A 56,427-nucleotide genomic window follows, 5' to 3' on the forward strand; every position below is an offset into this window, starting at 1 on the left:
GCTGACGCCGACGCAAGTGCGTCAGGTGGGTGACGCCGTCACGCTTGTTGATGTCAGGGAGAACGCCGAGTGGGCGTCTGGGCATATAGCGGGCGCCATTCATATTCCGTTGGGCAAGCTGCGTGACAAGATGGACCTAATTCCATCTGACAAGCCCGTCGTGTTCTATTGCCACTCCGGCGGCCGGTCATCGCAAGCGATTGCCCTCGCCATGGCGGCAGGACAGCCGCACGACACGCATATGGGCGGCGGCATTAGCGCCTGGCGTGCGCAAGGTTTCCCGGTGGCAAGCTGATAGCGCGGGCGTTTCGACTAGGGGAGGTCAAGTTGCGGCTGGGAGGATCAGGGTCGAGATGGTTTTCGCGCTTGGAGCAGAAACCCTGACTGAAGCGAAGGGCGTTAGCCTATGAACCCGTTGCGCGGGCGGTGATGCGCTCGAGCCCAAGCAGCAGGATCAGCGTCGCCGCCACCAGGATCATGGTGAGTGCTGCACCCGCAAAGATGTCACCTCGGTCTGTCAAGCTGAAGATCGATACCGGCAGCGTTACCCAGCCCGGCGGGTAGACCATGACGGTGGCGCCAAGCTCACCCATCGACAGCGCGAAGCTCAGGCCGAAAGCGGCAACCAGATACGGTGCGAGCAACGGCAGCGTCACATGCCAGAGCCGGTAGGCCGGCCGGGCGCCGAGGCTTGAGGCCACCTGTTCGAAGTCAGGCGAAAGCCGCGCCAGTCCGGCCGAGACATTGCCGAAGGTAAAGGCCGAGATCAGCACAAAATGCGCGATCATGACGATCGCAACCGTGCCGTTGAGCAGCAGCGGCGGGTGGCTGAACGCAACCAGCAAGCCAAGGCCGACGGACACCGAAGGCACGGCGCTGGGAATGAAGAACAGCAGGCCGAGCAGACGCCGCAAGGCATGGCCTTGGAGGCGCAGCGAAAGTGCTGCCCACGTGCCGCTGACCAGCGCCAGCGTGCTGGCCAGGAAGCCGGTGATCAGGCTGGCCTTGACCGCAGAGCCGGCGGCGCCCGAAACGACTTCGGAATAATGCTCTGTCGTCAGGCCGCTCGGCAGCACGCCGTTCCACTGGTCGGCAAGGCTGGACAAGAGGATGACCGCAAGTGGCGCCAGGAAGAGCACGCCGAACAGCAGCGCGAACAGCACCCATAGGACAAGGCGACCGGACCGCGACCAGACGAGCATCGCTAGGATCCCAACCGGCCGGCGGCAATGCGGTAGAGGCTGAACAGGCCGAGCGACAGCGCGATATTGACCACGGCGATGATGCAGGCGACCTGATAGGCCGATTCCTGGATTGCCTTGCCATAGATAAGCAAAGGCAGGGTGATGACGCCCTTGGCGCCGATGAACAGCACGATGCCGAATTCATTGACGGTCAACAACAGGCACAGGCTGCCGCCGGCAATGAGTGCGGGGATCGCGGCCGGCAGGATGACCTGACGGACAATGCGGAACGGCCGTGCGCCGAGTACGCTTGCCGCTTCGATCTGTCCGCGGTCGACCAGCGAAAAGGCGGCGAGCAGAGGCCGCAGGATGAAGGGCGTGTAGACGGTGACCTCGGCCAACACCACGCCCCAGGCCGAATAGAGGAAATCGACAGGCGGCAGCGGTAGCGAGAAGGCCTCCATCAGACCGGTGTTGAGCATGCCGGCGGAGCCATAGAGGAAGGTGAAGGCAAGCGTCACCAGAAACGTCGGCAGCGCGATGAAGGTGTCGATCAGTTGGGCGATGAAGCCGCTGCCGGGAAACGGCACGAAGGCAAGGATCAGCGCCAGCACGAGACCGACGACCAGGCATCCGGCCGTCGCCGCGACCGAGATCGACACCGTGTTGACCAGCGCATTGAGGAAGAAGCGCGAATGCAGGACGTGGATGACTTCCGCGAAATTGGCGACGCCGCTGTCGTCGAGGAAGGCCTGCCGGGCGATGAGCGCCAGCGGATAGAAGAACAGTAGCGCCAGCAGTGCCGCCGGCGGCACGATCCATAGCCTACCGGGTTCTCTCCGGACCGCCGGCGCATGAATAGCGAGCGCCTCAGACACCGGCGTCTTCCGGAACAAGCGAGGTATCGGCGGGCGTGAAGAACAGCGGCACGGTGGCGCCGGGCTCCGGCAAAGCCATCGGCAACCTCGTCGCCGAGATGCGCACCGGCGTGCCGTCGACATCGAGCATCAAGTGGGTCAGTTCACCCTGCCAGTGCACTTCCCTAAGTGTGCCGACAATGCGGTTGGTATGCTCGCTGTCGGCCGTCAGGCTGAGATGCTGCGGACGAATGCACAGCAGGCTCTTGGCGCCGGTCTTCTCGTCGCGGCCGGCGCCGGTGAGCATCTTGTCACCATGTCTCGCCGTGGCAAAGCCCTTCGAGCCAACGCCTTCGACAATGGTCACCGGCAAAAGATTGGCACGGCCAAGGAACTCGGCGGTGAACCGGTTTGGCGGGCGGCGGTAGAGTTCGGTCGTCGGTCCGTGCGAACAGACCCTGCCGTCGCGCATGATGGCGATCTTGTCGGCGAGCGTCAGCGCTTCGGTCTGGTCGTGAGTAACATAGAGGATCGTCAGTCCCGGCAGGCTGCGGTGTAGACGGGCAATCTCCTCGACCATGTTGCGGCGGATCTGCGCATCGAGCGCCGAGAGCGGCTCATCGAGCAGGAGCACGCGCGGCCGTACTGCGAGAGCGCGGGCAATCGCGACACGCTGCTGCTGTCCGCCCGAAAGCTCGCGCGGATAACGCCTTGCATAGGCCGACATGCCGACAGTGCCGAGCGCATCCTTGACCCGTTCGGTGACCAGCGCCTTGTCGGCCCCTTGTGCACGCAGGCCGAAGGCGACGTTGTCTTCGACCCGCATGTGGGGGAACAGTGCATAGTTCTGCACCACCATGCCGAGGCCGCGCTCATAGGGCGGCAGATCGGTGACGTCAGTGGCACCGATGCGTATCCGACCGCTTGCGGGCCGCACGAAGCCGGCCACGGCCCGCAAAGCCGTGGTCTTGCCCGACCCGGACGGGCCGATCATCGCCAGGATTTCGCCAGGAGCGATATCCAGGCTCAGCGGATGCAGGACCACATGCGCGCCATAGGCGACGCTGACCTTGTCGAAATGGACGTTGGAGCCGGCGCCGCGAACCTTCGCGGCGTCGACGTCCATGACACTGGTCCCAGTAAAGGCGACGGCCGACATGGCTTGGTCCTCCGGGTCCGACTTGCGGATCAACTTCCGGTCGCTTCGTTCCAGCGCTTGACGTAGTCGGGAAGCTTGCTCAGCGCGTCGTCCCAGTTCGGGGACCATATCGTCACGCCCTTCATCGCTTCCTGCAGCTTGGCGAAGTTGGCATCGTTCGGGGTCACGTCCTTGCGGGCGGGCATGCCGAGCGCAACCGAGCTTATCGTTGACTGTGCTTCCTTGGAGAGCAGGAAGTCGATCAGCTTCTTGCCGTTGTCGCCATTGGGCGCGCCGGTCACCAGGCCGATTTCATAGGGCAGCGCGAAAGTGGAGCGCACGCCGTCAGGACCCGCCGGCCAGAACACCTTGATGTTGGGATTGTCGGCCATCTGCGACATGTTCATCTGCAGATCGCCATTGGCGACATGCAGTTCGCCCTTGTTGACCAAGGCCGTCAGCTTGCCTGTAGAGGCGGAGGGCCCGACATTGTTGTCCTGCAGCTTCTTCATGAAGTCGAAGCCGGCATCCTCGCCGCCGAACGCGTGGATCACCTCCAGCATGACGGCGGTGCCGTCGCCGGCCTGTCCCGGGGTCGAATACTGGATCTTGCCCTTGAATTTCGGGTCGAGCAGATCGTTGTATGTCTTCGGCGCCTCAGACAGCACGGCGCTGTCGTAGATGAAATTCATGTAGTTGTTGACCAGCGGCCGGTACTTGTCCGTGCCGCCGTCGATCTGCGACGCGGCCTCTGGCTTGTAATCCTGCAGCAGTCCGTCGGCGGCCGCGCGCTGAACGAAGGGTGGCAAGGTCACCAACACATCGGCCTGCGGGTTCGACTTTTCCTTCGCGATGCGCTCGACGACACCGCCGGAGCCTGCCTCGATGTACTGCACGGTGATGCCAGTGGCCTTGGTGAAGGCGGCGAACTCGGTCTCGTACCAGCTGCCGTTGCCGTCATGCAGGCCGTCGGCCGAGTAGATGGTGACGACACCATCGGCAAGTGCCGGTCCCACGAGAGCCGCCGACGCCGAGAGAGACGTGGCGAAGGCCATAACTATGGTTGCATTGCTCGATTTCATGGATCAGTTCCCCTGTGATTGATGGCACATTCTGCGATGCACTTTGACGATGGCCCCGCCGGGACCTTCCGGCTTGTAGCGCTGGTGGATGTCGCCGTTGTGTCAACTCTGGGGATTGGTGATCGATAAGTAAAATCTATTTATTTTATGACAGGCAAACTTCATCTGATAGTTGTCACGGAACTGTCGCATCGCTGTCTTGGCAGCAATCCGGGCTCGCGGAAGGCCGGCTATGGGCGGCAGGGATGGTCGTGATCAGCCGAATGAAACGCCTGCCGTTTGGGCCCGCAATCGCGGGTCGAACGAGCGAACGGTGACCGGCCGGCCGTCGAGGATTTCGAAACAGCGGCCGAGGGTATCTTCCTCCAGCCGGCGCATCGCCTCATTCGTAAAGAAGGTCAGATGCGGGAACAGGATGACGTTGTCGCGGCCGAATAGCGCGCTCATCGGGTGGCCTGACTTGGCCAGCGGCTCCATCGAATAGACGTCTAGCCCGGCGCCGCCAATGCACCCGGCAACGAGCCCTTCGACAAGCGCTGCCTCGTCGATCAGCGCGCCGCGCGAGACATTGACGATGATGGCGGTGGGCTTCAGGCAGGCAAGCTCGGTCTTGCCGATCAGGCCACGCGTCCTGTCATTCAGCACGCAATGGATGGAAACAAAATCGCAAGCGCAAAGCATGGTCTGGAGGTCGTCGACCTTCTCGATGCCGGCGGTCTGCATCGCCGCGGCGCCGACACACGGATCAAAGCCAAGGACGCGCGCGCGAAACCCCTGCCCGGCCATGCGCGCCATGCTGCGGCCGATCCTGCCGCAGCCGACCAGCCCAAGCGTGGCGCCGGAAATGTCGCGGCCTAACCAGCGTTGCTCGGGCCATATCCAGCCATCGCGCGATACAGCCGCCGTGATGGAAGGCAGCCTCTTGGCCAGCGCGATCATCAGCGCGAAGGCGCCTTCGGCGACGGTTTCCTCGGCATATTCGGGCACATTGACGACGGGAATGCCGCGCGTCATGGCGGCCTGGATATCGATGGCGTCGATGCCGACGCCATATTTGACGATACCCTTCAACCTGGGTGCCGCTTCGATCACCCGGGCAGTGATCGGCGTGTAGCACATGAGCAGCAGGTCGGCGTCGGCGACCGCGCTGACAAGATCGGCCTCGGGGATGCCATCCGGCAGGGTCATCAGGTCGACACCCCTCGCCCGCAAGCCGGCGTCGATGCCGGGGCATTCGAGCTCTCGGTCGGTGCGCACGGCCTTCATGGTCAGGCTGCCAGCACGGCGGCCTCGACTATATCGAGCGCGCGATCGAGATCGATTTTCGAAATGACAAGCGGCGGCGACAGCGTCAGCACGTTGCCGTGGCTGACCTTGAAGCTCAGGCCCCGCTCGAGGCAAGCGTAGAAGACACGCTCGGCAAGCTCGCGCGCCGGCTGGCGCGTGGCACGGTCGTCAACCAGCTCGACGCCGACCATCAGTCCCCTGCCCCTGACGTCGCCGACATGCGGCGAGCGTGTCATCAGTTCGTGCATCCGCCCCAGCATATGTTGGCCAAGTTCGGCTGCGCGCTCGACCAATCCTTCCTCCAGGATGATGTCGATCGTCGTCAGTGCCGCGCGCGTCGTCACCGGGTTCTTTTCATGCGTGTAGTGTCCGATCGCAAAGCCGCCGGTGACGTCGAGACCGCGGCGCGCGATGACGGCGGCGATCGGCAGGATGCCGCCGCCAAGCGACTTGCCTAGAACGACGATGTCCGGCGTCATGCCATCATGCTCGTGGGCGAAGAACTTGCCGGTCTTGCCAAGGCCGGTCGGGATCTCGTCGAAGATCAGCAAAGTGCCGTGCCGGTCGCAGGCCTCGCGCACGCGCTTCCAGAAGCCAGCAGGCGGCGGGTTGGGCGTCGCCCGCATCGGCTCGGCGACGACCGCCGCCACGTCCTGCTCGCGGCCGAGAACGTAGGCGATCATGTTGGCGCACGCCAGTCCCGAGGCTTCCAACGAATCGTGCCCATAGGGACAGCGATAGCCATCCCAAGGCGCGACATGTTCGGTGCCGGTCATCATCGGGCCGGCGATGTGCGAGCGGAAGGTCGCTTCGCCACCGACGCTGGCGGCACCAAAGCCGGCGCCGTGAAAGGCATCCCAGAACGACACCGTCTTGAACCGCCCGGTCGCGGCGCGCGCGATCTTCAGCGCGACCTCGATGGCATCCGAGCCGCCGGTGGTGAACAGCACCTTGCCAAGGTCGCCGGGCGCCAGTGCTGCCAGCTTTTCGGCCAGCTCGACGGCAGGCTCACAGGTGAAACGGCGCGGTGCAAAACACAGCTCATCGAGCTGCGCCTTGATCGCGGCCACCAGCCTTGGATGACCGTAGCCGAGGTGATGCACGCTGTTGCCGTGGAAATCCATGAAGCGGCGGCCGGCGGTGTCCTCGATCCAGATGCCTTGCGCCTTTGCGATTGTCGACAGACAAGGACTGGACAGGCTCTGGTGCATGAACGCGGCCGCGTCGCGATCAAGCAAGCCGCGGATTCGGGGATCGCCCTGTCCAGCATTCCAGCGGCCGCGTGCCGCAGTCGTGTTGGAATCGCCCTCGGTATGCACCAGCTCGTCTATCGCGGCCATTACTATCTCCGAAACGCGAAGGAGGGAGCGTGGAACGCCCCCTCGATTTGTTCTGTCAGCCAATGCTGTCCGGTTAGGACCAAGGCAGCGAAAATGTCTTCACATTGGTGTAGCTCTTCATTGCCTCGACGACGCCTTCCTTGTAGCCATTACCCGAATCCTTGATGCCACCGAAGGGCGACATTTCGATGCGGTAGCCCGGCACTTCCCAGATATTGACCGTGCCGACCTGCAAACCGGCGATGTATTTCTGCATGCGGCGAAAATCATTGGTGCAGACGCCCGACGACAGGCCGAAGGCGGTCGAGTTGGACAGGGCGATTAGCGCCTCGTCATCGTCTGGAGCGCGCACGATCGGAATGATCGGCCCGAACGTCTCTTCCATCACCAGTTCAGATCTATGCGACACGCGATCGACGACGATTGGCGGCAGCAACGCCCCCTGCCGACCCGGATTGTACAGGATTTCCGCGCCCTGCTCCGCGGCCCTTTGGACGCGGGCTTCGAAGAGTGCTGCCGCCTTCTCGTGCACCACGGTGCCAAGGTCGGTCGAGCGGTCCATCGGGTCGCCGAAACGGATCTTCTTCGCCCGCTCAAGCACCAGCGGCACGAAGCGGTCAGCAACGCTTTCCTGAACGAGGATGCGCTTGACCGCCGTGCAGCGCTGGCCGGAATTCTTCGTAGCACCCGCGACAGCTAGGTCCGCGGCCTTTGCTAGATCGTTATCCGACAGATCGTTGAGGATGATCAGCGGATCGTTGCCCCCGAGCTCCAGCACCTGGCGCTTGTAGCCGGCGGTGCGAGCGATCATCTTGCCGACGGGCACGCCGCCGGTGAAGGTGATCAGGTCGATATTCTCGTTCGTGATCATCTCGTTGCCAATGTCGGCCGGCCAACCGGTCACCACCGACAGCATTTCCGGCGGCAGGCCGGCTTCGTAGAGAATGTCGGCCAGCAGCAGTGCCGTCATTGGCGTCAGTTCGGTCGGCTTGACCACCACGCAATTGTTGGTGGCGATCGCCGGCGCCACCTTGTGCGAGACCATGTTAAGCGGATGGTTGAAGGGCGTGATCGCCGAGATCGCCTTCAGCGGCTCGCGGGTGGTGAAGATCTTTCGCGCCTTGCCATGTGGGGTGAGATCGCAGGAGAAGATCTGGCCGTCATCCTGGATGCACAGCTGCGCCGACAGCGTAAACACGTCATAGGCGCGGCCGACTTCATAGAGCGAGTCGGCCTTGGAGATACCGAGCTCAAGGGTGATGAGATCTGAAATCTCTTCCTTGCGCGACGCCAGCGCTTCGCCCGTACGAAACAGGATCTGCTGGCGCTCGTAGCGCGTCAACTTCGACCTGTAGCCGGCGGCGATTTCGAAGGCCTGGCGGGCGTGTTCGGCGTGACCGGCCGGAACTGTACCAACGATAGCATTGGTATAGGGATAGTGGACGGGAACGACGCCATCGGCGTCGACCATGCGTCCCGCGATGCGCATCGGCTCGTGGCGCACCTTGAACGTCGTTTCCGCCTTGGTCATCGTCTTGGGTCCTGTCACGCCAGTGCCGCCGCCATGGTGGCATAGTAGAAGGCGTCGAAATTGCGCAGGGTCGGTTCGTTCGGCAATTCCTGCAGCACGCGGTTGACGATGAACGGCACCGTCTGCTCTGTCAGCCCGCCATGCGAGCGCAGCGGTTCGTTGAGGGCGGCGAGATCGTGCCGGTGTTCGCTGGTGCCGATCGTCTTGTTCTCCGTCGAGATCAGCACGATGTCGCCGATGCGGTCGGCCGGCAGTTCGAAACGTTCGCAGGCCGTCGGGCTGTCGACGACCAGCATGATGCCGTCGATTTTGCCGAGGCGCGTCATGATGTCGGCCCGATCCGCGCCAGCCGGCAGATAGGCGGTGGCGAAGGAGCCGAGCGCGCCGTGGTGCACAACATAGGGGTCGGTGATCGGCAGGATGACGCGGGCGGCGTCCTTGCCCAGCCACTCGTCGAGCAGATCCTGGACATAGACAACGTCGGGCGAGCCATCTGCCTTGTGCTTGGGCTTCATGCCATGGTCGGCGGTCACCACGATCGCCGCGCCCAGTGCATCAAGCTCGGTAAGATACTTGTCGAACATTTCATAGAAGGCGTTGGCCTGCGGCACACCCGGCGCATACTTGTGCTGCACATAGTCGGTGGTCGTCAGGTACATGATGTCAGGGTTGAACTCCTTCAGCAGCTGAACGCCGGCGGCGAAGACGAATTCCGACAGTTCCGCCGAATAGACCTCCGGCACCGGCAACCCGAAATGCTTCGAGGCATTGTCGATGCCGTGCTCGGCCTTGGTCGTGGTGTTGGATCTCTCGGCCGAGAAGCACAGCGCGCGACCGTCGTCGAAGGCAAGTCCCTTGCCGAGCAAGGCACGCAATTTGTCTTTGGCAGTGACGACTGCCACCTTGGCGCCAGCGTCGTAGAACGCCTGGAAGATGGTCGGCGCGCGCAGGAAGCGCGGGTCGTTCATCATCACTTCCTTGCCGGTCTCGCGCTCGTAAAGATAGTTGCCGCAAATGCCGTGGACCGACGGCGGCCGACCGGTGGCTATCGACAGATTGTTGGGATTGGTGAAGCTCGGGATGACCGAGTGCGCCATGCGCACCGTGCCCTTCTGCTTGATCCTGACCAGGGCCGGCATCAGCCCTGCCTGAATAGCCTCGTCGAGATAGGCCGGCTCGCAACCATCAAGGCAGATCGCGATAGCCGGCACTCGCGGCCAGGCGTAGGTGCGGCCGTTGACCGCGACATTGATGGGAGACATCTGGTTCATCAAAAATCCTCAAAAATGGTGCCGCCTCAGGCGGCGAGTTTGGCGCGTTCGGCGATTGCCGCAGCGGGAGGGGCGGCCGTGTCGACACCCATTTCCTTCAGCGATCGCGCTGCCGCCTCGACGACTCGGCGCATGACATGCTCGTCCATCTGGCCGATGCAGCCGACGCGGAAGCTATCGACGACGGTCAGCTTGCCCGGATAGATGATGAAGCCCTTGTCCTTCATCAGGTCGTAGAAGCTATCGAAGGCGAAATTGGCATGGGCCGGATTGAAGAAGGTGACGATGATCGGCGACAGCCAACGATCCTTGAGCAAGGTCTCGAAACCGAGTTCGCGCATGCCGGCCACCATCACGTCGCGGTTGCGCGTATAGCGGGCACCACGGCCGGTGACGCCGCCTTCAGCCTCATGCTGGCGCAGCGCCTCGAGGAAGGCGGCTACGACATGCGTCGGCGGCGTGTAGCGCCATTGGCCGGTCTTGTTCATGTGCGCCCATTGCGCATGAACGTCGAGCGATAGCGAATGGCTGCGGCCCTTGGCGGCTTCGAGTTCGCTCTTGCGGGCGATGATGAAGCCGAAGCCCGGCACGCCCTCGATGCATTTGTTGGCGGACGAGACCATCGCCTCATAACGGATCTGGCTCACGTCGAGCGCAATGGCGCCGAACGCGCTCATGGAATCTACCAGCAGCTTGCGGCCCTTGGCATAGACGGCTTCGGCAATCTCGGCGACCGGGTTGAGGATGCCCGAACTGGTCTCGCAATGGATGGCGATCACATGCGTGATGGTGCGATCAGCCTCGAGGGCAGCCGCCACCTCGTCACCGCGCGGCGGCAGGTAATCGCCTTTGTCGATCAGCGTATAGGCGCGCCCCAGATACTGCATGGTCTGTGCGGCGCGCATCCCGTAGGCGCCGTTTGCCAGAACCAGAACCTTGCCATCCCTGGGCACGAATGAGCCGAGCATCGCCTCGACGCAGAAGGAGCCGCTGCCTTGCATCGGCACGCAGTCGAACTCACCGTTCGCGTCTCCAGTCAGTGCAAGCAGGCGGCGGCGCATGTCGGCGGTCATGGCGCGGAAGTCACCGTCCCAGGATCCCCAGTCGCGCAGCATCGCCTGCTTGACCGAATAGGCCGTTGTGAGCGGTCCCGGAGTCAGCAGATAGGGCTCGCCCAGTGCTGGCGTTGCCATTGGCTCCGCGGCAAATTTGGTCCCGGCGAGCATTTTGTCCTCCGCTCGATCGCTGCTCTTTCAATATGTCGGCATTGTTGGCTTGAACGATATATTTGTAAAATCGTTATTTTGTATCGAAGTATCGATTTGCACGATGGTAGAGATCGTCCCTGGCCTACCGGGAAATCGGCCCTGACAGGGCGGCACGGGCAGCAAGCCCGGCCGCCAGGATGGCGACGGCAAATGGAGCTTTGCAGCAGCACGGCAAGCACCATGCCTACGTTCGCGACCTTACGCGCCTGCCGCGGCGTGTCTCAGCGCATCGCAGCAACGCCGGGCCGCAGGTCCGTTCCGCGCCGATGAGCACCATGCGCACGGCCCACAGCAACATGACGGCACCGGCTAGGTGCAGCATGATGATGGAAGATGCATGGCCGCGCCCCCGTGCCAACGACCGGCAGGACGTCGACCTACGCTCAGGCTGATGGTCCATCCATAAGTTAAATCGTTCACTTCTATCTTTCAATTAGCCGAATTTATGATAGACTGCCGGCGATTTCGGGATCTCGGAGGCGGACAAGATGCGCTACGTTCAGCTACGAGCCTTCCACCAGGTGGCAATCTCAGGCGGTTTTTCGCGGGCTGCAGAAGCGCTGTTCCTGACCCAGCCAGCAATATCGGATCAGGTGCGCAAGCTTGAGGAAGAGTATGACGTCCTGCTGTTCAATCGTAACAAGAAGCAAGTCACGCTGACCCATTCGGGCCAGAAGCTGCTTGAAATAACCCACCGCATGTTCGATACCGAGCAACAGGCGCTCGAACTTCTGACGGAGTCACGCGCGCTGCGTTCCGGCACGCTACGCATCGTCGCTGACGCCGCGCATCATCTGCTTCACATCCTCGGCAGCTTTCGGGCCCGTTATCCCGGCGTGCAGGTTTCGGTGCGCGCCGGTAACACTGAGACGGTGATCAGCAGCCTCTACAGTTATGATGCCGACATCGGCGTGCTAGGCGAGGTACCGACCGGGCGCGATTTCGAGGTGCTGAAACTCAACTCGACGCCGATCATCGCGTTTGCGTCCGTCAACCATCCGCTGTCGGCAACGAAGTCGCTCACCCTGAAGCAGCTCGCGCAGGAATCGCTTGTCATGCGCGAACGCGGGTCGAAAACCCGTCAGAAGCTCGAAGACCTTGCTGCGGCTTCGAAGATCGAACTCAGGCCGGCAATCGAGGCTGAGGGACGAGAAGCTGTCCGCGAGATCGTCGCATCGGGCGCCGGCATCGGCTTTGTCTCGGCGGCCGAATTCGGCCAGGATTCTCGGCTGGTCCGGATTGCGATCGATGCTCCCGAGACCCTGATGGACGAAGCGCTAATCTGCCTGCGCGAGCGCAGCGGCGGCAAGCTCGTGCGGGTCTTTCTCGACATGGCACGCTCAATGTCGGAGGATTAATCTACCGCGCGACCCTCCACTACAGGCTCCGTCGCCCGCTCCGACCTCCGATCCTAGGGGCTGCGCAGGTGCCCTGTAGCTGCGTGGCAAAGGCCGGCGAGGTCGATCCCGACGCTCGCCGATACCACAGGCCACGGCTGCGAGCGCTTCATCCAGACGGGCTGTGCGAATGGGCCTGCGCCTTTGTCTATCCGACATCAACTCACCGTGCCGCAGAACCGCCTGTCTGGCTGCACATGCAATTGGCATCGCCGACAGGGCAGCTTAAAGTCCAAAACACCCGTCAGTCGCTTCGCTCTAAACGAAGACAACCTGTTGAGGCTCCACACCTAGTTAAAGCCAAGTCGTCGGCTGCCTCTCTAACCGGCCGATTTTTTCCCCTGTCATGGACTCTTTCGGCGACCACCATAACTATATCGGACTTGCGCGGCGCCTCCGAGATGGGCGCTTCGATGTCGATCGCTTCTCCCGGTGAATGGCTCGTCGAGTCGCGATTGATCCACACATCAGAGAACCGGAAGCGTTGAACCTATGGCGCCGTATTTTTTGCGGATGGCCCTCGACTGTCATCATCTCGCGGACTGAAGCGCCGTGCCGGTGAGGTCTCGACCGTCGCCCGGATCGCTCTAAGGCTTACAGCCGTCCTTCCAAGAGTCCGAAGAAGTGACTTTCATAGCAAACCTTGCCGGCGCGGCCTCATCGGCACGGCGACCGTGGAATAAAGTCCCCTGATCAAGAGTATATGACAAGCCGGCGTTCACTGCGAACGGCAGACGTAATTTGCGAGGTCGAGATGCGTCCTGGCGAGATTATCGCAAACACCTTTGCTGCAATCCTAGCGATGTGCGGTCTGGCCATCATCTTCCTGGTGGCCGGGCGACCGCTCTTCCCGAGGCGCCACGCGCGAATAGTCATCATTTTGCCCGCCGACCCGAATACGACAGCCGCGATCCGCAATACCGTGCCGCATCTGCCGACCACCTTCAACCTTGCCCTTGCCCCGCCCAAGCCCACAGGAAGGACCTGACTGCTATACTGTTCCGTCCAAAATTGCGGCTCGTTCCTTAATGCAGGCCGTTCCCCCAACTCGCAGAGGCATCTTGGTTCAATGCCATTTTTCGTCAGCGTGATGGTTACTTTTATCCTAGCGATCGCTCTGCATTCATTGCTTCGCCGCAACCGCTCCCGACGCCGCGACGCGGGAAGACTGGAGCCGCTTGCAGGCCGAAGCACTGGCCGGACGACACGGCAGCGGACTTGCTGCTGGGGGCCAAGATCGTCGATCCGGTCTCGGGGGCCTACGCACTTTGCGGTGTTGCCAAGGCGTTGAAGAGTTGCCGCAGAAGTCAGAAATTCGCGGGAAGCCGCGTTCATGCCGGCCGGCATAACAATCATGATCGGATGCCTTCCGCTGGCGCTCCGGTTACGGCATCGCAAACAGTTGCAGGGAGCCCACTCTTGGGTGACGCGCCGATCGAGGTGTCGCTCGATATCGACAAAGATGGTGTCGGACCGCTCAGTCCTCTTGCTTGATGCTGCCAATGGCGTGTCGGACCTGTCGATTTGTCTTGGCGCAGCCAGCAAGACGACGCACCCGCCGGCCAAGCCGGCTGTTTCCAAAAAAGGGGCTGAAGACCCGGTAGCTCGTTTCGCTTGATGGCAACGCTCTGGGTCCGTTGCCGATCACCGTGGCGGCTGCGACAACGATTACGGCCTTCCATTGAAACCGAGCCGAAGCGGTCCATCGTCAGAGTCCGCTGGTCGCAGTCGAACATGTGACCGGTCTTGCCGCGGGCTTGCTTACGATTCGGGAGACGACGCACCCACCGGCCGGAGCCAGCAGCTGCACGAGCCACCTACACGACAAGATGCCTCAACGGGGCGCGATAAGCAGGCCCAACTGCCGCAGGATCTAGTCGTGGCTGCACTGCTAGGCGCACCGGCGGAGCGCTTCTTCATCCGCGCCAACTGATTGTGCAACATCTGGGCAACGACGCCTGGCGTCGGTTAGATTGCTTGGATTGGGCGGATTCGCGGATCGGTGCCGCCGGCAGGAGCATCGAGAACAGTTAATGCCGCCTGTGCCGATGTTGGCTCTCGCGCCTGCGATGATCCCGAGCGTGCATCAATTACTGACAGGCCCGTTTCCTATGCGGCTTCGCTGCGACAGGTGGTGTCTGGGATTGAGCACCGCGAGCTTGCCGGCATTGTCCGGCTGCCGCAGCCATCTCGTCAAGGCAGCGCCCCCACCTCCCCTGCCCTCGCAGCAAGGTTCACGGAACTCGCAGCTCTACGCGAATCCTGATTCTTCGTTCGCAAAAGACAGAGCTTTTGCCGGCCAGATCTATTCCGCCAGCCGCGCGCGGATTCTTCGCAATTCGTGACGGCGTTCTTCACTGACTTTCGGATACGACATTTTGAGGCCGCCGAGCGTTTCAAGAACTATCTGAGAGACGATCAGGCGGGCATTTTCCTTGTCGTCTGCAGGGACAACATACCAAGGCGCCTTGCTCGTACTCGTCGCACCAAGGCATTGTTCATACGCCTGCATGTAGTCCTTCCAGAACTTTCGCTCCTCAATGTCAGCAGTGCTGAACTTCCAGTTCTTTTCCGGCTCATCAATACGTTCGAGAAAGCGCTTTCGTTGCTCCTCTTTCGAGATGTGCAGAAAGATTTTGATGATGCGCGTTCCGTTGCCAAAGAGGTGGCTCTCCAGATTAGAGATTGAACGATATCGGTCGCGCCAGACGGTCTTTTCTTCATGCAGCGCGTCCGGAAGTCCTTCGCTGCGCAGTATCTCCGGATGGACGCGGGTAATCAAAACCTCCTCATAGTAGGATCGGTTGAAGATGCCGATCCGTCCGCGTTCCGGCAAATCGCGGGTGGTCCGCCAGAGAAAATCGTGCTGCAATTCGGTCGCGCTGGGGTGCTTGAAGCTGAACACTTGGCAGCCTTGCGGATTAATGCCAGACATCACGTGCTTGATGGCGCCATCCTTTCCTGCCGCATCCATCGCCTGGAAGACCAGCAGGATGGCATAGCTGTTCGACGCATAAAGGAGCTGTTGGAGCGCGCTCAATTGCGCAACGTGCTCCCTCAAAAGCTTGCGATACTGCTGTTTCGACTTGTAGACAGGCTTCACTTTCGTCGGCCATTTGCCGAGATTGACCCTGTCGCCTTCGCGCACCCGAAAGTCCCTCGGATCGATTTTCATGTCTAGCCTTTCGGCGCCGCTGGAGCGATCACGGGTTTGCCCGCAACCGCATTGGTAACGCGCCATCTGATCATCGCGACCTTCAACACGTCGTTTAGAACCAGACACGAGACGACAGCATAAGCGAAGATCGCAAGTGTCTGCCACCAGGGCAATGGCGAAAGCCCCTTAAGTCCCACGAACGTCAGCACGGTACCCGTGATGGCGTCCGCGATCAGAGCGGCCATGAACGTTTTGCTCGGCAGGGTCGCCCAAAACCAACTGCGCTCCCGCGCCGACACGACGGAAAAGACGGCAAAGTATAGCAGCATAAGAAAACTGAACGTGTGGAGGGCGTCGTTGTTGGTTGCCAAATCAAATTTGGTCCAGCCGATCCATAGTAGAAAAAGCGTCTCCGCAACCATCGCGACCCCGAGGACGACGGATACGGCTATGAAGCCGCCAATGTTCCACGTCTCCGGATTCCTCGATGGTTTGACATTGTCCGTGGAGAGCGAGATTTTCGCGAAATCCGTCAGGAAGACCAGCAGCAGCATCGCAAATGCAGAGACCACAAACTTCCCCGTCACGATGAATGCGATGGCAACGAAAGCGGCCTTGAGGATCGTCCGGCTGATCTTGTTGATGATCCACGTGAGAATGCGCTGATAGATCGTTCTCCCCTGCTCGACCAGGGCGACGATATTGGTAAGTCCCGCGTCGGTCAGAACGACGCTCGCCGCGCCCTTGGCAACGTCGGTCGCGGTGCTGACTGCTATCCCCACCTCGGCCTGACGTAAGGCCGGCGCATCGTTGACGCCATCGCCAGTCATGCCGGTTACATGCCCTGCGGCCTGGAGCTGCTTCACCACGAAATATTTGTCTTCCGGGTACACTTCGGCGAAGCCGTCGGCATCTGCCAAAAGATCGGCATCCCTGGTGCCTGTGCCGGGAGCTTTCAAATCCGTGATACGCTGGATCCTGCCGAGCCCAACGCCCATTCCGATCTCGAGTGCCACCGGGAGTGCATCACCGGTGAGCATCTTCACCCGCACACCCATTTCTTGGAGTGTCGCGATAAGCTGCCTGGCGTCTGGTCGCGGCGGATCGTACAATGTCACCAGTCCAAGCAAGACAGGGGTGCCGTTTTCGGCACCGCGCGCCACCGCCAGCGTGCGATAGCCCTTTGCGGCCGACGCCGTGACGCGCGCGTCCAGTGCCACGATTTCGGTCGGCTGGAGTCCGCAGGCCTTCGCAACAGTGCGCACGGCGCCTTTCATCACGCGAAGCCGCTGTCCGCTCTGCTCGACGATGGCCTCCGTGCGGCGGGTTTTCGCATCGAAAGGGGCGAAGGAAACAGGCGTGACGGCAAGGTCGTCGAAGACATGTTGCGCCTTGGCCGCCGCCAGAAAGGCAAGGTCGATCGGATCCTGGTCGGATTCCTGCGAAGCGAGAGCGCCTGCAACCAGCACATCGGCTTCCGTCGCATGTTCGAACGGAATCACCCCCGTGACCGCCAGTTGGTTCATCGTGATCGTGCCGGTCTTGTCCACGCATAGCACATCCATCGTCGCAGCGTCTTCCGCGGCGCTCAGCCGGGTAACCAGCACCCCGCGCCGTGCCAGCTCCTTCGACCCGAAAGCCATACTGACCGTGAACATGACGGGAAGAGCGACAGGAACCGCGCTCATAAGCAGGACCAGCAGGAGCGGGATCATCTCGAGCAGCGGAGTACCGCGGATCAACGACAGCACGAGCACCATGGCTAGCAGCACGCCGACAATAACGAAGAGCCAGCGCACGATCTTTGCCACGACCGCTTCGATATGGAGTTTGGGACGTGCCTCCTGCACCAGTTCCGTCGTGCGGCCGAAATAGGTTTGTGCGCCAGTCAGAATCACGACGCCATTGCCTTCGCCATGCCGGACGATGGACCCCGACGGGAGAACGTCGCCGGGTTCTATGGGAATTTCTTTCGACTCTCCAGTCAGTGCCGATTGGTCGAGGCTCACAGTGCCCAACAGGAGTTTTACGTCCGCTGGGATGATATCGCCGGCGCGCACGCGGACGATGTCTCCGGGCACCAGCTCTCTGGCAGGGATTACTTGCCACTTCGAATCTCGCAGAACGCGTGCGTTGACCTGCAAGCGCTTGCGCAGAGCCTCGACCACGCCGGCAGCTCGCCGTTCCTGAGCAAAGCTCAATACTGCATTGATGATCAGCAATGCACCGACCACCACGAGGTCGGTATAATTCCCGAGCACGGCGGATAAAACCATGATCAGCTCAAGCATCCATGCCGAGATTCCCCAAAATTTTCGCAGGAATGCCAGGGCCGGATGGCCTCTCTTTTCGGTCACTTCGTTGTAACCGTGCGCTGTGCGCCGTGTGTCGACCTGGGCGTGCGTAAGCCCGGCGTCAGGGGTCACATTGAGCGCCGCGAGAGTGTTGGGAACTGATGCGGTGGCGATATTAGGGGCGTTTGCCAGCTTCGACCCCGGCAGCCGGGAGTCGGACCGATTTGTGGGTGTTCCCATTGTCACAATCCTCTTCCCGGCAACGCGAACCCATCCGGTTTGTCTGGATCGCTCGTCATGACGTCCATCCGGTACGCTTCTTGAGGGTACGCCCGTTTCCGTGGCTGCGCCTTGCGGCGTGAGGGCGCGAAAATATCAATCGGCGGCTGCTGCGTGGTTCGCATGGCTCGCCTGATTATTTCATACCATAACCGCCGAAGGCGTTGCGAAATCACAATCTTCGGACGTCGATCCTCCGCAATACACGGTCAGTCAGTCAAAAGCGGACCCTGGCTGCCAAGGGTCGTCAGGACAGCGCTTGCGGGTTGGCGTGGCCGTTTGACCAACGGAGGCCGCGGTTTGATCCACATCATTGCGATTGCCGGGGCCAAGGCGCAGCCAAGACAGCATGAACCGTCCCATCTCAGTTGTAGGGAACGTACATGCTTGAGATTCCAAAGCCGATCGTGAAGGAGATCCCTTCCGCCCCCGGAAAGACACAGGATCAATTCGCCGGGAAGGTACGGCGGTCCGTCAGCGCCCGAATGCTCTGGTACGCCATCGCGCTGGCTGTCGCCGTTGGCGCAGGTGTCAGCGTATGGGCCGTGTTCCTGCGACCGATCGAGGTTCAAGTCGCGAGCACGGAGCGAGATGTGCCCGTGCAGGTCTTCGGCCTCGGCACGGTCGAGGCGCGCGTGACCTCCAGGATCGGCTTCAAGGTCTCCGGCGTGCTGGTCGATCTTCGCGCCGATGTTGGCAACCATGTCGCCAAGGGCGCGGTTCTGGCCCGTCTTGATGACCGCGAGCAGAGTGCACAGGTGGCCCGGACAAACGCGACGGTCCAACTGGCCAACGCCAATCTTCAAAAGGCTGCCGCGAGCGTCGAAAAGGCTCAGGCGAACTACGCGAACGCCAAGAGCATCAACGAGCGCCGGCAAATGCTGCTAAAGGGCAACAGCACCTCTATCGAAGCTGCGCAGACGGCACAGGCGGCACAGGATGCGGCGCTTGCCGATGTGGACCTGGCACAGAGCGATGTGCTCGTGGCCAAGGCCAACATCGGCGACGCCAAGGCACAGCAGCAGCTGCAATCAACCATATTGGACTTCTACACCCTCGCCGCGCCCTACGATGCGATGGTGACTGGGCGTCTGAAGGAACTCGGCTCGGCACTCGGCGCGGGCGAGCCTGTGTTCACGCTGATCGATCCGGGGACCGTGTGGGCGCTTGCTTATGTCGACGAGAGCAAAGCCGGCGAGATCTCTGTCGGCGAGCCCGCCGAGATCGTGCTGCGATCTCGGCCTGGCCAGCGCATCGCCGGGCACGTGGTTCGCATCCAGCCGGAAAGCGATCGCGTCAACGAGGAACGGCGCGTCGAGATCGCGTTCGACACACTCCCAGCTGATTTGTATCTCGGCGAACAGGCCGAGGCCCACATCACGACGGTCCGGCTGCCGCAGGCCCTATTGGCCCCGGAGGCGGCGATCACTGGGCTCGCCAACAATCGGGGAACCATATGGACCATCGAGGATGGATACTTTCAGCAGCGCGCCGTGACACTCGGGCACCGGTTGCTCGATGGACGCTTTGAGATTACCGGCGGCGTCCCGGAGTACGCGCTTGTCGTCACCACGTTGCGCAGCGGACTGCGCGTCGGCCGTGCGGCCAAGGTGACCGAAGGGGCACGTCGATGAATCTGGCCTACCGGGACATCAAGCACAATCTCCTGCGTTTCGTCCTGACCAACTTCGGATTGAGCCTGCTGCTCGGCATCGTGATCATGATGACAGGCGTCTATGGCGGACTGATCGATGACGCATTGCGTCAGGCCCGTGCGGCCAACGCAGACCTCTGGGTGGTCGAGGCTGGTACCAACGGGCCTTTTGCCGAGTCATCGCGCATTCCGGGCGACACCAGGGAATTGGTCAGCCGGGTTTATGGCGTGCAACGCGCCGGGTCTGTCACCTATCAATCGGTCCAGACCGAGCTGAACGGCGCACCGCACCGTCTCTTCCTCATCGGCTTCGAGCCCGGCAGGCCCGGCGGACCGCGTCAACTGTCGGCCGGTCGCGACATTTTGCGCGGCCATTATGAGATGATCGTCGACAGCTCTGCCGGTCTGGCATTGGGTCAGGAGGTCCTGCTGGGGACCCGTGACCACAAATTTTCCGTTGTCGGCCTGATGCGTAACGAAGTCACATCGTCTGGCGATCCCGTCGCCTACATCACCTTGCGCGACGCGCAAGCGCTCCAGTTCGAACTGGCACCCCCAGCTTCGCGGCGCGAGCAGGCGCGCGGAGGGTCCATGGAAACCAACGACCAGATCAATGCCGTCATCGCCAAGGTATCGCCCTATGTCCCGATTGACGAGACGGCGGCGGCGCTCTCGCGGTGGAAACACCTGACGGCCCTTACGCAGGCCCAGCAGGAAACGCTGCTAAGCAAGTTCGTCATCGAAAAGGCGCGCAAGCAGCAGCTTCTGATCATGGTTCTGCTGGTTGTCGTATCGGCCGTCATCATCGCCCTGATCATTTACACGATGACAATGGACAAGGTGCGCTCGATCGCCACGCTCAAATTCGTCGGCGCGCCCGACCGCACCATTGTCGGCCTCATTGTTCAGCAATCCCTGTCGTTGGGGATCACCGGGTACTTCGCTGGTCTCGCGCTTGTTTTCACCTTCAGGCCCTTCTTCCCACGGCGACTCGTGTTTGATCCAGAAAGCGTCGTGGCCGTATTCGCGATCACGATCGTGGTCTGCCTTGCCGCGAGCACGCTGGGCATTCGGCTCGCGCTCAGGGTGGACCCGGCGGAAGCGCTTTCGGCGGCAGGATAGAAACGTGACCGAACCAAGCAGACAAGCGGTCGTAAGGGTCGAACATCTTTCCAAGCATTTCGGCGTGGGGAGTGCTCGGGTCGACGCGCTGATTGACATCAACATGGAAGTCTTTGCCGGCCAGGTCATCGGGCTGATGGGGCCGAGTGGCTCAGGCAAGACCACGCTGCTTAACTGCATGGCCTGCATTCTGGAGCCGAGCGGTGGACGGCTAACGCTCGACGGCGAAGCCGTCTATGACGACCGCTGGCTCAGGGCAGATTTGCGCCGATTGCGGCTCGACAAGATCGGCTTCATTTTCCAGTATCCCAACCTGCTGCCGTTCCTCGACGCCACCGACAACGTCGCCGTGGTGCTCCATCTTGCCGGATTTGGCGCCGCGGCTGCTCATACGCACGCCGTTGAGCTGCTCGATTACCTCGAGGTCGGCCACCGCAAGCACGCAATGCCCTCGCAGCTTTCCGGCGGCGAAGCCCAACGCGTCGCCATCGCCCGCGCGCTCGCCAACCGGCCGCGCATCATCCTCGCCGACGAGCCGACCGCGCCACTCGATTCAGTTCGCGCCCGCATCGTAATGGATCTGCTGCGCAGGATCGCGATCGACCAGAGCGCGGCTATTATCGTGGTCACTCACGACGAGATGATTCTCGACCGCTTCGACCATATTTTCCGGCTGCGCGACGGCCGGCTTGAGACTGCTACCGACAACGTTTCACGCTCCCCGGCGCCAGCCAGGTAGCGAATACGCCACCTTCCCCTAGTCGCTGGGGTGTGCCGGTAGGCCCTTAGCTTGCTACCGCTTTCTCAAAAAACCCGGCGAGAAATCCCCTCCTAACGTTCCCGCCGGACGCGGCCACATGCGTCCCGGACCGACAGGACCGCCTTTCATCCGCCCGCATGTCCTGGTCGACGCCCGCGACAGCATAGTGACAGGTGACCGCATTCGCGCTGCCACACAGGAATGGCGCGAGGCCAGCATCTGGTTCTGCGGCCCAGCAGGCTTCGGCAAGGTTTTGCAGCAGGATTTCGCCACGCAGGGACTGGTTGCGGCGGTGAAGCAAGACTCTACGAAAGCCAGCCTGTTCACTGCTTTCTATCCTTCTTGCGTGCCTCGGCTACCGCCTCCTGGAGTTGTGCGAAGTCGAGACCACCGGGAATGAGAAAAGGCCCGACAATCCATGCTGGCGTTCCCTGGAGACCGATGGTTTCGGCCTGCAGGTTATTTCGGGCAAGAAGCCGGGTAATCTCGGCCTCGTGCTTGGTCGCATCCGCATCGAGTTTTTTCAGATCAATGCCAGTTGTCCGCAGGACTGCCCTGACCGCTTCATTCGCTGTGAACCGTCGAGGCGCGGACATCAGCGCGTCATGCGCAATGGCATACCTGCCCTGCCACTTTGCCGCGAGTGCCAGCCGAGCAGCATATTCCGATACGGGTCCGAAGATGGGCCATTCCTTGTAAAGCACGCGAATGCGCGGATCGCTTGCCAACAGCTTCTTCAGTGCCGGGTGGCTCTTTTTACAATATGGACAGTTGTAGTCCACGAATTCGGCAATCGTTACATCCGCCGTATTCGACCCGACAAAAGGCATGTCTGGGTCGTTCATGATCTGCTCGGGAGTCATCGCAGCCCCGCTATCCCCGGACGTGGGTGCCTGCTGCGCCGTTGCGAATGGAGCGGCGCATAACAACACAAGAAGTAGAAGGATCCTTTGCTTATGCATTTTGTCCCCCTGCATCAGTTTGCAGCACCAGGATTGACGTTCCGTCGGGCACGCGCTCATAGAGGTCGATGACGTCCTGGAAGAGGAGGCGAACGCAGCCGCTGGAGACAGCCCGTCCAATCGAGCGGGCATCCATGTTTCCGTGCAAGCGGTAAAGCGTATCCTTGCCATCCTCGAAGATGTAGAGCGCCCTCGCACCGAGGGGATTGTCCAGGCCAGGCGACATGCCGTGGCGGTATTTCTCAAGCTCGGGCTGGCGGTCGATCATTTCGGAAGGCGGCGTCCACTTTGGCCATTTGCGCTTGTACTGGATTCTTGCCCGCCCACCCCAGGCAAAGCCGTCGCGTCCGATACCGACTCCGTATCGGATGGCGTGGCCGTCTTCTTGGACGAGGTAAAGAAAGCGCCTGGGCGTATCGACGACGATCGTCCCCGGCTTCTCGCCCGTTGGATCCTTCACAACCTGCCGGTAATATTTGGGGTCAATCAAATCGATCCGGGCGGCCGGTACGGGAAACTGTTCATCGGCGATCGCGGCGTACATCAGCGCGGCATCGGGGAGCGCCGGCCGTGGGACGGCAACAAACGCCGCGCGTGGTGTAGTCGTACAGCCTGCCACGGCAACGGCCATCCCGGTGGCGCCAAACAGAAACTGCCTGCGCCCCATCATAAGTTGGGTTTTCATGGTTCAACCTTTCGAACGGCCTCGAAGGCGTTCGCAATATGTCTGAAAGAGGATCTGGCGCGCCGCCAACAATGGCCGCGGCGCCTCTGGAAATCAGATCGCGGAGAAAACTCTCGGCGGCCTGAGATACGCTTTGGCTGGGATGGCCTTCATCGGGACCGGACTGAAGTACGGTCGCGACCACGCCTTCGCTGTCGGAAGTCTTGCCTGCAGCGCGCCGGGCAAGCCGAGTTGCGGAAAACAGGGGACGGAAGCTGTCTTGACGGTGTTGAAACACGGCCGAAACGAAGACCGCTCGATCGTGCCGTAAGCGCTACCCACGGTCACCACAACGCCTCCCGCTGGCGCCCCGAATGAGGATGCCAAGGCCCAAGCCGGCCAAATTCCAGCAGCTGTGGAAACGATCGAAAAAATGAACACCAGCAGTGTGATACGAATACGCATTCGAGGTACTTTACACCACAAAGTCCCCAGATAACCGCTCTGACGCAATTGTGATAACCGTGTCTGCGGGGCCTAGCGACAGGTCATGGATTTTGGCCCTAACAGCGCGGACTTGAACGGCCAGCGGCTCTTGTCTGGTGTCGCTACAGCAGTTTAGGCGAATGCAGATGTGTTCGCCCCTTGTTCAAACTGTCATTATACATTATATGCAATTACATAATGAGTGACGGATGGATGACCGATATGAAAATGATCCGCGTAAACGACAAATTGTCGGTGGGCTCCCAGCCCTCGATCCCGGAGATTCAGTCGCTTCAGGAAAATGGGTTTGCAGGGTTGATCAACGCTCGCCCTGACCGGGAAGAGCCTGGCCAGCTCGCAAACAAGGACGAGCGTGAGGAAGCGGGCCGTGCCGGTGTCACCTACAGCTTCATACCGGTCACCATGTCGACCATTACGGAGGCAGACGTCCGGGCCTTCCAGGCGGCTGTGGAAGATGTCGACGGCGCAGTTTTTGCCCATTGTAAATCGGGCGCACGCACCCTGACCCTATATGTACTTGGTGAGGCACTCGATGGACGGCTGTCGTCTGTCGGGATTGCAGCTCTTGGCGAGCAACTTGGCATTGACCTTTCGGCTGCCGCCCGATGGCTCGAAGCGCACCGCCAACGGCGACCCCAAGTGAAGGGGTTCTTCGATCCTCGCACATGGAGTGTGCAATATGTGGTTTCGGATCCTGGGACCAGCAAATGCGCGATTATCGATCCGGTTCTTGATTTTGATGAGAAGTCCGGAGCAACTGCAACGCGCAACGCTGACACCATGCTTTCATATGTGGCCGAGCAAGGGCTGACCGTTGAATGGATCCTCGAGACCCATCCCCATGCCGACCACTTGTCGGCTGCTCAGTATCTGAAGGAGAAGACAGGAGCCCCGATTGCAATTGGAGCACGGATAGTCGATGTCCAGCACTTGTGGCAAGGCATCTACAACTGGCCTGATCTCCGCACGGACGGTTCGCAGTGGGATAGGCTGTTCTCCGATGGAGACACTTTCAAGGTCGGCTCGATCGAGGCGCGGGTGATGTTTTCGCCAGGTCACACCTTGGCGTCGATCAGCTATCTGATAGGCGATGCGGCTTTTATCCACGACACCATCTTCATGCCAGACAGCGGCTCGGCTCGCGCCGACTTTCCTGGTGGCGACGCCCGGATACTGTGGAAATCGATCCAGAACATTCTGGAGCTTCCAGATGAAACCCGCTTGTTTACCGGCCACGACTACCAGCCGGGCGGACGCGAACCAAAGTGGGAAAGCACTGTCGGCGAGCAGAAGCGCACCAATGCGCATCTGGCCGGCGTGAACGAAGAGGCCTTTGCCACATTGCGTGTGGCCCGTGACCGCACGCTGCCAATGCCGAAGCTGATCTTGCATGCCTTGCAGGTCAACATCCAGGCGGGGCGTCTGCCGGAGCCTGAAGCAAATGGTAAGCGATATCTGAAGTTTCCGATTGGTGCACTCGACGGAGCAGTCTGGTGAGTGAGATCCGACTTGATGCAGCGAAGATGGGGAGGTTGCCTGCCGCGATGGAACCCCGCGCAGGCGAAGTAGCGTCTTTGTTGAAGACTCTAGCGCATCCGACGCGATTGATGCTGGTCTGCACCCTTGTCGAAGGGGAGTATTCGGTCGGCCGATTGGAAGAAGCACTCGACATTCATCAGCCGAATCTTTCCCAGCAATTGACGATCCTACGCGATGCTAAAATCGTGGAAACGCGGCGTGAGGGGAAACAGATCTTCTACCGATTGACCGCCAAGAGGGCTGCTAAAGTGGTTTCCGCGCTTTACTCGATCTTCTGTTCCGACGGCGAGCCCTCATGACATCTTATCGTGCTTCTCGTCTGGCTGAGGTTGCGACCAGACTTTCATCAGTGCTCGCCACACTGGAGGGCAGAACTGCCGTAGCTCCTTTGGCGGCGGCATCAGGTGCTTATGACCGCGTCTTTGTAGGTGAGGCATCATGACCACTACCTTGTTCGCTGCCGTCGGCTCAGGCGGCCTGGTGGGGTTCACCCTTGGACTGGTTGGCGGTGGCGGATCGATACTGGCCACACCGCTTTTGCTCTATGTTGTCGGAGTGACCCAGCCGCACGTCGCCATTGGCACAGGCGCGCTTGCAGTGGCTGCCAACGCCCTTGCAAACTTCGGAGGCCACGCCCTGAAGGGGCATGTTTGGTGGCGCTGTGCGCTTGTCTTCGCCGCGCTAGGCTCACTCGGCGCGCTAGCAGGGTCCACCCTTGGAAAGTCTATCGACGGGACATATCTGCTTTTCTTCTTTGGACTGCTTATGATGGTGGTCGGGGGCCTTATGGTGCTGCCACGGCATAGCAACGCGACAGCGGTTCGGCCTGTCAACGCCAGAATGTGCGCGATGACAGCAGCAGTCGCTGTTGCCGCCGGCGCGGCCTCAGGCTTCTTCGGCATAGGTGGCGGCTTCCTCATTGTCCCCGGACTGATCCTGGCCACCGGAATGCCGACGATCAATGCGATCGGCACATCCCTGCTTGCCGTCGCAGCCTTTGGCCTCGCAACCGCATTCAACTACGCCTTGTCAGGAATGGTTGATTGGCAGCTGGCTGCGGAATTTATCGGCGGCGGTATCGGCGGGGGTCTGGTCGGTACGCTCGCCGCCACACGCCTTGCTTCGTACAGGAACGCGCTCAATCGAACTTTTGCCGCACTTATCTTTGTCGTCGCAAGCTACGTTGTGTACACAAGCATCGGTCAGATTGCCCTGAGGTAGCGATCTCTCTGGAGGATTGGAAGAGGGTTCCGCGCATGATTGCTGCGTAAGCCCGGCAGCGATCAACCGTTCAACAAAAGAGCAAGCCAGCATACTTAATGAGGCGTGTGATGGCCGTCCCCAAGTTCAGCGCCTGGAAGAAGGCCAAGCGAACTGCCTATGCCCGCGCCAACTGCCAGCGAAGGCGCGAAGATGCCGCCATGGCCTGCTGCTGCGCTACCTCGTGATAAGGACATTCACATTCGCCGGGGTGGCACGTTTGGCGATCGGGAGGGAAATTGCCGACACCCAGCAGCCACCCGACTTTCGCTGGCCAACCCCAATGAATTGATGGTCGCAAGGTCACAATCTCGAAGGAACGCCTCCTCCCAAAACGCTCCTCCCGCATAGCGCGCAACGACCTAACGCGCCCCGGTCCCGAAAAACGGTCATCAGGCGGGAATAGTTTCCGACTACGCTCAGTATATGTCGCATGAAGATGAAGCTCGATGTGGCCCATGAACTACCAAGGCGAGCGTCGGTTTCTGTGAGCGCCCACGGCATCTTGGGAGCGCAGCGCGAGTACTGATAGTCGACGACTTCAGCGCTTGCGGTCGGGAGGAGCGAGCTCTCATCTGGCCCAGCGGTTATTCCCCTCTCCGCGACCGCTGGGCCCCTTCGGCTGCTAAGAGAACACTTCGATGACTGCGTTGCTTCTCAATGCCGATCTCGGAGCCTTCGGTCTATTCCCTAATGGAACTAACCGCCGCCTTGAAGGCGAGCAGGACTTGCAAATAGGAATGCTGCCAGTTGGATGGTAAAGCGGCACTGTCAGTGCAAGGGGGTTTGCCCATCACAAACGCCCAACCACTTGGAACAATTTCGCTGAAGCACCGCATGTTGGTGAAGGCCAACTCATCTTGGTCACTCTCGCTACGCTGGCGCTCGCGCATTTGCTGGTGCCGATGGCACTCATTGAAGAACGTCTGAGGTGCGACACACAACATTCGCTGCGCGTTGACAGGCAGCCATGCCCACACATCAATTGCGACTGCGTTAGAGCGCCCAATCCCTTTGAACAGGAAAAGCATGAGAGAGTTCTTCAACACCGTTATCATCATCGTATTGATAGCGATCGCCGTCGTCCTGCTTTTGCTCGCACCAAAAGGCTTTCAGTTCGGCCAGCCGGATCCGATTGTTAGTTCGGGTGCCCGCTTAGCGCGAGGAGACGCCAATACCTTTGTGCACGCACAGTCGGCTGGTAGTGCGGTGTGAGGTTGTCCCGTCGCCGGTAGGCCATGCCAATCTTATTCTTCCAAACCACGCGAGATACCCCAATCTCGCGAAGCCGATTCTTTGAGCACGGCGCTTGCCGCGAAAATCCGATCGGTCTGGAATAGTTTCTGATCCGTCTCGGTATATTGGGTATGAACGTGGAAAGCTCGACGCCATTCCCGCTCCTGGAGATTTCCCCATGGTGGGGCCCACGCAGGGTCGCTCGAACGCGAAGCACAATCGCTCGAGCGCGGACGACTCGCTGCAAGAGCCGCCTTGTGTCCACCCTCGCCCGAGCGCGTGCCGTCCGCGACGATCGCGTTTTCGGGGGCGATGGTCACACAGCACGTGCAGCGGGGCAAGGTGGGTTCCTTGCCCATCCTTTGTTGCTGCAGGGCTCGCTTTGGTTTCCGTCAGCGCCGACCACCTCGGCGGCATTGCCATTGGAGCAAAGGCAACGTTTCACTGCGCAAGAAGCCGAATAGCACTGCTGCGCGCTGACCTGAGGGCAGTTGCGATGCTGGGAAGTGTTTCCAACATACCCGTGGAACCCACTGCAGGAAGTGCATTGGCGGCCGAAGCGGTTTGAGATGAACATCGGCCGCTCGGACCTCATTCGGATAACGATGGTACCCGTGCAATACCGAGCCACACCGTACTCGGTTGCCAAATCCTCGCCTTGCTTCGGCCTATTTGCCCACGATCATGTCGGCTTCGCGAGGTTGGAAAGCGGCTTCCCGCCAGCTTCTCAAAACGCTGAACTCAGATATCGAGATGATCCTTTGAATTTGCTGCTCGCCATCGCCTTGACATTCGTCGCGGTCATCGGGTCGTCTTCCCTGCACTACGAAGCAATCCAACGTCTCGACAGATTGGCGCGCAGGTCGATTGGGGCCTACCCTGCGCTGCTTTTTGTCATCTGCGGACTGGTTTGTCTTCACCTTCTGGAGATCGGGATCTATGCGGCAATATTTCACCTCGCGGACCAAACCCTCTCCTTAGGTGATTTCGGCGGAAAGGCTTTTCCTTCGAATATGGACTATTTCTACTATGCAGCCGAGGCCTACGCCTCTCTCGGCTATAATAACGTGATACCCATCGGCGAAATGCGACTCATCACGTCCATCACGCCATTGAACGGTCTGCTGCTTCTGACCTGGTCTGGCTCGTTTCTTTTCTCACTCGTGGAGGATTGGCGAGGCAAGGGAAAATAGCGCGCGATATCGGATGGCCTTGCATCATATCCAATTTCAAGGCTTCGTTCTTGGTGGCTGGCGGCTTGCCGGGCGGTAGCGACCAGTTCGTTCTACTCATCTCGCGTCGGCATGCTGTGGCAAGCAAACTGCGTCGCAGCCCTGTGCTCCAATTGGACCTATAACTCAGTCGACAGAGATCACGTGTTATTGCTCGCGGGAACAATTTCGTGATCGCAGCCCTCTTGCAATAGAACCGCCCAACTCGTGCCACAAAGCAGGCAATCCATTCTACCCGCATAAAGCCGCCAAGGCTTTGCAACGCAACGATTAATTTCAAATTCGAGCGGGAGGCAGCCATGATCCCTGCGGGCATTCGCGCGCCCTTTTCAAACCCTACCACGAGCCTCGCCACAGCCTTGGTGGTGACCGGTCTCGTCGCCACCGCGCCTGAGGCGCATGCTCAAACCGCAGCCGCGGTCGCCACGGCGCAAGCGCCAACCGGCCTGTGGTTGACCACGCCCTTTCCGGAATTCTCGGCCCGAGCCGGCAAGGATGTGAGTGTGCCCCTGAGCCTGGCCAACCGGGGACTGCCGCCACAGCGCGTGGAACTCGGTGTCGAGGGGCTGCCCGACGGATGGAAGTGGGAGATCGACGGCGGCGGCAAACCCGTCACTGCGGCAATCGCCGGATCGGATAACACGGTCGGCCTGACTCTAAAATTGACGCCGAAGGCAGGTGACGTCGGCAAGGCTCTGAACTTTGCCGTGTCCGGCAAGGCCGGCACCGAAGCACTGAACCTGCCGATGGAGATGACGCTTGCCAAGACCGAGCCGGCGAAACTGACGCTTGAACCCAAGCTTCCTGCGCTACGCGGCACCGCCAAATCGGCATTCGATTTCCAGGTCGATATCAAGAACGAAGGCCAGGAGGACTCAACCGTCAACCTACTCTCGAAGGCGCCGTCCGGCTTCCAGGTAACCTTCAAGCAGGGCTACGGGTCGCAGGAACTGACCAGCCTGCCGTTGAAGGCCGGGGAATCGAAAACACTCTCCGTCAGCGTCCAGCCGCCAGAGAACGCCGAGGCCGGCCAGTATCCAGTTGGTGTCGCCGCCAGCGGCGAGAACGTCAGCGCCGACACCAAACTGCTGCTCGATATCACCGGCAGGCCGTCGGTTGCGCTTTCCGGCCCTGAAGGCCGGCTTTCCGGCGACGCCACGGCGGGTCAGGAGCGCACTTTCACCTTCACGCTATCGAACAGCGGGGCTGCACCTGCTCGCGACCTGAAGCTGTCGGCAAGCCCGCCCTCCGGCTGGAAAGTAACCTTCAATCCCGAAAAGGTCGATGAGATCGCGCCCGGCGGGACATCCAGTGTCGGCGTTTCGATGACGCCTTCTACGCAGGCGATCGCCGGCGACTATATGGTCTCGGTCCGTGCGAATGGCGACGGCGCGTCTGACAGCGCCAATTTCCGGGTCACGGTGCGCACATCCACGCTATGGGGGGTAACCGGCCTTGGCGTCATCGGCGCATCCGCGTTGATGCTTGCCTTCGCTGTTACGAGGTATGGACGGCGATGAGCCCGGTCATAGAAGCACGCGGCCTCGTCAAGCGCTACGGTCGACTTCCGGCGGTTGACGGCATTGATCTCACCGTCGAGAAAGGCGAGGTCTTTGGGCTGCTTGGCCCGAATGGTTCTGGAAAGACCACCACCATCCTGCTGCTGCTCGGGCTCACCGAGCCGACTGCCGGTTCGATTCGCGTTCTCGGACTCGACCCACTGCGCCAGCCGCTGCAGGTTAAGCAGCGGGTCGGCTATCTGCCGGATCAGATCGGCTTCTACGATCATCTGACGGCACTCGAAAATCTCGCCTACACGGCAAGGCTGGCCGGCCTCCCATCCGACGAGGCGAACAAGCGCATCGTCGGCGCAATGGAGAGAGTAAGGCTGGCCGATGTTGCCAATCGCCGCGTCGCAACCTTCTCGCGCGGTATGCGCCAGCGCCTCGGACTTGCCGAAGTGCTGGTCAAGCAGGCCGAGATTGCCATCCTCGATGAACCGACGTCGGGTCTCGATCCACAGTCGACGCAGGAGTTGCTGGAGCTGATCCGAGAACTGGCGAGCGAGGGTGTGACGTTCGTGCTTTCCTCGCATCTGCTTGCCATGATGCAGACGATTTGCAGCCGGGTAGCACTTTTCCGAAAGGGCAGCATCGGCCTCATCGGCCAGGTCGAAAACCTCACTTCGGACGTCCTCGGCGGCTCACATATGGTTGAGGTCGAATTCGAGAACGCCGATCTGGTGAAGGTCCTTGCCGGCGCGCCGCATGTATCCGGCCTGACGCCACTGGGAACGGGACGCTGGCGCGTCGATGCCGACGCGGATGTCAGGACCGATATCGCCCGGCGCATTGTTGGCGCAGGTGGTGCGCTTCGCTCCATGACTATCCGTCAGGCCACGCTCGACGAGGTCTACGTCCGCTTTTTCGAGGGAGAGAACCATGACGTCGCAGCGTGAAGGGTCGCCTTTTGCTGGTCTATCGACAATCGCGCTCAAGGAAGCCGCCGATCATATGAACAGCATTCGGATCCATCTGGTAATGCTTCTGGTGCTGCTCACAGCGATCGGCTCCGTCTATGGTGCCATCGGCCAGATCAAGGCCACCGTTAGCGAGGACCAGTTCCTATTCCTGCGCCTGTTCACCACCGCGCAGCAGCCGCTGCCGTCCTTCGTTTCCTTCCTCGGCTTCCTCGTGCCTCTGGTGGCGATCGCGCTGGGCTTCGACGCCATCAACGGCGAATACAGCCGCCGCACGCTGTCGCGCATCCTGTCGCAGCCGATCTATCGCGACGCGCTTCTCACCGGCAAATTTCTGGGCGGGCTGTTGGTCATCGCCATCTGCCTGCTGGATCTGTGGCTGCTGGTCACGGGCCTTGGCATCCTCGTGCTCGGGCTGCCACCCAGCGGCGAGGAGATCGCCCGTGGCCTTGCCTTCCTGTTTGCGTCATTCGTTTATTCTGGCGTCTGGCTGGCGGTGGCATTGGCCTTTTCCACCATCGTCAAATCGCCGGCGACTTCGGCATTGTGCGCGCTCACTGCATGGCTGTTGTTCACCGTGTTCTGGCCCATGCTGGCGCCGCTGATCGCTGGCGCCGTCGCGCCGATAGACCCTCTCGATCCGATGACTGCAGTTCATCAGATCGATATCCAGCAGGCCCTCGCCCGCATCTCACCCAACACGCTCTACGGTGAAGCTACGCTTGCCCTGCTCAACCCGGCAACACGCTCGCTCGGCCTGCTGTTCACCGACCAGTTGAGCGGTGCCATGATGGGAGCGCCGTTGCCCTTCTCGCTGAGCGTGGCCCTGATCTGGCCGCAGCTTGCCGGCATGATCGCGGCGCTTCTGGTGCTTTTCACCATCGCCTACGTCTCATTCCAGAGGCAGGAGATTCGAGCGTAAGAACCGCTGATAACCGGACTTGGAGAGTGAGACGGAAGCGAACGTCTCGGCGATCGTGCCCCCGAGATTATGTGTAAGGCGGCCATTCCGGATGGTTCACTCCGCCAACGTTACCAAAGTTTCACGTACTGGAAATGCCACCGTAATGTGCGCCTCTCTATTCTGTTCGCTCATGGTGCCGTCCGGCACGACTCTTAAAAGAGGATACGAGACCCATGAACGCTTCCCCCAATTCATCTTCCCGCACCCGCAAACGTCTTATGGCTGCCGCTGCCTCCCTGGCTATTGCTGGCGCGATCGGCTTCGGCGCCGTTGCCACCCGGGACGGCCCCCGTTCTGGCTGACGCCGTACACGTCCAGACCGCGCAGGTTCCCGGTTTCGCCGATCTCGTCGAACGCGTTTCGCCGGCGGTCGTCAGTGTCAAGGTCAAGGGCAAGATCCAGCCGGCGGCCGATGAGGGCTTCGACAACCTGCCAAACAATCCGCAACTGCGCCGCTTCTTCAAGGAATTCCGAGGCTTTGGCGATCAGGGCGGCCAGTTCGGCATGCGCCGTTTCGGTCACCGCGACCATAACAACGACCGACCGCGGCCGGTAGCACAGGGTTCCGGCTTCTTCATCTCCGAAGATGGCTATCTCGTCACCAATAACCATGTCGTCTCGGAAGGCTCGGCCTTCACCGTGGTGACCAATGACGGCAAGGAACTCGACGCCAAGGTGATCGGCACCGACCCCCGCACCGACCTCGCAGTTCTCAAGGTCGATGGCGGCGGCAAGTTCACCTATGTAGACTTCGCCGACGATTCAAAGGTCCGCATCGGCGACTGGGTGGTGGCCGTCGGCAATCCGTTCGGCCTCGGCGGTACCGTCACCGCTGGCATTGTCTCGGCGCGCGGCCGCGACATCGGTGCGGGCCCCTATGACGATTTCATCCAGATCGACGCCCCGGTCAACCGGGGCAACTCGGGCGGCCCTACCTTCAACCTCAACGGCCAGGTCGTCGGCATCAACACCGCGATCTTCTCCCCGTCAGGCGGCAGCGTCGGCATTGCCTTCGACATTCCGGCTTCAACCGCCAAGCAGGTGGTCGAGGACCTGATGAAGAGTGGCTCCGTGCAGCGCGGCTGGCTTGGCGTGGAAATCCAGCCGATTACTTCCGACATCGCCGAGTCGCTCGGGTTGAAGTCCGAGAAGGGCGCGCTGGTCTCCAGCGCCCAGGACGCCAGTCCCGGCAAGAAGGCAGGTATCGTCGCCGGCGACGTGATCACTCAGGTGGATGGTAAGGACGTCGCTTCGCCGAAGGACCTAGCCCGGATGATCGGCGCCTATGCACCCGGCAAGTCGGTCGACGTCACCCTCTGGCGCGATGGCAAGAACGAGACGGTCAAGGTCGACCTGGGCACGCTGCCTTCAAGCGACAAGCAGGCCTCGAACAAAGATACGCCCGCCGCGCCCGCCAAGGCCGACATGCTGGCCAACCTCGGGCTCACCGTCACCAAGTCGGAAAACGGCAAGGGTCTTGTGGTCACCGATGTCGATCCAGACAGCGATGGTGCCGACCGCGGCATCCAGCCCGGCGATATCATAACCGCAGTCAACTCGACCGAAGTGAACGACACCGGCGATGTCAACAAGGCAATGGCCGATGCGGTGAAATCCGGACGCAAGGCCGTGCTGATGCAGATCACCCGCGACGACTCGAACCGGTTTGTAGCGGTGCCGGTCGAGAAGGGCTGACCATCTCGTCGAATTTTCCCTGCGGTGGCCTCAAAACACCAGGGCCGCCGCGGGGAAAGCATGATTTTGCAGGAGCGGAAAGAGGGAGGCTGCACCGTATTCCAGACAAGACCATGGCACTGAAGGCATGCCGTCGCGACCCGCGCCACGGGGCAGACTTAAGGCCATGCGTGCGTGAGGCCATGCGTGCTTTTTGCTCTAGCCTGGCCGGCACCGTGCCACACGCCAAGACATTTATGCCGGGCCGACGGCCAGGCCTTCCCAGCAGGCGGCTTCGCCTGTCTCAACCTGGTCGGCAGCAAGCACCTGTCGGCTATATTCGTAACGGTCACCACCAGTGATGCGGCCGCCGTGGCCCACAAATCCATCCGGGCAAATCCCGCCCGCAGTATAACCTCTGTGCAATTGGCCGCGGCACTTGCCAAACTGGGGCGCCTGGCAGGGGCGAGGACGACGGCGGCGCGGGTTCTCCATTTGCACCTCGCGTTCCGCTACACCCGGCCGTTCTTCGGCGCCAACTACGAGCCTGTTGGCGGCGTCCATGGCTGAGGCTCTCAGCGCTGCCGGAATAGGGCGTCACACAGGCGCCAGTGTCGCGTCGTCATGTTCGTTAGGGGCAGGAGCGTGCGTTTCAGCTTGTTCACTGGGACAGGCAGTCAGCTGACGGTAACATCCGCCATATGCGCTCACGCCAAGTTGAAGATATTCGAAGGAACGAAGTTTGGTCGAAGACTTTGATGCCTTCATCGTCTTCCGCTGCTCTGAGCCAGGGGCGTCGCCCCGGCAAACTCCACTTCAGGACTAGCCAGTTTTCAAAGTCCCAGGAGCACTTGCGTCCGCGCCCCGACCGGTGCCAGGTCGACAAAGGCCTGTTCAGCCTTTCCGCTTGAGTCATTGCGAGCGAAACGCTCGCAATTGGGGTTATCTCGGTGAATGACCCTCCGTACCGCAAGGACGGCCAAATGCTATCGCAGCGTCGACGACCTCACTCCTTTACCGCCCCCGTCATCGAGGAGACGTAGTGCTCGACGAAGAATGAATAGAGCACGACCACCGGCAGGGAGCCGATCAGAGCGCCTGCCATCAGTGCACCCCATTCATAGACGTCGGAGCGGACCAGCTCGGTGAGCACGCCAACCGGCACCGTCTTGTTCTCGGACGACTGGATGAAAGTCAGAGCATAGATGAACTCGTTCCATGACAAGGTGAAAGCGAAGATACCGGCCGAGATCAGTCCCGGCACCGACAGCGGCAGCACGATCTTCGTCAGGATCTGCAACCTGCTAGCCCCGTCGATGAGCGCACATTCCTCCAGCTCGAACGGAATCGAACGGAAGTAGCCCATCAGGAGCCAGGTGCAAAATGGGATTAGGAAGGTCGGGTAGGTGAGGATCAGCGCAAAGGACGTGTCGTAGAGCCCGAGGTTGAACACCATCACGGATAACGGGATGAACAGGATCGATGGCGGCACGAGATAGGCGAGGAAGATGGCGAGTCCAACCTGCCGCGCCCCCGAAAACCTCAAGCGTTCGATCGCATAGGCCGCAAATACCGAAGCAAACAGCGAAAGGAAGGTGGCGGCAGTCGAGATGATGATCGTGTTGAGCAGCCAGCCGGGATAGGACGTCTCGAAGAGAAGATAGCGGATGTGTTCGAGCGTCGGATGCACGACCCAGAACGGGTTGAAATTCGCATAGTCCGTCATCTCGAGATTGGGTTTCACTGCCGTGATCGTCATCCAGTAGAACGGAAACAACAGCACGATGACGAAGACCAGCAGCGGCAGATAGACCGTCACCAAGCGCCGGGGCAGGCTCTGGAGATAGCCCATGCCGCCTTCGTCTGTGTCCGGACGGTTGGTCGTCTCGATCGCGGCCATGTCAGTCTCCGCCGCCCTGCTGCCATTTGCGGCGCTGCAGCCCGAAATAGCTGAACAGGATCGCCGCAAGCAGGAATGGGATCATGGCGACCGCGATTGCGGCGCCCTCGCCAAGCTGGCCTCCCGAAATGCCGCGCTGGAACGACAGCGTCGCCATCAGATGGGTAGCATTCACCGGACCGCCGCGGGTCAGCACATAGATCAGCTGGAAATCGGTGAAGGTGAACAGCACCGAAAACGTCATGGTGATGGCGATTATGGGCGTCAGCAGCGGCAACGTCACATAGCGGAACAATTGCCAGCGGCTGGCGCCGTCGAGCGTCGCGGCCTCGTAGAGCGACTGCGGAATCGTCTGCAGGCCGGCAAGCAGCGTGATCGCCACGAACGGAATGCCGCGCCAGACGTTGGCGGCGATGACCGACGCCCGCGCGTTCGTCGGATCGCCGAGGAAATTGATGCGATGGTCGATAAGGCCCATCTGCTGCAGCGCCCATGACAGGATCGAGAACTGCGCATCGTAGATCCACCAGAAGGCGATGGCCGACAGCACCGTCGGCACCACCCACGGCAGCAGGACGATCGCGCGGAAGAACGATTTGAAGGGCAGGTTTTGATTGAGAATGAGCGCCAGCCAGAGGCCGAGCACGAATTTCAGGATCGAGGCGCTGATCGTGTAGAGCAAGGTGTTGAAGACGGAGAGCCAGAAGACGGCATCGCTCCAAAGATATTCATAGTTCTCGAGGCCTATAAAGATGCCGGGCCGACCGATGCGGGCATCGGTGAATCCAAGCCAGACGCCGAGGCCGAGCGGATAGGTAAGGAAGACAAGCAGCAGTACCGCCGCCGGCAGCATGAAGCCGAAGCCAAGCGCATTCCGGCTTTCGGCCCAGCGCGATAGAATCCGCGACAGGTTCGAAGAACGTGGCTGAATGGCAGCTGACTGCAAGGCCATGGTCGGCTCCTGTTGAAGTCTTGTTCATCGGCCTGGGCCTCGAAGCAGTCCGGCTGAGCCGGGCAGCCGCGCTGCCCGGCTCAGCCCGGCTTAAACGCGATAGTAGCGGTTTGCGCGCTTCTCGGCCTCTTCCATCGCCTCTTGCGGCGTCGCCTGGCCGGTCACCGCCTTGGCGAACATATCGACCAGCACATAGTCGGCCATGGTTGCCGCCGAGGCATAGCCGAGCGGCCCGGCAAAGCCGTTAGGTCGCAGCGTCGCCGAGGCTTTCGCGTAGGCGGCGTTGTTGGGGTCGGCCGTCCACACAGGATTGTTGTCGAACGCCTTGAGCGTCTGGCAGCAATAGCCCGCCGAGGAGGTGATCCAGTCCGACATTTGCGGGTCCTCGAACATGAACTGCAGATAGGCTTTGGCCGCGTTCGGGTAGGGCGTGTAGTCGAAGATGACGGCGGTGGTCACCTGGAACAGCTCGACGGATTTCCCGATGGGTCCGATCGGCAGGTTGGTCGTGCGGATGTCCTTGGCCATTTCGGCAAGTTTTGGATCCTTGTCCTTGTTGATCTTGGCGGTGTTATAGGCGGAAATTCCGTTGGCGATGACGCCCAGTTCTCCCGCCAGGAAGGCGCGGTTGTTGTTGACGTCGAGCCAGCTTTCGGTGCCGGGAATGAAGGTCTTGTAGAGCTCCTGCGCGTATTCGATGGCCTTGAGCGTCTCGGGGCTGTTGATCGTTACCTTGCCGCTCTCGTCGACCATCTGGCCGCCATGGCTCCACAGCAGCCAGTGCGCGTAATTGTTGCCGTCGCCGACACCATGGCCGTGCGTGAAACCGGCCGGATGTCCCTTCGCCTGCAGCGCCTTGCAAAGCTCGAGGAAGCCTTTCGTGTCTTTCGGAAATTCCGAGAAGCCAGCTTCCTTCACCCAGCTCTCGCGATAGACGATCGCATTCCCGATGGTGGCCAGCGGCAGGCCGATGAATTTTCCTTCCCGGGTCGCGTATTGCTTTGGCCCGTCATGCCAGCCGCCGTATTTCGAGCCGAGATATTCGCCCAGTTCGGTCACGTCGTGCAGCTTGTCGGGATATTGCTGTGGATCGTCGAACCACACCAACATCAAGTCGGGGCCAGACCCGACATTGGCGGCGACCGCTGCCTTAGGACGAATGTCCTCCCAGCTTTCCTTGTCGACGCGGACTTCGACACCGGTCGCTTCGGTGAAGCGCTTGGTGTTGGCCAGCCATTGATCCTCGTCGCCCTGGACGAAGGGTGACCAGCGCAACAGCCTAAGCTTGGCGCCGTCCTCGGGTTTGTATTTCGGTCCCTCCTGCGCAAAGGCGGACGAACTGATGAACCGGCTTCCCAGGGCACCCGCCGCCGCGGCAGCGGTCGTGGTGCGGATTACGTCGCGTCTGGTGAACTTCATGCTTACCTCCTCCTGTCGATTCCTCGTAGTCGTCCCTATTGCCTGCTGCGCGTTTCCAATCGTTGCCCGGTTTCGCCGTTGAAGAGGTGAATGAGGCCCGGCTCGGCGGAGAGCCGGATAGTTTCGCCCGGCGTGAAAGAGTGGCGCTCTCGAAAATTGGCGACGATCTCCTCACCACCGGCGGTGCGGCCGATGAGCTGCACCTCCGATCCCGTTGGTTCGACCACCACGACGGTGACGGGAATGCCTTGGTCGGACAGCCGCAAATGCTCGGGCCGTATTCCCAGAACCACTGGCTCGCCGCTGCCTATGGGAAGTGGCGCAGCGAGCGGCACCGAAATGCCACCGGCGCCGAGAAAGGACGGCGGACCGTCGGCTGCGATCGCGCCCTTGAGCAAGTTCATCGCGGGCGAGCCGATAAAGCTGGCGACGAAGAGGTTATTCGGCCTGTCGTAGAGTTCCAGCGGCGGTCCGATCTGCTCGACGACGCCGTCATGCATAACGACGATCTTGTCGGCCATGGTCATGGCCTCGATCTGGTCGTGGGTGACGTACACCGTCGTGGTCTTCAGGCGCTGGTGCAGTTCCTTGATCTCGGCGCGCATCTGCACCCTGAGTTTGGCGTCGAGATTGGACAGCGGCTCGTCGAAGAGGAAAACCTGCGGATCGCGCACGATCGCCCGGCCCATGGCGACGCGCTGGCGCTGGCCACCGGAAAGCTGGCGGGGATAGCGCGACAGCAGCGGCACCAGTCCAAGGATTTCGGCCGCGCGGCGCACACCGGCGTCGCTCTCTGCCTTGGAAACACCTTTGAGCATCAGCGAGAACGCCATGTTCTCGGCAACTGTCATGTGTGGGTAAAGCGCATAGTTCTGGAAGACCATGGCGACGTCGCGCTCCTTGGGCGCAACGTTGTTGACAACACGTTCACCAATCGCGATCTGGCCGCGCGAAATCTTTTCCAGGCCGGCGATCATTCTGAGAAGAGTGGATTTTCCGCAGCCTGACGGTCCAACCAGCGTGACGAACTCGCCATCGTCTATGTTGACGCTGACTCCGTGGAGGACCTCGACGGTTCCGAATGACTTATAGACTTCACCAATCGCGACGGACGCCATCAATCTCCTCTCGACAGATCCCTGCGACGTTGCCGAGGAAACCGCTTCCTGTCTGTCACAGCGCAGCCCTAGGCTCCCCTCCCTTATGCTCCCGCGACACGTAAACGGTAGCGCTACCAAACGGTGCTGTAAAGCGATTACTCTAAACCGTCATTGTCCGATCAGGGTCAAGCCAAACAGGATAGCCAGCCACAATCCTGTCGCCGCTGCGGCGAGCCTGGGCAGAAAGCCTTGGCTCGCCAGTTGCATGAATCGAATGCTGATGATGATCGCCTTGGTTGCAGCGGTCGCCAGGTTGAGCCCTGAGTTTAGGCCCCCAAAGGTCAGGAACGAAGAGCCGACAGTCTGAGCCAGCAAGGCCAGTAGCCCGAGATAGGCGAGCGTGAGTTTACGCAATTCTTCAAGGCTGGTGTGTGGCGCCGACGGTCCGTGCCGGCCTGAGAAGGAGACCCGGAGCCCCCTCGCACAAAGGCTGTAATGCGGGGCCACAGAAAACCGCCCTGCCCTTTGCTGCGAGAACCGTCTCTTCCAAGAACGTGCGTGCATTCGGTTGTCGCGATCCGGAAACGACCTGCAACCTAATCCACGCTTTGTCGTTAATTAAGCAATCTTGAATTAGCCCTAGGTGGCAAGGATGAGCATCGACACTAAACCGCGCCATCGTGACATCGATCTCCTGTCAGGATGCGAGCCTTATGTGATTGAGTGTTTTGCACGGCAAAACGGCATCACCCCCGCTCACGTGCATATACTTATGAAACGCTATGGAAGCCGCCGTACGGTGCTAGAAGGCGTGATTAAGGAAATCGACCGCGCTAGAACCGTAACCGATCCCTAACCAGACGAGAGCGCGGGACCGATGCCGAGACTGGTGGTTTTTATTATAAGAAATCTCCTGATGGGGGCCCTGATCGGGCTCGCCGTAGCATGTTGGTTGGCGGTTGATGGTACATTAACGGATCATTGGGACTCGAGCGACAAGGGGTACTTGGCGGTTGCGATGGTGGCGTATTCGATGGCTTCAACATTCGGCCTTGGCTTCTTGGCCACAGCATTGTTGCTATCGGAATGATCTTAATTCTGCTGCCGCGTTCGATCCTGCCGGAGATCCGCACAGATGGGCGCCGGAGGTTTTCCTCGCCGCGAAGATCGTCACGCGCGTTGCCATTGCATCGTCGGCCGCTTCGGGTGGCGCTATCGCACAAGGGCCTTTTGTTGGTCTCGACCAAGCCGGGACACTTCGCTGCCAAATCCCTGCCTTTGCGCGTGAGGATCCGCGCCCGGGCTTTGTTGATGACGATCTGCAATCGGCAACTGACGAAGTTTACCTCATGGATACGAAAGTCGCCGCTGGGAGGAATCCCGACTGGCCGGACGAGCTCCTCTCCACCCTTCGGACGTGAGCCCAACCTCGCCTTGTGATCGCAGATTGAGCCTACATCAGGTTTTGACGAAACATTTCCTAAGGGCGTCGACGACCCAGCATAAGGAAGGTCATCGTTGCAGTCGCGGACGCCACCGCCAACAGCGCTATCACGCCAGCAGAGTTGGTTTTTTGCTCAGCGCGAAATGGCATCTGTTTTACAGGCATAGCGCTGCGGACCAGCGGCCCAAGATCGGATCTGCTGCCGTGCCGAATTGAGTAGGCCCGAGTGAATTCGGCGCCGAGAAGGAAGATTTCCGATGAGTAGTAAACCCACAGGAGTATGACGAGCAGCCCGCCGGCGGCCCCATATGAGGACGCGATCGCGCTGGTGCCGATATACCAACCGATGAGCGACTTTCCGAGGGTGAAGAGGGCGGCGGTCGCGACAGCACCGATGCCGACATCGCGCCATTCGAGGGTTCGATCGGGCAAGACTTTGTAGATGGCAGCGAACATCAGGGAGATGAGGGCAAACGATACGATGGCGTTGATCATGCCAAGGATGATCGTGCCAAACGGAAGGCGAGCGTTGATGATGTCTCCAAGTGCCGTGATCGCGGCGCTGGCAACGAGAGACACGAGCAACATGAAACCGAGCGCGGCGACCAACCCCAGACTGACGGCACGTGCCCGCAGAAGTCGTGACAAGGAACTGCCCTGCGGTTCGACCTTCCAAATCGTGTTCAGTGACTGCTGCATTTCGCCAAAGACGCCGGACGCGGCCACCAACAAGGTGACGCTACCGATCACTGCGGCCCAGGTTCCGTACAGCTTGTTCGAGGCACTCTGCAATGCAGTCTGAAGGAGGTCGGCACTTTTTGGTCCCATTAGCCCAGAGATCTGGGCAGACAAGGCCATTTGGGCGGCATCATGACCGAAAACGAGACCTGCGATAGCGACCACGATCAGCAAAATTGGCGCCAGCGATGTGGCAGCATAAAAAGCCATCGCAGCACCATGACTAAGAGCGTTGTCATTGACGAAGCCGACTACGCTCTCTTGTATCAAATGCCAAGCTCGCGAAATGCATGCGTTCATGAATTGAGTACCTTCGGGCGGCGCCCGCCGCCGGCCTCCGCAAAATCATATCAAGAACCCTGCAAGAGTAATGTGGTTGCACGAAAAGATGCGCCGTCAGATGCGGCGTTGCGACCGCCTTTGGTGGCGATGGTAGAACCGTCCTTGGCTGAGCCCGGCCAAGTCACTCCCTAGACGAACGTGGCGGAGATTCATTGCCTAGGTTTTCGTCCTTCATCAGATCTAACGCTCGCGCTCCCCGTCCTTCCTAATTTCGCGTTCCAGCTCCCGCAGACGCAGAACCTGCTGCCGCGGAGGATCGGCGGCCGAGCTCTCGCGCCCGACAGGACCGGACGTTCGCTGCGCGGGCGCGGGAGCCTTTGATGGTAGCCGATCGACGCCGTCTGGCACTTGATCATCCCTCGCCCGGCTTTCGGCGAGGATGCGTTCCGACTCGGCGTCTCTCAGCGGATCGGCCTGGCGTGCGGCGTCCCTCCCCGCCATATCTTGCGCGACGTTCACAGGGGGCACCATCCGACCATGGGCGCCTGGAGGGGTAGGGTCATCCATCCCATCGCTGTTTCGTGCATTTGCCTCAGTAGCTCGATCTCGATTGGCGTTGCGGGCGTACCGCCCCTCGTTCGGCGTCCGGTTGATTGCCTCCCGGACTGTCTCAGTCGCGAGCATGGCGTCGTTGCCGCGCTCGACGACCTGCTCGCCATGCCGGGCAATCGCTCGGCCCCAGGCCTCGTTATCGGCCTCTGGCCGCGCGGCGGGCGGCGTTGTGACCTCACCTTCGCTGAGCTCCAGATATTCCCGACGGATACTGACGACATCACGCGCAGCGGTGGCAATCTCGTCATAGTCATGCCGCTCCCAAGGTTCGATGTTTGCTTCGACGCCGGAAAGCACGGTCTCGATGCGCTTTTGATAGGCCTCGAATTCTGGGCGTGACATCTGTTTCATAGCAGCCTTCTCGATTTCGATCAGGGATCGCAATAAGACCTTATTGCTCGGACGATGAGTGGTAGAGGCGCTGAATTCGGCGTTGTGTTCAATCAGGCTCGAAGCAATGTTCATACGCTCAAAGTGCTGTTGCGCGAAGTTTGCGAGTTCCTTGTTTTCGGCGGCAGCGGAAAGTTCCCGCCAAGCCGCGGCCGCCGCGACAACGTATGGCCGGCTGCGTTCAGCCGTTGCAGAAGTCGCTATATTCTCGCGCTTCGCATCATAGCGTGCCTGCGCGGCTTGGCTTGTGCCTTCATGTTCTGTCCTGCCAGCATAGCTGACCGGACGGACCTGGTTCCGCGCATAGGCCGGCGGGCTCGCCTGATCGCGCCGGTCGGTCAATTCCATATTGATGCCATGCTCCCGCGCCTTCTCCGCCATGAGCTCCCGCCACGCTCGAAACACGCGCGGGCTGGTGACGACGCGCTCGCCAATGTCGGAACGCAACGTAATTATGGCATGGGCATGGATGTGCGGCCGCTTGCCGCCTTCAACCATTTGCCTGGGATCGTCGGACGGGTCGTGCACGGCAAAGATATAGCGGTGCCCCGCAAACCTCTCGCCCAGGAAATCCCGGACAGCGTCCTGGAAAGCCGCCAGATCGGTTCCGGGACGCGCAGAAACAATCAGGTGCATGACGTCCCTGCCCTTGCGGCTGTGCATCTCGTGGCGCCAGTCCTTCTGCACGAGATTGCCCGCGTCCTGCGGCGTGCTGATCAGACGGCCCGTCTCATCGCGGACCTCCCCGTCGAAGCGCCCCACAAGATCCCGCACGCGCGCCGTGGCAAACCGTATTCCGTTGCCGTACCAGTGGAACCGGAAACGCGCCTCCACGGTGCCCCCCAACTGGCTGTCGTCGAAGCGCTGCTGGACGATCTCCGCCGCCTTGCCGTCACCCGTCAACCGCTCGCCGGTTGGGTCGCGCAGCATAGTCACCCCACGAATGGCAACACTGTTCTCCGCCCCCTTGTCGATGGCGAAAACGAAGCGCCGGTCCCCGAGTCCCGCCTTCAGCATCTCGCGGGCATCCAGATAGGGATCTCGTCTGTCGAAGGAAGCATGTCCAACCGTGACGTTGAAAACGGCGACATCCCGGCTGTCAGCGCGATTGTCGAACAGATGCTCCCATTCGCTACGCAAAGCACTCAATGCGTTCTTTCCCGAAACGCGCACCCCGCGATCGCTCTCGACAGCGAGTTGACCATCCCTGGCCGCATAGCTGATCATGGCGCCGACGCGACCGCTGCCGCCGTAACTGGCGAGCTTGACCACAGCGGGCTGGCTGCCGCGCGCCAGCGCCTCGAAGCGCGAGCGCATCGCACGGCCCGTCTCGCTGCCGGCCTGCAGGCTCGGCCACCCTGCCGGCCTGGCACGCCCAGCAGGCCGGGCCTCCGGCAGGAACGCTGCCCCTCCCTTCTTCCGCCAGTCCCAATCGCGTTCTGGCTTATGACCCATCTGAAGCTGATGCAGAAGCGCAGCGCGCCGACGCTCCCAATCCCGTTCGAAGGCGCCGAGGAAGAATTCCATCAGCCCGGCTCGCGACGACGGGCTGCGCCGGCTTGCTTCGTCATCGCCGCCAATTCAGCCGCGACCGTCGTCGCAACCGCCCTGGCATTGTCGACAGCGCCGCCCAAGTCGAGGATGTCCACGGATCGCCCGGCATTCATGGCACGTGCAAAATGATTGAGGCCGTGGCCAACCATACGCATGTCGTGACCGAGCAGTCGAATGACCTCCCGATCGGCAGTATTGAGGAATGGTTGCGTGCCTGCACCTTCGAGCGACAGCGAGCGAAGGAAGGCCGAAATCGACAGGCCGGCCTTGGCAGCCGCGGCTTCAACCGCTGAGAACTCGTCCTCGGAAAAGCGGATGTGAGCGACTTTCGCTCGCCTTATGACCTTCCTGGAAGGCGGTCCGTTCTGGTTCGCCATCGGCCGTCTCATTGTGATTGCGGTCGCAGGCCGCGGATCGAGGGCCAGTCCCTCGATCGTCAGGAAAACGTATCACGTTTTTCCGTATCCTGCCAAGCCAAAATGGATCCCAAAAACTGGCTTTTTCTCCATAAATGAGTTTTTCGCATCCACTATGACCGTTATTTTACCTGATTGTGTGTTTCCATCCTTGTCTGTTTCGACACCCACTCGAACAAGGATTCGTGTGTCAGTAGAAACACATTTTTGTAGGGGAAAGCCGCATGACTGTCGTGATTTCCGCCATCAATGGCAAGGGCGGTGCCGGCAAGACCACCACGCTCATGAACATCGCCGGCGAATATGCGCTTCGCGGCCGGATGGTCGGCATGATCGACATGGACCCGCGCAACAATCTGACGAAGTGGTGGAGCGATTGTCACGACAAGGGGGCGCAAGCAGACGGCATCGATGTCGTCAGTCACAAGACGGCAAAGGCACTTGTGGCGTTTTGCGAGCGCAAGGAAGGGCTGTTCGATGTTCTCCTCATCGACACGCCGGGGGAAGACACCGCGATCGTCGATCCAGTGATTGAGCGGTCCGATCTGGTGATCTCGCCGATCCAGCCGTCAAAGCGAGAGGTGCTCGGCGCGATCGAAAGCTTCAATGCGGTCGCGCGCATAAACGACACTGCCAGGCGCAACTGCCAACACGCGGTGTTGCGCACCCGCATCTCGCTGCCGGTCCGACACACCGAACTCTATCGCAAGATTCGGCCTATCATGGAGGAGAAGGTCGGCACATATCTGTTCAGGACCGAGGTGTTTGAGCGCAACGTCTACAAAGATCTTCACAACGGTGTTGGCACACTCCAGATGCAGGAGGTGACGGAGGCGATCGCGAAGGCACGGCGGGAAACCCAGGCATTGGTGCGTGAGATCGATGCACTGCTTGCGAGCAGCGGGGAAGCAGAATGACACGCAAGGACAGTTTGTCGTTGGATGAATTCCGCACGGCGCCGCGCAAGCGTTTCCCGACGGGAACATCGGAACCCAGTCGAGGTCAGGAACCACCCGTTCCCAAGCCCGAACCGGGCCAGGAAGCAGGGGGCGGCTCTCCCGTGCAGATTGAAGGCGAATGGAGGGATGATGGCGCGCGTCGGCAGGACGCAAGAAAGGCGCTCCGTCAGATGAAGCGCGAGCGCACAAAGGGCGCCAGCCATTTCGTCAATGTCAACCTCGACCGCGAGACCAAGCGTCGCCTTAAGCTTGCAGCCTTCCATACAGAGACATCAATGCAGATGATCATGGAGCGCGCCATCCACGCCTATCTCGATGATCATGGCCTCTGAAGTGCCGGGCTGATTGGCTTCGCAAAGAGGACCAGTGGTGGAAATTGATCTCGACCGGGTTCGTCTGCTATATAAGCGATCATTGAGGTTCTGATTTCACGGTGTTGGAGCCTCACTGCCCGAATATCCAGGGTCATTGTGACATGGATTTCGCGGGCTAACAGGATCGGGCTCAGCCACTTACATGGCAATCAAGGACGTACGCGCGTATATCGACAAGCATGGGCTCGTCGAAACGAGGGATGACGAAATCGAAAAGCCGCTCTATCGGAAACCCGGCTTCGAAGGCATTCGAAGCTTCTCCGAGATGGAACGGATTTTCAGCCGTGTGATCCGCGAAAAACGTGACGGTCACAATCTCAACCGGGCCCAGACCGCCATGATGGTCGGGCTTCATGAGCTGATTTTTGCCCGTTATGAGCGGGCTTTCTCGAAGCTCACCGTCACCCGCTTGATCCATCTTGCGGAGATCCTTGGGTTTTCGCCTATCGAGCTGCTTTATGCCGCGGCACCGCATTTGTTTGGCGACAGCCAGGAGGAAGCAGACGACAAGGTCAAGCTGATGCTTCGGATCCTCAACATGCCGGCTTCGACCACGCAGTCTCTCCTGCGGCTTATCGAGGGCCTTTCTCCGCCCGATGAAGACAAGATGGCGCAGCGCTGATTGAAGGTTTTGTCGCCATCGTTCCCATAACCGGCGTGAATCGATCACAACCTATTGATTCAAAACATGCGTTGGACGGCGTGGCTGATGGCGCGGATAATCCGGGACATGCCCAATGGTCCCGTCCCGCAATTTCTGCGCCGAGTTGATCCGACCCGCAACATGGCGCGCTACTACACTCTGTCGCTTCAGCCGACGCTTTTCGGCGAGGTGTCGCTCGTGCGCCAATGGGGGCGTATCGGCACCCGCGGAAGACAGAAAATCGAGTACTTTACGAAAGATGGCGAAGCGGTTTCGGCGTTGTCGAAGCTTGCGATGCAAAAACTAAGGCGGGGATATACCGGCGACGATCGTTCGTCGCCGGTATCGCGGTCGTCACACTGTGATTGAGCCCGCCTCGTTTGCAAGATCGGCATATTCGGAGATCGGCCGTTCAGCCCTGAAAACGGTGTCCCGTTCGACGGGCAGGCCGACGGGGCCACGGATTGCTGCGATCTCCGACAGCTTGACCGTGCCGAGCTCCGGAAAGCCGACGCCGAGATCGCACAGCCCGAAGAGGATGTCGGGCTCATCCGGATCGGCTTGGCTGATGAGCCACGTCGCGTCAGCGTCCGGGGTGAACAGTTTCAAAACTGGATAGGGATCGTAGTTCGGATTGGCCGCGGCACGCCTGCCGTTTTCGAGCAGCGTTCTCATGTCTTCCTCTGTGATGAGTTGCATGATCTGATGTCCTTGTTTGGAGATGCCGATCCTGAAGTCGGCGGCGGATCTGAGAGAAGCCGGCCCCGCAGCGTGCAGGGCCGGCGCCTTGGGCTCAGGCCGGTGCGTTCCAGAGGATCACCTTCTTGGCGGGATCGTTGCCAGGGGCGGGAGCGACGTTGCCGTAGATGACGCCGATCTCGGGAGCCGACAGCTTCACCGAAGTGTACTCCTCACCTGTCTGCTTCGAGACCCGGTTCCAAGCCGCACCGAGCTCGAAGCCGTTGCGTCGTGCGATGATACGGAAGTCCGGGGCGTCCTCACTCGCCTTGGACGCGTTGGGTACGATGGCGATCGGGACGTTGACGTTGAGGGTGGCAAGCGTGCCTTCCAGGGTGCCGTCCTGCTTGGCGGTAAGGTTTGCGATTGTGGTGGCCATGGTATGTCTCCTTCGGTTGATCGGGACCATTCCCGATGGCGCCAAAGGAGGGGACCGGCCGCCGCCGTCACCGAGCGTAGCGAGGGGAACCCCCTTGCGGGGTTGGCGGCACTAGGCGGGCGGTCTTCTACAAAGGCGACACAGATCGGAAATGGTCCTCGAAGCGACCGATCGGGGGAGGCAATCCATGGCCACCATTGCAGGCCGTATCGCCAGCCGGGGGGCCAAACACGCGCCGTTGCTGATCTCAGCGCCCTTCGCCGCCGCTTGTACCGCGGCCGAAGTGCAGAAACGCGAGCCTCCGCCTTCACACGCGCAACGGCTCCGGGCTTGGTGCGGCTTGGAACCGGGTCTCGAAGCAGATCAGCGCTGCGGTTATGCCAGCCATCCAGGGTCGTCCGGAGCGGCCATGCTTGCGGGTAACGTCACGGCCCGCCACGGAAACGTGGTGGAAAGCGATGCTCGGAAACCTGTCGGTCTGATCAGCAGGAACCCAGCCCTGCGCCCTGCGGGGTCGGCGTCACGAACGATCGAAGGAGGAAGGGCAGCGGGGGCGGAAGCACGTGCCCGCGTCGAGAACGTCAGGTGTCAGATAGCAGTCAGCCAAGCGCGGATGTCATCGATTGAACGCATCAGGCCCGATGGTTCTCCCGCCCGCGATGAGGTTCCAGCTCTGCAAGAAGTCTTCGGGGTCGATGGTGCTGACGATGATGGCTCGACCGCTGACGCATCGGCGCCCGCACAACCTCGTAAGGCGTTCCTTGACCAGCGCAGAGCCAAGCCCGCTGCCAGCGTGGTGGCGGTCGACCAGAGTTGCCCAATAGGCAGACAGCGGGCGGGTCGGGCGAGCGACCCGTGCGGATCGCGCGCTGGGCGGCATTCGGCCTATCACAGTCGGAGCAATGCCAGTAGTCGACGCCCTGGGAGCCGTGGTGAGCGCCAAGCACGCGCGTAAGATCACACGCGTGCTGCCCCCCGTGCCGGTCTCCGGCACGGGGGAGCAGATGAGTGGCGCTTACGCGGCGCCGTCGGTGAACCGCCAGACCGGGATGCCGAGCCTGCGGGCCTTGTCGGCGAGATTGTCGGTGATGCCAGAGCCAGGGAAGATGATGACCCCCGCCGGCATGACTGAAAGCAACTGATCGTTGCGGCGGAACGGCGCCGCCTTGGCGTGGCGATTCCAGTCGGGTTTGAAGGCGATCTGCGTGACCTTGCGACTTTCGGCCCAGCAGGCGGCGATGCGCTCGGCGCCGCGCGGGCTGCCGCCATGCAGGAGAACCATGTCGGGATGTTTTTCGCGCGCCTTGTCGAGGCTCTCCCAGATACGATCGTGACCGTTGAAATCCGTACCGCCGGCAAAGGCAATCTTGGTGCCGGCAGGGAGGAGCACTTCGGTCTCGGCACGCCGGCGCGCGGCAAGAAAGTCCCGGGAGTCGATGACGGCGGCGGTCATGTTGGCATGGTTGACTTTCGAGCCGGAGCGCGGGCGCCAACTGGAGCCGGTGTGTGCCTCGAACAGGTCGGCGGCTTCGTCACGCATGAACTCGAAAAGGTTGCGGCGATCGATGAGGCTGATGCCTTCGGCGATGAGTCGCTCCAGTTCGACCGACTTCACCTCCGTGCCGTCTTGCTCCATTTGGCTGTCACGCTGCGTTCCCTCATTACGGTCGAGGTCACGTCTGACGCGATCGGCGGTGCGATGGAAGAGATTGGTTGTCGCCCAGAGCAGGTCGTCCAGGTCGGGCTCCAGGCGTGTGTCGCCCAGCACGCCCGCGAGTGTCTCAAAGATGCTTGCGAGCGCGTCGCTGAGCGCAGTTTCGTCCGGCAGTGGTCGCGGGTCCGGCTCGTCCTGGTTCGGGCGGTGACCATACATCTGCATTTCGAGGATGACCCGGTCGGTCGGCGAGCCGGCATGGTGGGGTTCAAAGCTGTCGTCGCGGGGAAGAGAGCGGTTCATGATGTGCCTCCGTGCGGTAGAAGACCGCGCCTGTCGCGGCCTGACGGCGCACCCTTGCCGCGCGCCGGTCCCGGCGGGCACCGCGAGCGAAGCCGAGCGGCCGAAGCGAAGCGGAGGACGGCAGCGCCGTTGCGGACGGGGCCGCGTGTGGCGGGTCGCTTCTCGGGCAGGCCGCGGGGGCGGTCCCTCCGACCGCGGCGGCACCTCACGACCTCGACCTTCGTCGACGCGCGAGACCGCAAACCCTTCGGGACTGATCACCTCATGCGCACGGCAGATGAATCCGAACATCCTCCGGGACAAACTGTTCCTGCAGCCATGCCGCGAGATGATTGGGCCCCAGCCGCCGGAGGTCTTCATTGAAGTCGCCGAGCTGCGGGCGAAGCACGAGCGCGACGACGCCGGCCTCACCTGCTCGCCGGCTCAGTCGCTCTATACCGTGCCGGCCGGCCGCGTCCGCGTCGGCCGCGATATAGAGCCGCTCGCAGCCGGGCGGGAAAGTCGTGGCTGCCAGGTGATTGGCGGAGGTTGCCGCGACCACCGGCAGGGTCGGGAACACCGTGCGCAGCGACGCCATCGTCTCGAGGCCTTCGCCGGCGGCCATGACCGGAATGGCCACACCGGGTTCAAACCCCAAGCGGATGCCGTTGCCGAGAACATTGCCCATCGATCGACGGGGAGCGGCGACAAGCGCCTTGCCATAGCCGTCCGGCTCCAGCCAGGTGCGCTGGACGCCGGTCAAAAGACCGTCGAGGTCAGTAATGGCGGCGATCAGCGCTGGCAGGGCGACCATTTCGCCGGTCGCGAAGTCTCGATAGTAGCAGTTCGGGTGGAAGCGCAGCGCTCGCTCGCGGGCGGAGAGGACAATGTCGCGGTGACGCAGATACTGCTCCGCAAGAGTGCCGCCGAGAGGTTTCGCCATGGCGAACAGGCGATGGGCGGCGCTGGGAGAGCCCGATGCTGCAGGCCGGTCTCGCTGCGTAATCGAGGGTGCAGGTCGTGGCAGGCTGAGGAAGCGCCGCGCCTCGTCGGCGACATCGCGAAACGCAGAGAGCCCGCAGCTGTGCTGAATGACGTCGAGCAGATCACCGAATTCCCCGGTCGCCTCGTCCGTCCATTTGCCAGCCGCTCTCTTGCCGCTTTCCGACCCCCTGAGGCGGACATGCATGGAACGGCCAGGCGCGTTGTGGACATCGCCGACTACCCAGTAATTGCCCTGGCGACGCCCGCTCGAAAGATACGCGCGGCACACCGCCTCAGCGTCTCGAGCGAGACGCCACGCGAGGTCGGAGGCCAAACCTCTGCTGCCCATGATGCTCTCTCCTTCATGCTGCCGTACGGTCGGTCAGGCAGCGGCGGTGTGATCGGTTCGTCCGGTCGCCGATGCGGCAAGCGATGCGGCCGCGTTGGGCGTGGCGCGAGCCGTCGTGACGAAGCTCATGGGAAATCCTCTCCGACAGCGAGGGAGCCCCGTCGACACACTCTCTGCCCATGCCGGCCGAGCCGCACACTTCCGGGCCCGGCTCTTCCGGCGGGATGCCATCGCACGACCGAACGGCGGCACGACATCCCTGACGTATGTCCCTATGCGAATAGTGGTTGCGTCAGCGCCAAACTGGTGAGTCAATATGCGGACGGGGATGCGGCAAAGGCCCGGAGCAAGCGGAGGCGATGCGACGATACAGGATCGGCAGCGAAATCTTTGACGAGAATGCCGCAGCGTTGCAGCTGGCTCTTCACGAGGCGTATGCGCGAAAGCAGCGGCCGCTTTGCCAATGCAAGGAGCCGGAGATCATGATGTACATCGCCCGGTTGGGCGAGCAGTACGTCGTCAAACGCATGCCGCTGACGGGCGGGGATCACGATCCGGCCTGCGAGTCTTACGAACCGCCTTACGAGCTGTCAGGGCTTGGTGCTCTGGTTGGCAACGCGATTCAATTGGAACCCGCGACAGGCATGGCCACGCTGAAGCTTGATTTCAGTCTGGCGAAGACGGGAGGCCGAGCAGCGCCAATCTCGTTGGGAAACAGCTCGCACCCCGTCGAAGGTGCGGCCAGAAAACTGAGCCTGAAGGGACTGCTCCACTATTTGTGGCATGAGGCCGGGCTGACGAAATGGACATCCAACTGGGCCGGCAAAAGGCATTGGTGGAACATTCGGTGGCACCTCCTCGAGACGGCAAAACAGATGATCGTCAAGGGGGCGCCACTCGCTGACATACTGTTCGTGCCGGAGCCATTCCGCTCGTCGAACAAGGCAGCGATCGAGCAACGCCGCGCCGCGGCGCTGGCGGCCGCCTCGCCCCGCAGGAACGGACCGAGAAAGCTGATGGTGTTGGTTGGCGAGGTGAAGGAATTCATGGCGACGCGATCGGGTCAGAAGCTGATCATCAAGCATATGCCGGGCTTCGTCTTCCTCGTCGACGACGGCCTCAATGGTCGTCTTCAGGTGCGCTTCAGGAATGAGATATTGCTATGGAACGCCGATGACACCGCGCACCTGATCGCAATCGCCACGTTCGCGCTCGATTCCGTCGGCTTGGCGGTCGTCGAGGAAATCGCACTGATGGTGGTGGCTCCGAACTGGGTACCCTATGAGACGGTCTCGGAAAGAAAGCTCGTCAACGCACTGGCAAAGCTACGAGAGCAAAGCACCAAGTGCTTGCGCTACAATTTGGCCCCTGACGAACCGATCGCTGCGGCATTGTTCCCGCGGCGCCAGCCAAGGCCGGTGGCGCTTTACATAGTTCCGGCAGGTACGGGTCCTGAGTTCGAGACGGCGCTGGATCACATGATCAGAACGCGACCGGAACTGGACGCCTGGATTTGGCGGGTTGGTGACGAAGAGATGCCGTCGCTGCCGCTGCGATAGTCGATGGCGGAGCCCGACAGTGTCGCCGAGCTCCGTTTTCCGACACCTGGTCGCTATTCGGCGGCTTCGACCACCGTGTCGGCGCCCTCATCGTCACCGGCGAGAAACGCCGGAAATTCCGAGCTCCCCGCTTCTACGCCAATGGGCTCTTGAACTGCAGACAGCTCTTGACCGGGCATGCGCAGCGGTTCTGGCAGCCAGTTGGAGCCATCGAGAAGCCGTGCCGCCTCGCGCGCCATATCCTGTTTCTTCAGGTGATCAATCAATTGTGCCGACTGCTCACCCTTCACGTCTCGAACGGCTTCGAGAATGCGTGCCTTGGTCACGCGCCCAAGGTAGTTGTCGAACGTCGGTGTCCATCCGGCCGCAACCATGTCGAAGCCGATCGACCGTGCCAACTGGTCTGCGTGCGCGAGCGCGCGGCCGCCTGTTCCACGGCTCCATGACGGCATTCACCGACAAAGAGACGCAATGCGCGAAAAGTGCCTGTCGGCTGGCGTCATCGAGACCGATCAGGAATTCCCACAGCTCGGTCTCATCTTTCGGAAGATCGCGTCGCCAGGCTTCCTGCCGCTCGTCAATTTCCTTCGCCCAGACCGTGTCGGCAAGGCCCTGCGTCTGCGGGAAGTTGGCACTCTTGAGACTTAGCTCGAGCGACGTGTCTGACGCGAAGTGATAAAATACCTGCAGAACATAAGCGTGGAGCGCCGCGACAAACGCGGCGACCGGATCGTTGGCGAGCGCATTGCGCAGCGCCAGGGTGCGCTGCGCGGTGAGATCGAGCACCAGCCGATCTGGCAGAGGACGAATGTTATCTTCTTCCTCGGGCACAGCCCCGTCTGTCGATTGGCCATTGACGACAACGCCGGCGGAATGGTCGCCAATCACTTCATCGACAACGCCGTCCTTATCAGGTTCTGTCCCGGGGCCACTGGTGCCTTGGTCATCCTCAGGGCGGATGAAGCCACGTTCAATGCGCAGCGTCCCGTCCGAGTCGAGCATGACGAAGACGCCGGCGCGCGCAATCTCGTCCGGATTGTAGACGTGGGGTCGATCATTCAACGCGTCGAGTTCACCGCCAAGCTGCTCGAGCTTCCTTTCGACATCGGCATCATAGTCGGTCGCTTCGGCGTATTCGGCGTCGAGTTGGTCGTACTCAGCCCGCAACGCGCAATGGCGCGCCAACTCTTCCGCCGACAGTTCCTTGGGTTGACCATGGATGCGGCGCATACCGGCAGTGTGGCCGTAGGCAAAGTCGATCGCACCCTCGACCCACTTCCAGCCCTCCGCCTTCAAGGCAACGGTGTCGCTTTTCAGCTTTTCGAAGGCGAGTTGCTCAAGAAGCGCAGGATCCTGATACCATCCCCCGCGGTCCTGCTCGAAGAGGTCGCGCAGGATGTCGCCCCCGGCTCGTTCATAGGCCTCCGCACCGACGTAGACGGCACGCCGATCGTCGGCTCGGATCGCAGTTTCGGTTAGCAGGCGTTTGATGTAGTAGGGCTCGCGCACATGCGACTGGGATATCGTCGCCCAGACCTGTTCCTGGCGGGCATGATCATTGTTGATCGAGAACGCCATCACCTGCTCAAGCTTCATCTCATCCCCAGCATAAAGATCGAGGAGTTTGGGGGACACCGATGCCAATCGCAGCCGTTGCTTTACGGTCGCGGTGCCGACGAAGAAGCGCGCGGCGATCTCCTCTTCACTGAGCCCTTGGTCGCGCAAAGTCTGAAAAGCGCGGAACTGGTCCAGTGGATGGAGAGATTGGCGCTGAACGTTCTCGGCAAGCGAGTCTTCTTCTTCGGACGTCGTCGCCGTACTGACGATACAAGGCACCGGTTCGGTCCTTGCCAGCTTCTTCTGCTTCACAAGCAGTTCGAGTGCGCGGAAACGACGCCCGCCTGCCGGTACCTTGTACATGCCGGTCGCCTCGCCGTTCGCATCAAGGACCGGCCGGACGTTTAGACTTGCGATAAGTCCGCGATGGGCGATGTCGGCGGCAAGATCCTCGATCGATACGCCTGCCTTGACCTGGCGGACGTTGGCTTGCGATAGCTGCAGTTTCTCGAAGGGAATGTTTTGCGCGGCGCTCAGAGTAATCTTCTGATTGGTCTTGGCCATATCCGTGGTCTCCGAGACGGGCCGGCCGGAGCCTCTCTCCGGACCTCCAAACCCGTCACGGAACACCCGCCCCCCCTCTTCCTCCACCGACACGCCAGTCGGACTGTCGAGCAGCAATCCTGGGTCCCGCCGTACGCCCTCGCGCGCCCCTGCTTACCCTCTAGGAGGGCGTTTTCGGCTGTCGGGAATGCATCCAGTCCGCTACTTGTTGGGCCTTGCTTGCAGCGGCAAAAATAGCTTTCGGATCACTCTTGATAACCTCCAGCCACGAGGCGATGTAGGCAGCGTGGTCAGGGCGAGGATGATGGGCAATGGCAAGGTCGGCGAGGATCAGGCCACTAAGAAGTTCGACGATGATTTCTTCTTGGGCATAGGCGGCGGAGCCGAAGCGACCAGTTAGATCCCGATCCAGTCGATGTTTCGCCCCCGACGCATGACCGCTCTCATGGATCCAGACACCATAGAACGATGTGGCATCGCTGAACTGGGAAATGACCGGCATCAGGACAGTGTCCGTCCAAGGCTGGTAGCAAGCATCGGAACCGCCGAAAACCGTCTTGATCCCGAGATTGGTCAGGAAAATTTCGGCCTTGGCATGCCGCGCGGCGTCAGAGAGCGGCGGCGCTGCCGGCTCGACGTCGTAGCCGTCGACCTGTGCGACGTTGAAGACCGAAAAGGCTCTGCCGAACATTCTGCGACGCGCTCGGATGGTGTCATCCGCATCCTTGTCCTCGCAGCCGATTGTGGACGGCTCCTTCCACAGAATGACCGTAGTCGCTTTCTCACCCCTTCGGACCTGGGCTCCGACCGCTTCAAATTGGCGGTAGGTACCCCATTGGCCCTGTGCAAAGCCTGCGCGAACGGCGGCAGCCCAAAGCGCCAGCGTATTGATGCCGCGATACCGGCGCCCGGTAGCTATATTGGTCGGGCGCGCGGCAGCGGCGCCGTCGTGGTGCCATGGCATTTTCCACTCCCCGGCGCCCGCTTCGATAGCGGCGACGATCTCGTTGGTAATGCGCACATAGACATCAGCGCGTTGCTCCTTCATGGTCGGACCTCCATGACGGGCGGCCGCGAGACTCTCCGCAGCCTCCAAACCCGTCACAGCTCCCACCGCCGCCCTCTCCCGCTGGCACTTCAGCCGCCGGCAGGGCCGGATCGGACGCGGCCTCTGCGCCCCAACAGCACTACTGCTTCGCAATCAGTGCCGGCAGAATCGAGACGTTTCATCCGCTTGGCAGAGCAACAATGTCTGTTACGGGAGGAGGTGCAGCGGGTTGGATTGATGAAGCATTCCGGAAGAACAAAACCCGTCCTGGTTCGCCAAGGTCGCGAGGCGAATGACCTCAGCGAAACTCGATGTAGGGTACTCTATTCGCTTTCCTTCACGCCCAGAGCAATCAAGGACGCGCTCGACGATGAACGCAAGCAGGCGCGACA

49 protein-coding genes and 3 pseudogenes are annotated in these 56,427 nt (G+C 61.1%); 23 read left to right on the forward strand and 29 right to left on the reverse strand.

Features of this window, described 5'->3' with window-relative positions; genetic code table 11:
• On the forward strand, positions 1–295 hold a 295-nt coding region (locus BLS48_RS28360), incomplete at its 5' end, for a rhodanese-like domain-containing protein (protein WP_167365275.1).
• Between the two features lie 109 nt (positions 296–404).
• Here the strand turns inward: BLS48_RS28360 and BLS48_RS28365 are convergent.
• From BLS48_RS28365 to BLS48_RS28405, 9 genes are all read right to left on the reverse strand, one after another.
• Entirely contained in the window at positions 405–1,202 is a 798-nt protein-coding gene (locus BLS48_RS28365) for an ABC transporter permease subunit (protein WP_091585056.1), read from the reverse strand.
• A gap of 2 nt (positions 1,203–1,204) precedes the next feature.
• A complete protein-coding gene (locus tag BLS48_RS28370) occupies positions 1,205–2,062 on the reverse strand; it encodes a 2-aminoethylphosphonate ABC transporter permease subunit (protein ID WP_091585058.1) in 858 nt (285 codons plus the stop codon).
• Positions 2,055–3,200, reverse strand: coding sequence for an ABC transporter ATP-binding protein (locus BLS48_RS28375; RefSeq protein WP_091585214.1), 1,146 nt, complete (start codon positions 3,198–3,200; stop codon positions 2,055–2,057). Before BLS48_RS28375 ends, BLS48_RS28370 begins: the two co-directional genes overlap by 8 nt.
• Positions 3,201–3,229: 29 nt before the next feature.
• Positions 3,230–4,261 carry a 2-aminoethylphosphonate ABC transporter substrate-binding protein gene (locus BLS48_RS28380; RefSeq protein ID WP_091585060.1) on the reverse strand — a complete coding sequence of 344 codons (1,032 nt, stop codon included), beginning with the start codon at positions 4,259–4,261 and terminating at the stop codon, positions 3,230–3,232.
• Between the two features lie 255 nt (positions 4,262–4,516).
• Positions 4,517–5,527, reverse strand: coding sequence for a 2-hydroxyacid dehydrogenase (locus BLS48_RS28385; protein WP_091585062.1), 1,011 nt, complete (start codon positions 5,525–5,527; stop codon positions 4,517–4,519).
• Positions 5,528–5,529: 2 nt separating this feature from the next.
• On the reverse strand, positions 5,530–6,888 hold the full coding sequence (gene pbfA, locus BLS48_RS28390) for a (R)-1-hydroxy-2-aminoethylphosphonate ammonia-lyase (RefSeq protein ID WP_091585064.1): 1,359 nt from the start codon (positions 6,886–6,888) through the stop codon (positions 5,530–5,532).
• A 73-nt stretch (positions 6,889–6,961) separates the two neighbouring features.
• Positions 6,962–8,419, reverse strand: a complete 1,458-nt coding sequence (gene phnY, locus BLS48_RS28395; protein ID WP_091585066.1) for a phosphonoacetaldehyde dehydrogenase — start codon at positions 8,417–8,419, stop codon at positions 6,962–6,964.
• A 14-nt stretch (positions 8,420–8,433) separates the two neighbouring features.
• Positions 8,434–9,690 (reverse strand): phosphonoacetate hydrolase, encoded by a 1,257-nt coding sequence (gene phnA / locus BLS48_RS28400; protein ID WP_091585068.1) that lies wholly within the window; start codon positions 9,688–9,690, stop codon positions 8,434–8,436.
• Positions 9,691–9,716: 26 nt separating this feature from the next.
• Complete coding sequence (locus BLS48_RS28405; protein WP_091585070.1) at positions 9,717–10,916, reverse strand: 2-aminoethylphosphonate--pyruvate transaminase; 1,200 nt, start codon at positions 10,914–10,916, stop codon at positions 9,717–9,719.
• Between the two features lie 530 nt (positions 10,917–11,446).
• Between BLS48_RS28405 and BLS48_RS28415 the strand changes: the two genes are divergently transcribed.
• The 3 genes and pseudogenes from BLS48_RS28415 to BLS48_RS28420 all read left to right on the forward strand — a co-directional run bounded on the left by BLS48_RS28415 (position 11,447) and on the right by BLS48_RS28420 (position 13,343).
• The gene (locus tag BLS48_RS28415; protein WP_091585074.1) at positions 11,447–12,316 is read left to right on the forward strand and encodes a LysR substrate-binding domain-containing protein; all 870 of its coding nucleotides are present in this window, start codon (positions 11,447–11,449) and stop codon (positions 12,314–12,316) included.
• A 138-nt stretch (positions 12,317–12,454) separates the two neighbouring features.
• Positions 12,455–12,649, forward strand: a pseudogene (locus BLS48_RS36375) (IS481 family transposase); the annotation flags it as partial.
• Positions 12,650–13,109: 460 nt separating this feature from the next.
• Positions 13,110–13,343 carry a hypothetical protein gene (locus BLS48_RS28420; RefSeq protein ID WP_091585076.1) on the forward strand — a complete coding sequence of 78 codons (234 nt, stop codon included), beginning with the start codon at positions 13,110–13,112 and terminating at the stop codon, positions 13,341–13,343.
• A gap of 1,317 nt (positions 13,344–14,660) precedes the next feature.
• On the opposite strand, the gene BLS48_RS28425 is transcribed toward BLS48_RS28420, so the two are convergent.
• Complete coding sequence (locus BLS48_RS28425; RefSeq protein ID WP_091585078.1) at positions 14,661–15,530, reverse strand: ADP-polyphosphate phosphotransferase; 870 nt, start codon at positions 15,528–15,530, stop codon at positions 14,661–14,663.
• 2 nt (positions 15,531–15,532) lie between these two features.
• Positions 15,533–18,046 carry a plasma-membrane proton-efflux P-type ATPase gene (locus BLS48_RS28430; protein ID WP_091585080.1) on the reverse strand — a complete coding sequence of 838 codons (2,514 nt, stop codon included), beginning with the start codon at positions 18,044–18,046 and terminating at the stop codon, positions 15,533–15,535.
• Between the two features lie 422 nt (positions 18,047–18,468).
• On the opposite strand from BLS48_RS28430, the gene BLS48_RS28435 reads away from it, so the two are divergent.
• The 3 genes from BLS48_RS28435 to BLS48_RS28445 are packed head-to-tail and all read left to right on the forward strand — an operon-like array spanning position 18,469 to position 21,600.
• Entirely contained in the window at positions 18,469–19,719 is a 1,251-nt protein-coding gene (locus BLS48_RS28435; RefSeq protein ID WP_091585082.1) for an efflux RND transporter periplasmic adaptor subunit, read from the forward strand.
• A complete protein-coding gene (locus BLS48_RS28440; RefSeq protein ID WP_091585084.1) occupies positions 19,716–20,861 on the forward strand; it encodes an ABC transporter permease in 1,146 nt (381 codons plus the stop codon). The genes BLS48_RS28435 and BLS48_RS28440 overlap by 4 nt, the downstream gene beginning before the upstream one ends.
• Positions 20,862–20,865: 4 nt before the next feature.
• The gene (locus tag BLS48_RS28445; RefSeq protein ID WP_244529942.1) at positions 20,866–21,600 is read left to right on the forward strand and encodes an ABC transporter ATP-binding protein; all 735 of its coding nucleotides are present in this window, start codon (positions 20,866–20,868) and stop codon (positions 21,598–21,600) included.
• Between the two features lie 344 nt (positions 21,601–21,944).
• On the opposite strand, the gene BLS48_RS28455 is transcribed toward BLS48_RS28445, so the two are convergent.
• Together BLS48_RS28455 and BLS48_RS28460 are read right to left on the reverse strand one after the other, a co-directional pair.
• Positions 21,945–22,466, reverse strand: coding sequence for a DsbA family protein (locus tag BLS48_RS28455; protein WP_167365276.1), 522 nt, complete (start codon positions 22,464–22,466; stop codon positions 21,945–21,947).
• A 109-nt stretch (positions 22,467–22,575) separates the two neighbouring features.
• The gene (locus BLS48_RS28460; protein WP_244529944.1) at positions 22,576–23,253 is read right to left on the reverse strand and encodes a L,D-transpeptidase; all 678 of its coding nucleotides are present in this window, start codon (positions 23,251–23,253) and stop codon (positions 22,576–22,578) included.
• A 702-nt stretch (positions 23,254–23,955) separates the two neighbouring features.
• Here BLS48_RS28460 and blh point away from each other — a divergent pair.
• The 3 genes from blh to BLS48_RS28475 all read left to right on the forward strand — a co-directional run bounded on the left by blh (position 23,956) and on the right by BLS48_RS28475 (position 26,514).
• A complete protein-coding gene (blh, locus tag BLS48_RS28465) occupies positions 23,956–25,251 on the forward strand; it encodes a bifunctional sulfur transferase/dioxygenase Blh (protein ID WP_091585220.1) in 1,296 nt (431 codons plus the stop codon).
• A 26-nt stretch (positions 25,252–25,277) separates the two neighbouring features.
• On the forward strand, positions 25,278–25,592 hold the full coding sequence (gene bigR, locus BLS48_RS28470; protein WP_091585218.1) for a sulfite-sensing transcriptional repressor BigR: 315 nt from the start codon (positions 25,278–25,280) through the stop codon (positions 25,590–25,592).
• Between the two features lie 139 nt (positions 25,593–25,731).
• Positions 25,732–26,514, forward strand: a complete 783-nt coding sequence (locus BLS48_RS28475; protein WP_091585092.1) for a sulfite exporter TauE/SafE family protein — start codon at positions 25,732–25,734, stop codon at positions 26,512–26,514.
• A gap of 722 nt (positions 26,515–27,236) precedes the next feature.
• Here BLS48_RS28475 and BLS48_RS28480 read toward each other — a convergent pair.
• Positions 27,237–27,584, reverse strand: coding sequence for a hypothetical protein (locus BLS48_RS28480; RefSeq protein ID WP_143019530.1), 348 nt, complete (start codon positions 27,582–27,584; stop codon positions 27,237–27,239).
• Between BLS48_RS28480 and BLS48_RS35245 the strand changes: the two genes are divergently transcribed.
• The 7 genes and pseudogenes from BLS48_RS35245 (at position 27,583) to BLS48_RS35995 (ending at position 34,708) form a co-directional block, all read left to right on the forward strand.
• On the forward strand, positions 27,583–27,768 hold the full coding sequence (locus BLS48_RS35245) for a hypothetical protein (protein ID WP_143019531.1): 186 nt from the start codon (positions 27,583–27,585) through the stop codon (positions 27,766–27,768). The two genes, BLS48_RS28480 and BLS48_RS35245, sit on opposite strands and share 2 nt — an antisense overlap.
• Before the next feature lie 590 nt (positions 27,769–28,358).
• Positions 28,359–28,982, forward strand: coding sequence for an ion channel (locus tag BLS48_RS28485; protein WP_091585095.1), 624 nt, complete (start codon positions 28,359–28,361; stop codon positions 28,980–28,982).
• Positions 28,983–29,320: 338 nt separating this feature from the next.
• Positions 29,321–30,541, forward strand: coding sequence for a COG1470 family protein (locus BLS48_RS28490; protein ID WP_091585097.1), 1,221 nt, complete (start codon positions 29,321–29,323; stop codon positions 30,539–30,541).
• Positions 30,538–31,479 carry an ABC transporter ATP-binding protein gene (locus BLS48_RS28495; protein WP_091585099.1) on the forward strand — a complete coding sequence of 314 codons (942 nt, stop codon included), beginning with the start codon at positions 30,538–30,540 and terminating at the stop codon, positions 31,477–31,479. Before BLS48_RS28490 ends, BLS48_RS28495 begins: the two co-directional genes overlap by 4 nt.
• Complete coding sequence (locus BLS48_RS28500; protein ID WP_091585101.1) at positions 31,463–32,422, forward strand: ABC transporter permease; 960 nt, start codon at positions 31,463–31,465, stop codon at positions 32,420–32,422. The genes BLS48_RS28495 and BLS48_RS28500 overlap by 17 nt, the downstream gene beginning before the upstream one ends.
• Before the next feature lie 215 nt (positions 32,423–32,637).
• Positions 32,638–34,159: pseudogene (locus BLS48_RS28505) on the forward strand (Do family serine endopeptidase).
• A gap of 351 nt (positions 34,160–34,510) precedes the next feature.
• Positions 34,511–34,708 (forward strand): hypothetical protein, encoded by a 198-nt coding sequence (locus tag BLS48_RS35995; RefSeq protein ID WP_208604681.1) that lies wholly within the window; start codon positions 34,511–34,513, stop codon positions 34,706–34,708.
• Between the two features lie 263 nt (positions 34,709–34,971).
• Here the strand turns inward: BLS48_RS35995 and BLS48_RS36840 are convergent, their stop codons facing one another.
• The 6 genes from BLS48_RS36840 to BLS48_RS35805 form a co-directional block, all read right to left on the reverse strand.
• The gene (locus BLS48_RS36840) at positions 34,972–35,121 is read right to left on the reverse strand and encodes a helix-turn-helix domain-containing protein (RefSeq protein WP_091585103.1); all 150 of its coding nucleotides are present in this window, start codon (positions 35,119–35,121) and stop codon (positions 34,972–34,974) included.
• A 23-nt stretch (positions 35,122–35,144) separates the two neighbouring features.
• On the reverse strand, positions 35,145–36,038 hold the full coding sequence (locus BLS48_RS28520; RefSeq protein WP_091585105.1) for a carbohydrate ABC transporter permease: 894 nt from the start codon (positions 36,036–36,038) through the stop codon (positions 35,145–35,147).
• Between the two features lies 1 nt (position 36,039).
• Positions 36,040–36,891, reverse strand: coding sequence for a carbohydrate ABC transporter permease (locus BLS48_RS28525; RefSeq protein WP_342028544.1), 852 nt, complete (start codon positions 36,889–36,891; stop codon positions 36,040–36,042).
• A 189-nt stretch (positions 36,892–37,080) separates the two neighbouring features.
• Complete coding sequence (locus tag BLS48_RS28530; RefSeq protein ID WP_091585109.1) at positions 37,081–38,409, reverse strand: ABC transporter substrate-binding protein; 1,329 nt, start codon at positions 38,407–38,409, stop codon at positions 37,081–37,083.
• A gap of 35 nt (positions 38,410–38,444) precedes the next feature.
• Complete coding sequence (locus BLS48_RS28535; protein WP_091585111.1) at positions 38,445–39,527, reverse strand: ABC transporter ATP-binding protein; 1,083 nt, start codon at positions 39,525–39,527, stop codon at positions 38,445–38,447.
• Between the two features lie 150 nt (positions 39,528–39,677).
• Positions 39,678–39,923, reverse strand: coding sequence for a cytochrome C oxidase subunit IV family protein (locus BLS48_RS35805; protein ID WP_167365277.1), 246 nt, complete (start codon positions 39,921–39,923; stop codon positions 39,678–39,680).
• Positions 39,924–40,161: 238 nt separating this feature from the next.
• Here BLS48_RS35805 and BLS48_RS35250 point away from each other — a divergent pair, with 238 nt between their 5' ends.
• The gene (locus tag BLS48_RS35250) at positions 40,162–40,365 is read left to right on the forward strand and encodes a hypothetical protein (RefSeq protein WP_143019532.1); all 204 of its coding nucleotides are present in this window, start codon (positions 40,162–40,164) and stop codon (positions 40,363–40,365) included.
• Between the two features lie 624 nt (positions 40,366–40,989).
• Here the strand turns inward: BLS48_RS35250 and BLS48_RS28545 are convergent.
• From BLS48_RS28545 to BLS48_RS28555, 3 genes are all read right to left on the reverse strand, one after another.
• Positions 40,990–41,991, reverse strand: coding sequence for a YihY/virulence factor BrkB family protein (locus BLS48_RS28545; RefSeq protein ID WP_091585115.1), 1,002 nt, complete (start codon positions 41,989–41,991; stop codon positions 40,990–40,992).
• Between the two features lie 222 nt (positions 41,992–42,213).
• Positions 42,214–44,502, reverse strand: coding sequence for a relaxase/mobilization nuclease domain-containing protein (locus BLS48_RS28550; protein WP_091585117.1), 2,289 nt, complete (start codon positions 44,500–44,502; stop codon positions 42,214–42,216).
• The gene (locus tag BLS48_RS28555) at positions 44,502–44,906 is read right to left on the reverse strand and encodes a plasmid mobilization protein (RefSeq protein WP_091585119.1); all 405 of its coding nucleotides are present in this window, start codon (positions 44,904–44,906) and stop codon (positions 44,502–44,504) included. Before BLS48_RS28555 ends, BLS48_RS28550 begins: the two co-directional genes overlap by 1 nt.
• Positions 44,907–45,169: 263 nt before the next feature.
• Between BLS48_RS28555 and BLS48_RS28560 the strand changes: the two genes are divergently transcribed.
• The 4 genes from BLS48_RS28560 to BLS48_RS28575 all read left to right on the forward strand — a co-directional run bounded on the left by BLS48_RS28560 (position 45,170) and on the right by BLS48_RS28575 (position 47,290).
• The gene (locus BLS48_RS28560; RefSeq protein ID WP_091585121.1) at positions 45,170–45,862 is read left to right on the forward strand and encodes a ParA family protein; all 693 of its coding nucleotides are present in this window, start codon (positions 45,170–45,172) and stop codon (positions 45,860–45,862) included.
• Positions 45,859–46,236 carry a hypothetical protein gene (locus BLS48_RS28565; RefSeq protein ID WP_091585123.1) on the forward strand — a complete coding sequence of 126 codons (378 nt, stop codon included), beginning with the start codon at positions 45,859–45,861 and terminating at the stop codon, positions 46,234–46,236. Before BLS48_RS28560 ends, BLS48_RS28565 begins: the two co-directional genes overlap by 4 nt.
• Before the next feature lie 184 nt (positions 46,237–46,420).
• Positions 46,421–46,900, forward strand: a complete 480-nt coding sequence (locus tag BLS48_RS28570) for a helix-turn-helix domain-containing protein (protein WP_091585125.1) — start codon at positions 46,421–46,423, stop codon at positions 46,898–46,900.
• Between the two features lie 87 nt (positions 46,901–46,987).
• Positions 46,988–47,290, forward strand: a complete 303-nt coding sequence (locus BLS48_RS28575; RefSeq protein WP_244529946.1) for a WGR domain-containing protein — start codon at positions 46,988–46,990, stop codon at positions 47,288–47,290.
• Here BLS48_RS28575 and BLS48_RS28580 read toward each other — a convergent pair.
• The 4 genes from BLS48_RS28580 to BLS48_RS28595 form a co-directional block, all read right to left on the reverse strand.
• Positions 47,276–47,620 carry a DUF2958 domain-containing protein gene (locus BLS48_RS28580; RefSeq protein WP_091585127.1) on the reverse strand — a complete coding sequence of 115 codons (345 nt, stop codon included), beginning with the start codon at positions 47,618–47,620 and terminating at the stop codon, positions 47,276–47,278. The genes BLS48_RS28575 and BLS48_RS28580 overlap by 15 nt on opposite strands.
• A 94-nt stretch (positions 47,621–47,714) precedes the next feature.
• Positions 47,715–48,038, reverse strand: coding sequence for a DUF736 domain-containing protein (locus tag BLS48_RS28585; protein WP_091585129.1), 324 nt, complete (start codon positions 48,036–48,038; stop codon positions 47,715–47,717).
• A 1,015-nt stretch (positions 48,039–49,053) separates the two neighbouring features.
• Positions 49,054–49,995, reverse strand: coding sequence for a DUF2493 domain-containing protein (locus BLS48_RS28590; protein ID WP_091585131.1), 942 nt, complete (start codon positions 49,993–49,995; stop codon positions 49,054–49,056).
• Positions 49,996–50,257: 262 nt separating this feature from the next.
• Positions 50,258–51,307: a DUF7146 domain-containing protein gene (locus tag BLS48_RS28595; RefSeq protein ID WP_091585133.1), complete on the reverse strand. Its 1,050-nt coding sequence runs from the start codon at positions 51,305–51,307 to the stop codon at positions 50,258–50,260.
• 359 nt (positions 51,308–51,666) lie between these two features.
• Here BLS48_RS28595 and BLS48_RS28600 point away from each other — a divergent pair, with 359 nt between their 5' ends.
• Positions 51,667–52,866 carry a DUF1173 domain-containing protein gene (locus tag BLS48_RS28600; RefSeq protein ID WP_091585135.1) on the forward strand — a complete coding sequence of 400 codons (1,200 nt, stop codon included), beginning with the start codon at positions 51,667–51,669 and terminating at the stop codon, positions 52,864–52,866.
• Between the two features lie 53 nt (positions 52,867–52,919).
• Here BLS48_RS28600 and BLS48_RS28605 read toward each other — a convergent pair.
• Both BLS48_RS28605 and BLS48_RS28610 read right to left on the reverse strand, forming a co-directional pair.
• Positions 52,920–54,987 (reverse strand): annotated as a pseudogene (locus BLS48_RS28605) (ParB/RepB/Spo0J family partition protein).
• 160 nt (positions 54,988–55,147) lie between these two features.
• Positions 55,148–56,035 (reverse strand): ArdC family protein, encoded by an 888-nt coding sequence (locus tag BLS48_RS28610; protein WP_091585137.1) that lies wholly within the window; start codon positions 56,033–56,035, stop codon positions 55,148–55,150.
• Between the last annotated feature and the right edge of the window lie 392 nt (positions 56,036–56,427).

Origin of the sequence: Mesorhizobium qingshengii (assembly GCF_900103325.1) — a bacterium.
Taxonomy (GTDB): domain Bacteria; phylum Pseudomonadota; class Alphaproteobacteria; order Rhizobiales; family Rhizobiaceae; genus Mesorhizobium; species Mesorhizobium qingshengii.

Excerpts from the sequence above, each read along its gene's own strand:
- BLS48_RS28380 (WP_091585060.1), bottom strand. The coding sequence starts at position 4,261 with ATGAAATCGAGCAATGCAACCATAGTTATGGCCTTCGCCACGTCTCTC.
- BLS48_RS28580 (WP_091585127.1), bottom strand. The coding sequence starts at position 47,620 with ATGCAACTCATCACAGAGGAAGACATGAGAACGCTGCTCGAAAACGGC.
- BLS48_RS28550 (WP_091585117.1), bottom strand. The coding sequence starts at position 44,502 with ATGGAATTCTTCCTCGGCGCCTTCGAACGGGATTGGGAGCGTCGGCGC.
- BLS48_RS28570 (WP_091585125.1), top strand. The coding sequence starts at position 46,421 with ATGGCAATCAAGGACGTACGCGCGTATATCGACAAGCATGGGCTCGTC.
- BLS48_RS28475 (WP_091585092.1), top strand. The coding sequence starts at position 25,732 with ATGACCACTACCTTGTTCGCTGCCGTCGGCTCAGGCGGCCTGGTGGGG.
- pbfA (WP_091585064.1), bottom strand. The coding sequence starts at position 6,888 with ATGGCCGCGATAGACGAGCTGGTGCATACCGAGGGCGATTCCAACACG.
- BLS48_RS28405 (WP_091585070.1), bottom strand. The coding sequence starts at position 10,916 with ATGCTCGCCGGGACCAAATTTGCCGCGGAGCCAATGGCAACGCCAGCA.
- BLS48_RS28455 (WP_167365276.1), bottom strand. The coding sequence starts at position 22,466 with ATGAACGACCCAGACATGCCTTTTGTCGGGTCGAATACGGCGGATGTA.
- BLS48_RS28460 (WP_244529944.1), bottom strand. The coding sequence starts at position 23,253 with ATGATGGGGCGCAGGCAGTTTCTGTTTGGCGCCACCGGGATGGCCGTT.
- BLS48_RS28375 (WP_091585214.1), bottom strand. The coding sequence starts at position 3,200 with ATGTCGGCCGTCGCCTTTACTGGGACCAGTGTCATGGACGTCGACGCC.
- BLS48_RS28430 (WP_091585080.1), bottom strand. The coding sequence starts at position 18,046 with ATGGGAACACCCACAAATCGGTCCGACTCCCGGCTGCCGGGGTCGAAG.
- BLS48_RS35250 (WP_143019532.1), top strand. The coding sequence starts at position 40,162 with ATGAGCATCGACACTAAACCGCGCCATCGTGACATCGATCTCCTGTCA.
- BLS48_RS28385 (WP_091585062.1), bottom strand. The coding sequence starts at position 5,527 with ATGAAGGCCGTGCGCACCGACCGAGAGCTCGAATGCCCCGGCATCGAC.
- BLS48_RS28415 (WP_091585074.1), top strand. The coding sequence starts at position 11,447 with ATGCGCTACGTTCAGCTACGAGCCTTCCACCAGGTGGCAATCTCAGGC.
- BLS48_RS28435 (WP_091585082.1), top strand. The coding sequence starts at position 18,469 with ATGCTTGAGATTCCAAAGCCGATCGTGAAGGAGATCCCTTCCGCCCCC.
- bigR (WP_091585218.1), top strand. The coding sequence starts at position 25,278 with ATGGGGAGGTTGCCTGCCGCGATGGAACCCCGCGCAGGCGAAGTAGCG.
- BLS48_RS28520 (WP_091585105.1), bottom strand. The coding sequence starts at position 36,038 with ATGGCCGCGATCGAGACGACCAACCGTCCGGACACAGACGAAGGCGGC.
- BLS48_RS28585 (WP_091585129.1), bottom strand. The coding sequence starts at position 48,038 with ATGGCCACCACAATCGCAAACCTTACCGCCAAGCAGGACGGCACCCTG.
- BLS48_RS28425 (WP_091585078.1), bottom strand. The coding sequence starts at position 15,530 with ATGAAAATCGATCCGAGGGACTTTCGGGTGCGCGAAGGCGACAGGGTC.
- BLS48_RS28480 (WP_143019530.1), bottom strand. The coding sequence starts at position 27,584 with ATGCTTTTCCTGTTCAAAGGGATTGGGCGCTCTAACGCAGTCGCAATT.
- BLS48_RS28565 (WP_091585123.1), top strand. The coding sequence starts at position 45,859 with ATGACACGCAAGGACAGTTTGTCGTTGGATGAATTCCGCACGGCGCCG.
- BLS48_RS28595 (WP_091585133.1), bottom strand. The coding sequence starts at position 51,307 with ATGGGCAGCAGAGGTTTGGCCTCCGACCTCGCGTGGCGTCTCGCTCGA.
- BLS48_RS28525 (WP_342028544.1), bottom strand. The coding sequence starts at position 36,891 with ATGCTGCCGGCGGCGGTACTGCTGCTTGTCTTCCTTACCTATCCGCTC.
- BLS48_RS28500 (WP_091585101.1), top strand. The coding sequence starts at position 31,463 with ATGACGTCGCAGCGTGAAGGGTCGCCTTTTGCTGGTCTATCGACAATC.
- BLS48_RS28490 (WP_091585097.1), top strand. The coding sequence starts at position 29,321 with ATGATCCCTGCGGGCATTCGCGCGCCCTTTTCAAACCCTACCACGAGC.
- BLS48_RS28610 (WP_091585137.1), bottom strand. The coding sequence starts at position 56,035 with ATGAAGGAGCAACGCGCTGATGTCTATGTGCGCATTACCAACGAGATC.
- BLS48_RS28420 (WP_091585076.1), top strand. The coding sequence starts at position 13,110 with ATGCGTCCTGGCGAGATTATCGCAAACACCTTTGCTGCAATCCTAGCG.
- BLS48_RS28535 (WP_091585111.1), bottom strand. The coding sequence starts at position 39,527 with ATGGCGTCCGTCGCGATTGGTGAAGTCTATAAGTCATTCGGAACCGTC.
- BLS48_RS28555 (WP_091585119.1), bottom strand. The coding sequence starts at position 44,906 with ATGGCGAACCAGAACGGACCGCCTTCCAGGAAGGTCATAAGGCGAGCG.
- phnY (WP_091585066.1), bottom strand. The coding sequence starts at position 8,419 with ATGACCAAGGCGGAAACGACGTTCAAGGTGCGCCACGAGCCGATGCGC.
- BLS48_RS28560 (WP_091585121.1), top strand. The coding sequence starts at position 45,170 with ATGACTGTCGTGATTTCCGCCATCAATGGCAAGGGCGGTGCCGGCAAG.
- BLS48_RS28485 (WP_091585095.1), top strand. The coding sequence starts at position 28,359 with ATGAACATCGGCCGCTCGGACCTCATTCGGATAACGATGGTACCCGTG.
- blh (WP_091585220.1), top strand. The coding sequence starts at position 23,956 with ATGAAAATGATCCGCGTAAACGACAAATTGTCGGTGGGCTCCCAGCCC.
- BLS48_RS28600 (WP_091585135.1), top strand. The coding sequence starts at position 51,667 with ATGCGACGATACAGGATCGGCAGCGAAATCTTTGACGAGAATGCCGCA.
- BLS48_RS35245 (WP_143019531.1), top strand. The coding sequence starts at position 27,583 with ATGAGAGAGTTCTTCAACACCGTTATCATCATCGTATTGATAGCGATC.
- phnA (WP_091585068.1), bottom strand. The coding sequence starts at position 9,690 with ATGAACCAGATGTCTCCCATCAATGTCGCGGTCAACGGCCGCACCTAC.
- BLS48_RS28545 (WP_091585115.1), bottom strand. The coding sequence starts at position 41,991 with ATGAACGCATGCATTTCGCGAGCTTGGCATTTGATACAAGAGAGCGTA.
- BLS48_RS28530 (WP_091585109.1), bottom strand. The coding sequence starts at position 38,409 with ATGAAGTTCACCAGACGCGACGTAATCCGCACCACGACCGCTGCCGCG.
- BLS48_RS28590 (WP_091585131.1), bottom strand. The coding sequence starts at position 49,995 with ATGAACCGCTCTCTTCCCCGCGACGACAGCTTTGAACCCCACCATGCC.
- BLS48_RS28365 (WP_091585056.1), bottom strand. The coding sequence starts at position 1,202 with ATGCTCGTCTGGTCGCGGTCCGGTCGCCTTGTCCTATGGGTGCTGTTC.
- BLS48_RS28495 (WP_091585099.1), top strand. The coding sequence starts at position 30,538 with ATGAGCCCGGTCATAGAAGCACGCGGCCTCGTCAAGCGCTACGGTCGA.
- BLS48_RS28575 (WP_244529946.1), top strand. The coding sequence starts at position 46,988 with ATGGCGCGGATAATCCGGGACATGCCCAATGGTCCCGTCCCGCAATTT.
- BLS48_RS28440 (WP_091585084.1), top strand. The coding sequence starts at position 19,716 with ATGAATCTGGCCTACCGGGACATCAAGCACAATCTCCTGCGTTTCGTC.